Raw genomic sequence first — 57,083 nt, forward strand, 5'->3', positions numbered from 1 at the left:
GTCGTCGCGGGAATTGTTGGGATAACGCACCAATGGAGCGTTTCTTTAGAAGTTTGAAATCTGAGTGGATACCCGCCAATGGTTATGGGAATTTTACAGAAGCAGATAAAGAGATCACAAATTACATCACTGGATATTACAGTGAGACCAGACCCCATCAATATAATGGTGGGTTAACGCCAAATGAGTCAGAACGTTTATATTGGAATGACTCTAAAATCGTGGCCAATTTTACTTGACCACTACAAAGTGAGTTATGTTCATTGATACAAAAAGCTTGTTTAAGCCGCTTTACTTTAGGTTTATTGAATAGAGTTTGATAGATTTTATTGGTCATTGTAATGTTCTTCTGTTTGACATCTAGTTCGTTAGGCGGCGATATATTCTTTAATATCCGCCTAACTTAGCTACTTTTCAGGCTCTGGTTTCACTGTTCGTCTGAGGTTGAAGGCTTTTTAGGGGGTTATTCTCTGTATTGTTATTGCTTCAAAGTGTGTCAGCCGCATTGATAAAAAAAGCAGGCCTAAACCTGCTATTTCATTTATCTGTGTGATAGCCATTCATGAAGATCTTTAAAGCGCCAGCATGAACGTCCATTTTGAATTAAGGCGGGTGGTGGGAATTGCCCTGACTTAATTCTTCTGCCTAGTGTGGAGCGGCTAACTCCCAACAGTTTTTGAATTTCAGGTTTTTGAACTAAGCGGTTTTGTTCTAGATACATTGCTAGATGCGTATTTTGCATTTTAAACCTCCCTAATTAACGGCTTGGCGTGATCCGACCCATTCGGTTAATTCAGATAAAAGCCAGCCAACAGAAGTACTCTGTGGATAGAGCTGCCTGCGTTTAGGGAAAAGGCCTCTACGCTCAAGTGACCATGCAGTAGTACGTGAAATTGAGGTGATTGATTTGCGTTCCGCTTCACGAACGATGCGGTCTGTAGATGGTTGATTTAATAAGTTCATGCTCACTCCCGTTTAAGTCTGTTCGGGAGTGATTGTGGGAGAAAATAATTGGCAAAAAAAGAGGTCCTACTGAGCAGGACCTCTTTTTAACGGCACTAATACATTGTTTTTATTAAATATTGCACTTTAGCGCACTTTTAATCTTTTGCATTGTGTAAGCTGCATTTAAAGCCTGCTGTACTGCAGAAAGACTCGGTTTCGGTGGTTGCAGAAGATTGTTAGGCTTCTTAATACCTTTAAGCCATGAATTGATAGTCGCGTGCTCGGGAGATCTACTGACAAATTTAATTAATGATGGGATGTTTTTGTTGTCTCCTTTTTGGGAGAACTCCCTTAATAAGCTATAAATAGCTCCTCCCAACATTAATTTAGGTGTATTAGACAATGATTGATTTTGATATATATGATTAGCCATTTCGCAAACTAATTGTTTGACAGGGTCAATGGCTTTAGCTTTTGACTGACCACCTCTTTGCGGTTGAGTGACTTTAGTCGTGTAACCAGCATTGGTATATCGGTCAGTTATGGCTAATGAATCATTGCTACCTGCGTAGTAGCCAATATGAAAGACTGTCTCAATAATTATATCTACCTGCTTTAACGCCTCTGCACCACCTTCTTTTATAACTGCAGTTAACTGATGATGTAAGGTCTCCGCTTGCCTCATAAAAATGTTTGTGTTGTCGATGACTAACCCTAGTTGCGAGGGTTGATGTTTAGATGCCCTCTCGGCATAGAGCTCATTGCCACTTGACCTCACTTCATTGGCCCTGGTTCCTACTAACTTAATAATCCCAATCCCCGGAGCGTCACTACCTTTGATAAGGTACAATTGATTTTGTTCTTCTTCAGAAAAGGTGTCGTCGACCAATTTCAACATCTCTGACACCATTTCTGGTAACAGTATTCTCTTTATATCATCAACACGGTTCATTTTAACTTTCAAGGGGATTTTCATTAAAAACCTTTTGTTCTGGCTTGCTTTAACATGACAACATTACTTGAGTCTGAACGTAAAAGTTCCAACCTGTCTAACCACAACTCGAGGGCTTGGAGCTTTTCGGGTAATCTTTGACTTCGATTATAAATGCCTCCAACACCTTGTATTGTGTGCCCTAGCATCAATTCAACAATATGAGGGGCCACTCCCAAATCATTCATTCCAGTGGCTACGGTACGTCGTAGGTCATGTAATCCCCATTGCTTCTCGTGGCCAAGTTTTCGATAAATCCCCCCACCCCATTGACTCACTGCAGTATCAGTCTTTAATTCACCAAGCATAAAGCCATTTCGACTATTCGATACTAACTCCATAAGCCATGGCTTGAGCCTCTCAGGAATAGGTCGCAATATCTCACCACTCAAACCATTTTGCTGGTCTTTGATTCGATTTTTATTGTTCTCAGGAGGGACTGTCCAAATCATTCTTTCAAAGTCCCATTCGCTGATTCTAGACAATCTAATTTCTTGAGTTCGGCAACCAAATATAAGTAGACACGTTATTAACTCTTTATAGTATGGCAGTAACTTCCCGTCCTCTAGCCAGCACAACAGATCTACTAGTTCTTTTGAACCAGTATCACTCACTAGGCGCCTAGACCTCTTAGACTGCGCACGCGCGCCGATACTTTCAAAATCGATTTCAAAAATGTCAATATTGACCTCGTGCCCTCTTTTTCTAGCATACTTCAATGCCTGTTGGACGTTTCTCAAAACATATCCAGCTGCTACGCCATATACTTTTGCTCTAGCTTCAAAACAGTTAATCCAGTTATGTTTAGTTATCTGAGATAGCGGAAGTTGGCCAACATTAGGAATAATCCATTTGTTAAATTGTTGCAGATGTGTTTTTGAGTTTTTCCGATTCTTTTCCGCGTAGTTATTAATCCATAGTAAAAGCGCATCTTCAACCGTTAGTGGTTTCAAACTCTCTTGGCGCTCTAGATTACGTTCATTTTTAGGATCTTTTCCTTCAGCAAGCCACTTTCTGCATTGTTCTCGATCTTTTCTTGCTGCTGCCAAAGTCAAATCGGGATATCTCCCTAAGACTAGGGTCAATGGATTTGATTCCCTTCCACCTAATCTATAGCGAAACTGCCACTGTAAATTATTGACAGAAGATGTTTTTGACGGAGAGACACGAATGCTCAACCCATCTCCATCGCTGTATGACTTAGGTTTATCATGAAATGTAGAAAGCAGTGCCTTTAGCCCTCTATCACTAAGTTTCTTAGTTGCCACACCCACCTCTGAGTTACACACCGAGTTACACACATATCTTAGTATAAGGGCAAACAGAATAGAACATAAACAAACAAAAAATAACACAACCATCAATAATATCAATATGTTAATAATCAGCAGCAACCAGTTGCGAACAGAGAAAAACACCAACTTAATTAATACGGCATGAATTAATCCGCAAGGATTAAGCTGTTGTATTGAAAAAAGAAAAGGCCTGAAGAGATTCGGGCTTTTTTGCTTTCTGATACACCATTTTCTAATGTAAACCTTTCTAATGCGCGCCCTTCTTATGCACATAGTTACACAGTCACCATCATGCTTGGTTTGCCACGCCTCTCACGCCAACTAAGATATCATTCACCAATACAATGCACTTAGCTGCTCTAGCGACCAAAATCAATAAATAATCCATACAGCCCATAGCACAACCTTGACACGAGCCATCGGGTTTTAAGTTATAATGCATTTAAAAATCAGTCTGTTAATTCTAAAACTTTTTAGCCGTAGGTTTTACATTGTCATTGACTCACTCTGAACAAGATATCAAACACAGTTGGTTTGGCCGTTTCTTTATTGGCAAAGCTGATGCGGTAAAACTCACCACGAGTGGTATTAGCATTAATCGCACTAAAGGCGGCTTTTTTGCTCACTCTCGCAGCACTAACAAAGTAGAAGCTGACGAATGTTTTACCTGGCAACAGCTAGATTTCCCACCATTTTTTACCTTAAGTCCACTAGGTTATCTACTCGGTTTCACAGTATTAGGCAAAGCCTATCAACTGCCTTTTCTCAGCTATTTTGCACAGCATCAATTTAGCAATCAAATCGCACAGTATTGGGCAAATGCCAATGGGCCGCGCGTTGCTGAGTTAATGGCGAAAGTGGATAAGACACTGACACGCACTTATTTACGTGAATCACGTTTAGAAATGATACAAGCCAGAGTCGCGCGCGAATACCAGCGCTGGTTCCCTTGGTGTGAAAACCTGCCATTGTCTGCACATTTACACACAGTGTTAGCGAGGCTTAAGCAAATCCACCGCTGGACTCGCGCCGATATAAAGCAGTTGCGTGAAGATTACATTCAGTCTCAGCTCGTTAAATTTGCTGACTATTTTGAGCATGTAGAATCTAATCCCTTAACCGAAAAACAGCGCCGAGCTTGTATTATCGATGATAACAATAACTTGTTATTGGCAGGCGCAGGCACAGGAAAGACCAGTGTGATGGTTGGTCGAGCAGGATATTTGCTTAAGAGTGGTCAAGCAAAAGCCGATGAAATATTGCTATTAGCCTATGGCCGTAAAGCGGCTGACGAGATGGATGAGCGGATTAAAAATAGGCTCGGTACGGATGATATCAAGGCGAGCACCTTCCACAGTTTAGGCTCAAAAATTATCGCCGACGTTGAGCGAGCAAAACCGAGTTTGTCCCCTTTAGCGGAGGATGACAAAGCCAAAGAGCTGTGGGTGCACAATATCCTTGAGACTTTGATTGAAGATGAGGCTTACCGTAAACAACTTTTCGAATATTTCAGCCGTTTCTATTATGTTGAAAAAAGCCCGTTCGAGTTCGATATGGAAGGCGAGTATTTTCAATACTTGAATGATAACGATATTCGCAGTCTTAAAGGTGAGCGAGTCAAAAGCTTTGGTGAGCTCTACATTGCCAACTGGCTATTTAGCAATGGCATCGAATATGTCTATGAAGCTAAGTATAAGCATGATGTGCGCAGTATTGATTTTCGTCAGTATCAACCCGATTTCTATCTGCCTGAATACCAAATTTATCTTGAATACTATGGTATTGATGAACACCAGCATACCGCTCCTTATATCGATAACCAGAAATACTTGGAATCGATGGCATGGAAACGCCAGCTACATCAACAGCATGGCACTAAGTGTGTTGAGCTATTTTATTACCAACATAAAAAAGGGTTGTTAATCAGTAAGCTTGAGCAAGCTTTACAGGTCTTTAAAGTACAATATGCGCCCTTACCCGATGAAGCCATACTAGCAACCCTACATGAACTTGGCCGCATGACCGAATTGGCAAAAATGTTTAGTCAGCTGATAGGGCTGTATAAAGCGGCTTGCCTTGATGAACATGGGCTTGAGGGTGTATTTGCTCGCGCCGCCGATGCTCAGCAGACCCGCAAGGCATTCGAACTGCTTGAGCCTATACTCACGCGCTATGAGCAGCATTTAGCAATAAATGGCGACATTGATTTTGAGGACATGATAGGCAAAGCGTTGACGTATTTACAACGCGGGCAATTTATTAGCCCGTGGCGTTTTATTATGGTGGATGAGTTCCAAGATATTTCAGAACCACGTGCCCGCTTAGTGCGTGCCTTGAGGGATTCCTGTGCCCCTCATTCTAAAGCGCTGGCGTCTTTATTTTGTGTCGGGGATGACTGGCAGGCAATTTACCGTTTTAGCGGTGCAGATGTAAGTTTAACCACGCAATTTAGCCAATATTTTGGCCCAACAGCCCAAAGCTATTTGGATCTGACTTTTAGGTTTAACAGTAGTATTGAGCAAGTTGCCACTCAGTTTGTCACCCAGAATCCCACGCAATTGAGGAAGGACATTCGCTCCCTCATGCAGGTCGCCTACCCTGCAGTCTCAATATTACGCCGCGGAGAAAACGAGCAGTCAAACCTAAATGAACCAAGCCCAAATGCACTGGAACAAGCATTAACGGCCATTAGTGCAAGGATAAGCGCTAGAAGTGACAAACTTAACAGCGTAGCAAGCGTCTATTTACTGGCACGTTTTTGGTTTCAGCTACCCGATAAAACCCAAGTAAACCAACTCAAGGCTAAGTACCCTAACTTGAAAATTGAATGCCAATCTTTTCATGCTTCTAAAGGGAAAGAAGCCGATTATGTGGTGATCATGGGGATGAAGACGGGAATGCATGGCTTCCCTTCAATGAAAGTCACTCCTCCGATACTAGATGCATTTTTACCAAAAACGGAAGCGTTTGAATTTGCAGAAGAACGTCGACTGTTTTATGTCGCGTTAACGCGGGCAAAACACCGCGCCTATGTGATTGCCGATATGACAGACGTGAGCCCATTCGTCACCGAAATGCTTACAAAAGGCTACGCAATTGAACAAGATGAGTTCAGCACCTCTTTAGTACAAAGGTTATTTGAAGACATAAAATGCGTGCGTTGTAGCACGGGAACGCTTAAGCCTAGAACGGGAAAATTTAAATCGTTTTATTCCTGCTCACATTTTCCCCTTTGCGATCACAAGGAAGAAGGTTGTGAGCTCTGTGCTAGCCCAATGACCCGAACACGCTTTGCTGGCTTTAAGGTATGTTTGAATGAGAACTGTGGCCATATAGCGCCACTTTGTAGCCTCTGTGGTGGCGATATGCAGTTAAAGGATGGTCGATTCGGCCCCTTTTGGGCTTGTCGCAATTACCGCGGGCAAAACCTACCCAGTTGTACGAATAAACTAAACAAGGCCAAGTTATCGCTCCCAAGCGAGCGACCCCAAAAGCATGTGAGCTAGATGCAAGAATGCTCAACAAAAGCCTATAACAATGAGTAGCAACTCATTTTTATAGGTAGGGAATTTAGAGTAAAAAGAAGAAATAAACAACGAGGAAAAAAGAGCTGAGTGCACCAATAACCACTGGGTAAATGAGATAAGCATCTTGCGCTCTGGCAGCACGAATAAAACATAAATGAGCCAGAAAATAATTATAGATAAAAATCATAATTGAAATCATAACACCATGGCTAAAGCGTAATGTATTCATATTGAGTGCAACAATAATAAGCAATAGCCAATTCAGCAGAATAAGATACAGAAAGACCTTCTGTAATTTATCCGAGCCGTTTCGATGAAAAGATGCAGCCATTGCATATCCTATATTTTCGCCCGTAGTCTAATTGCATCAATCAAGTTCTGGACTTCAGCTTTATCACGATAAATCCAGCGAGCGCCTAAGAACTTCAATCGACCTTTAATCGTGTGTTCTCGAGTTACCTCACATAAGACTCGTGTTTGCTCAAGTTCAATATAGAATCTCCTCCCTACTGATAGTGGTTCATTGCACAAAATCCCAACACCGCCAATGCTAATATCTTTTATATTTGCAGTTCCAATCGGTGTAATAACAAACCAGCAAGTTGTTGATAAATTTACTGTCAGGCCATCGCATGCAAATGCGAGTGGCGCTCTTTTATTTCGTCTCAGGCTAAATCTTTGATGAGTTCGACGATTATCAAATTCAATAATCTGATACTCAGGGGTCGCTTCAACTTCATCCTCAGAATGTACAAACTCTTCATACAGATTCATAGTCATCCCTAACAAATGAGAGCAGGTATTAACACTAGCGAGTGTTTGCTTGGCGCTTAATTTCGTTGATTGTAACGCCACTTGGGACTGTATCGATCGGAGCGCCAATCATGCCTCTTAATAACTGTTCAGCAGAGGAGGTTAAAATAAGCGCCTCAATCCGACGATTAGCCGCCGCAGCAGTATCCGAAGTGATGTAAGGAACCTGATCAGCCATACCCGTCACCTGAATAACCTGATCGCGTTTAACCCCGCCACGCTCAAGCACTCTTCGTGCTAATAGTGCTCTTTCACTCGATAATTCCCAATTAGTAAATAAACTGCCCGCATAAGGCGTTGAATCCGTATGACCAGAAATAACCATGCTATTAGTTATATTTTTTAAAATAGGCCCTAAAGATAAAAGTAATTCTTCAAAATAGGGCTGCATCTGTGCACTGCCCCGCGTAAACATAAATTGATTCACATTATCGTGAATTAAGATGCGTATGCCTTGAGGCACAATCGTCACGGTAATATTTTCAGCCATACTTGAGCTTTGAACGACTCGATTCAATTCTCTGGCGAGCACAGTTAATTGCGCCTGAGTATCAAATTGCCCAGGGATGAGCGCACCTTCCTCTAATCCTTCTGACTCCGAACCTCTAGGCATAGAATTGGAAGGTATGATTGGAGGGCCAATAGACATATTGCCTTCTAAATCAATAATTGAAGATGACTGACTTAGCTCAAATGGATTCATTGGACCAGTGGGATTCATATCTCCACGTAAATACTGCACTATCATGGTTCGCTCTTTTTGATCAGCGATTTGCATGATCCACAGCACCATAAAGAGCGCCATCATAGCAAGCGTGAAATCGGCAAAAGCGACTTTCCACGCACCACCATGCCCATGATTACGCTTTCCTCGCTTTCGCCGCTTGATAATAATCGGCTCATTTTTATGGAGCATTAGCTTCTCTGCCCTTCCATCCAACGTTCTAACTCGATAAATGAAGGACGATTTTCACTTTGTATTTGTTTCCGTCCCGCATCAATAGCCATCATTGGTGGTTTACCTTTTGAAAAGGTCACTAAAATAGCGGCTATGCACCGAAGCTGTGCCGATTTACGATCAACCAGATGTTCTAATGCCTTTGACATTGGGTCAAAGAAACAATAACACGCGAAAATACCAATAAATGTACCGACTAATGCCGCGGCAACTTTGACACCAATCATAGTAATTGGGCCATCAATATTAGACATAGTAATGATAATACCGAGAACAGCAGCTAAAATACCAAAGCCAGGCATAGCCTCTCCCACCTTACTAAAAGCTTCCGATGGTCGTAATCTGTCCTCTTCTATTCGATGAATCTCTTCTTCTAGGATATGCTCTAAGTCATGGGGAGATATTTTCCCAATAGACTGCACTCGTAAGTTATCAATTAAAAACTGTAAAACATTTGGGTGATTAAGCACGGCTGGGTACATTAGAAAAATAGAGCTCTGATGAGGATTTTCTAAATGTTCATCGAGCACTTTTAAGCCTTGAGATTGGATCTGAGCCATTAAAGTGCCCATCAAAGGAAATAACTGAGGATATAATTCAGGATCTTCCTTGCCCTTATTAAATAATTCTTTTAACTGCTCAAGCATTTCTTTTAATACTGATTGTGGGTTAGCAATAATGAGCGCTCCAACTCCGGCCCCCATAATGATTAAAATTTCAGCAGGCTGCCACAATGCAGACAAAGCCCCACCCGCCCAAACATATCCACCAAACACAGAAGCTAAAATGATTAACAGCCCAACTAGTTTACTCATTACGATCTTCTCACTTTTAAACTTTAGCGCTGCAATATTGTTTTTAACTGTGAAATAGCTGATTTATGCAGCTGGCAAATACGCGTTTCAGTCAATCCCAATGCCATAGCTATCTCTTTTAAATTCAGCTCATGATGATAGTAAAGCGACAGAATTAGCTGTTCTCTTTCATTTAATTTTGAAATAACTTTGATCAAAGTTTGCTTCAGCATTAACCGCTCAACATCATTACTTCTGTCTACTGGATGATCACCGCCCAATAGCAACTCATCTAAGCTTTTCATCGACTCTGCTTGCGTCGAGTATAAACGTTCCCGATAATCCTCCGCGCTCAGCCCAAGCGCACTGGCCACTTCGAGATCGCTTGGTTCACGCCCCATCTCTCGACTCAAGCGTCTCACCACGTCATTAAGCTCATGGGCCTGTTGTCGAACAGGTCTAGGGCGCCAATCCTGCCGCCTCAACTCGTCGAGTATGGCACCGCGAATGCGTTGCCCCGCGAAGGAAATAAATCCGTTATCCAGCTCGCCAGGATACCGACGTGATGACTCAAGCAAGGCCATCATGCCAATTTGCTCCATATCCTCGAGGGATAACATCACGCCGCAGTGACTGCGCATCTGCGACACGATACGTTTAATTAATGGCAGATATTGCCGAATAATCTGCTGTTCAGATTGGCGCTCTTCGACCGGATAGTCACAGGTTTGTTGATATGCAAGTTGGCCCGCTGTTGTCATGATAGGGCCTCTTACTGGATCACCATGCGAGTAAAGAGCACTTCATCAATATCCGACGGTAATTTATTATCAGACAGCACTTTTACCATCAATATCAGCGCCTCTGATTGTAAGCTGTCGAGCTGGTCTAAATGATTCAACTGCTCAAATGTTTTACGTGAAAACATCTTCATCATAGCGTTACGTATGAGTGGGTCAGACTCTAGCAAAACCGTTTTCATATTGGGATTATGGCTTTTTAATGACATTTCAAGCAGCATGTAATGGGGGTATTTATCCCCTGGAATCGATATTACAAACTTTTCTAATGGATAAAACTTTGCCACAGGTACAGGTTCGACTTCGGGTTCCGATGCAAAAAGCTCTGCTAGCTTCCAATCTCCACTACTTGTTCCAATCCAAAATGCACCTGCGGTCGAACTAATGAGCACAAGTAACGCTAAAATAATCTTTACTAAACGAGATTTTAAAATTGCCATTAAACGACTCCGGCACTTAAGCCAATAAATCTAATTGAGATTTCTCTCTCGTCATCACATAGGCTACATTGTCCGTTGCAGTTTCAGCCGCTATCGATGAGGAGAATAATGCAGTTTCCTGTTGATGCTGTTGCGATTCTCCTTGGCCAATATCGACATCAATTTGACCGCCATGATCCATTGCTAAATCCACTCTCAAACGATCCAAACCATTGAGTAATGCATCTCGAATTGCCGGATTTACTGCATGCATTTGCACCTGTAAACGATCGCCCTCTAAACGAATATTGAGCTCAATCTTGCCGAGTTCTGGCGGATCTAACCTTAATTCGGCTTTCTTAATATGTTGATCGACTTGGAAACGAAGATGCTCTCTTAAGGGAGTAAGGATCTCCTGAGAGTGCTGCGCTAAAGAAGCCATGGGAGTGAGAGATACGGGGCCCCATTGAGTAGCACTTGCAGCCTGCGTACCCGCAACCTGCTGAGATCCTATCGCATTAATATCTTTAGCTTCGTGCCCCCTAAGTTCTGCCAACACACGCTGAAACACTGACGAGTCAGATTTCAAATGCTCAAAATCCCCAGAGAAAGTTGCCAGCGTTGAATCCTGCGTAAATACGCCGCTCATTTTCAAGGATTCGCCACTCATGCCCACAGGCTGAGTACGACTTCCTGTTAGATCCATAGATGAGGTCATCCCTGAGCTAAATAGGATTCCTCTTTGATCTGTGGCTGAGAGCCCAATTAAAGACGCAGGAGTTCGACCTATCGGATCCGCTTTAACCGTTTCTACGGGAAAAATCACAGGAACAAACGGCGCGACAGCAGTCGGTGAAACGAGACTAGCCTGAGGCGTGGCGGCTAAGCCATCTTGAATAATAGGCACTGAGTTAATCTCAGTATTTAACAGTGACGGAGACAATCCCTGTGCAGCAGGAACTATAGACGCAAAAGGAGCCGAATCAATGAAACTACTATTAACATATTGATTTGAAAAAGTATCAGCATCTCTTTCTAAAGTATGTTCGGCATTCTGAGTCCACTGAGCTCCCTCTAACGGGAGAGGCGCTGCAGACAATCCGACTGGCAACCCCAATAAGGTAAATGACTCTGATTTATCTTGATCAACTGCACTTGCCACTTTAGTCGTCAAGCTGGTATTTGTGCCAACAGGACGAGTTGAAAGAAGATCAGAGATCATCCAAAGCTCCACTTACTTGTGTTAATTGATAGGCGGCTAAACCTGGTTGTTGCGCCTTAAAGCGACCCATTTCAGCGGCTAATTCATCACGAGCCAAGATCAACTCTTGTAGCACTTGGGAATGAACCCGCTTTAATTCTGCACGTGCCAATTTCTGCTCAATATCATGAGCCTCACCAGCCTGTTGCAGTGCTTTGATCAAAGCGATGTTCACTTTTCGGACGCTTTCCCAATCCTGAGCATCTGCATATTGGCGTAAAGCATTCGCAAAACGCGCCCACTGCTTAATTGAGATTTGTCCATCCTTCTCTGACATTAGTAATCACCTGAGTCACTGGAACTAGCGCTTCAGCACTGTTTTCGACACTGGCGCTGACAAGCTGACGGCTACAAAAGTCATAGAGACGATGTAAGCTCACGGCAACCTCACCACCATTTTCAAGGTCAAGCATAGAGTCCAAGCCATGCACGATATTAAGGCACTTATGGATACTCATTCCTTTCGCCTCAAACCTTTGGTATTCCATATGGCCAGCGGTCCGCTCTAGTTCTTCCAATAAACCATCAAGTAACATACGCACCATGTCATGGGTTGTTGCTGCCGCTACTTGTGCATCTAAAGCGGTTTGCTTGTAGGCATTAAATGGATCGTACTCATTTAACATTTTTTACTGCTTCCTATGAAAACAACTGACTTGCGGAATTAAACTGATTAATGGTGGATTCCATTGCCGTAAACTGGGTTAAATAAATCTGATACTTTTGATTCATTTGATAATCATGGCGCGCCATACTGTCATTCACACTTTTAATCTGCTTATTTAGCGCTTCCTGCTTTTGATCGATATAGCCATTGAACTGTGTAAAAGGTTTTAGGGTCTTTTCTATGCTTTTGATATAACTGTCAGGACCAGTAAACATGGCTTGTACTTTTTCTGGATCACTTTTAAAGCTATCGGTCAGCTTAGCATCATCAATTTTCAGTTTTCCGTCTCGTCCAATCTCAATCCCGATATCAGACAAACGCATGCCATTAGCAGCCGTTGCAAATACAGAATCACGTAATTTAGACTGGAGAAGGCGAATAGAGGTATCCCCCTTCAACACACCAATTTGCGCTTCACTCACTGCAGTGGTTTTGTCTTCCTTATCTTTATCGGAAGAGCCAGAGTCAGAGGTCTTAACGCCCATAGAACGAGTTAATTGATTAATTTGCGTCATTAAAGAATTAAATGAATCGACAAAATCCTTAACCGCTTTCTTATTCGCTTCAAAATCGTCTGTGACTTTAATCATGCTGCTTTCACCAGCCGCATGCACCTTGACTAATTCGAGGCTGACACCATCAACAACATTTTCTAGATAGTTACTACTGCTGGTAATACTGATACCGTTTAATGTGAGTTCCGCATCTTGTGCTGCACGACGTTCTGTCATGCCCCAATCGGCACCGTTAAACTCTACCTTCACTTGATTCGCGACACCCGATTCCTTTGAAGACAGCATAAATTCGATTTGGTTACCTGTGCGCACTAATGACGCTTGTACACCAGGATTACCCACTTGTTTATTGATCACATCGCGTAACTGAGACACAGAAATAGCCGCACCGCCATTAACCGTTGCCAAATCAATTTCCATACGCTTAGTCGGATCACTACCGACTTGAATACTGATAATGCCCGACGTTGGCAACAATTCACTTTCAGAGGAATAGGCTTTAGTCAGTTGATGCGCTTGCGCAAGTTTATGCACACTCAAATCATAGTTACCCTTAGGCGCATCAGATTTAACTGTCGCGGTCGCATTCTCGCCCGTAACCGTAGCAATTTTGCCTTTAGCTGCATCGCCACCCATTTCACTCAGCTTAGTGGCCATCTTCTTCATATTATTTTCGAGCAATGTATAGGCATCTAACTGTGTTTTGCTGGCAGTTAGCTTGCCTTTGTAAAGCGTATCTTTACCTGCGCGGTCTGCGCCAATCAGTTGCTGAGCAAATTGTGCTGCATTCATACCTGAAATCATGACTACCTCCACTCGTTCTAGAGCAAAACGCATGCCAAAAACAAGTTACTGTTTTTAAAGAAATTTAAATAATTAACTGGCCCAAACACAGCTAAATACTTCCGCATGGACACTTAAACAGGAAAACCATCTTCCACTTTGTGTTATCGAAAATTACCCACTAAAACATGAACCTTATAGGTTTCAATCTCGGGTTTAGCGACTACCGACCAATACATAAACCGTGGCTAAAATAAAAATGCCAGTCAGCGCAACTAACTGGCATTTTAGCCGTGACCAATGACATCACTTGCCCAATAACATTAACGCAATAGACCCATGACTAAACCCGTGTTCTGATTAGCTGAAGATAGTACCGTTGTACCCGCCTGAACTAATAATTGATTACGTGTCATATTGGCAGATTCAACCGCGAAATCGGCATCCATAATACGGCCGGCAGCGGCTTTAGTATTTTCAGTTACGCTGGCAAGGTTAGCCGCAGTATGGCCAAGACGGTTAATGTTGGCACCTAAGGTTGAACGTTCTGTCCCCACTTTAGCCAAGAAGGTATCAACAGCCCCGATAGCCGTATTGGCGGCTGCAGAAGTCAACAAATCACCAGTAACTGTCTTATCAATAGCACCTAAGGTAACTGACATTTGCTCTGCTCCATCCGAGCCAATCTGAAAGGTCACACCTTTGACGAGCACACCATCAGTAGCATCTTTAAATAAGTTATTACCCGCATAGGTTGTATTTTCTACAATACGGGTAATTTCTGCATTTAATTGCTTAAACTCATCATCCAACGCTTTTAAATCTGCTGTAGAGTTAACGCCGTTTGATGCTTGAGTCGCCAATTCTTTCTGGCGGTTAGCAATAGTCGTTAATTCTTCTAACGCACCATCAGCGGTTTGCAGCATAGAGGTCGCATCAGAAATATTGCGTGAAGCCGTTTCCATGCCCTTTACGTTAGCGCTCATGCGGTTAGCAATTTGCAAACCCGCTGCATCATCAGATGCGCTATTGATACGTAAACCCGTCGACAGACGCTCCATAGCATTAGTTAATAGATTATTACTTTTATTAACAGCACCTTGTGCAACAATTGACGCGTAATTAGTGTGAACACCTAACATATCAGCTCTCCTAGAAAAAACAGTTATCTTGGCTATGCCTGAATCCCGGTATAGCTCCATAACTAAGTAAGGCGACAGCAACAGCGCAAAACTAAAACTTATTTAAAAATAGATGGGATCACCTCTATAAAAACAGACTTAAATGGCATCCACAAAACGCCATAAAAAATGCCAGCAAGCTAAGCTTACTGGCACTTAAAACTAACTCAACTCGGCGTAATTAACGCAGTAGCCCCATCACTAAACCTGTATTTTGGTTAGCAGAAGACAGTACCGTTGTACCCGCTTGAACTAATAATTGATTGCGGGTCATATTGGCAGATTCAACCGCGAAATCGGCATCCATAATACGTCCAGCGGCAGCTTTGGTATTTTCAGTCACACTGGCAAGGTTAGCTGCAGTATGTCCAAGACGGTTAATGTTGGCGCCTAGTGTAGAACGTTCTGTACCGACTGCTGCGATGAAAGTATCAACAAGGGCAATTGCCGCATTCGCGCCAGTAGTTAAATCACCAGCCGCCAGCGCAGCATCATCTATGGCTGTTGTTGTAACAACCAATTTTTCACCCGTTCCGGCACCAATTTGGAAGGTAACACCAGCCTCCAACTTGGTGAATAAGTTATTACCGGCATAAGTTGTATTATCGAGAATACGGGTAATTTCGGTGTTTAATTGAGTAAACTCATCATTCAGAGCCGTTAAATCATCAGCAGAGTTAACACCGTTTGCCGCTTGAGTGGCGAGTTCTTTCTGGCGATTAGCAATGGTCGTTAATTCTTCTAACGCACCATCAGCAGTTTGTAGCATAGAGGTCGCATCAGAAATATTACGTGAAGCGGTTTCCATACCTTTAACGTTAGCGCTCATGCGGTTAGCAATTTGCAAACCAGCAGCATCATCAGATGCGCTATTGATACGTAAACCTGTCGATAAACGCTCCATTGCATTAGTCAATAGGTTATTGCTTTTGTTAACAGCACCTTGAGCAACAATTGAAGCGTAATTAGTGTGAACACCTAACATATGTAGTTCTCCATTAAATAACGAGCATTTGGGTTAGACCTGAGTTCAGGCATAACTAACTAAAGCGACTACACAAGCCCACAACTAAAATCGATATTTAAAAAATAGAGTGTATAGCACTGTAAAAACTAGACTGAAATGGCATGCACACCATAAAAAAATGCCAGCAAGCTAAGCTTACTGGCATTAAAACTAACACTGACTAACTGAATAACATTAGCGCAGTAAGCCCATCACTAAACCCGTATTTTGGTTAGCTGAAGACAGTACCGTTGTACCTGCTTGAACTAATAATTGATTGCGGGTCATATTGGCAGATTCAACCGCAAAGTCGGCATCCATAATACGGCCTGCAGCGGCTTTAGTGTTTTCGGTAACGCTCGCTAAGTTAGCGGCAGTATGGCCAAGACGGTTAATGTTGGCACCTAAGGTAGAACGCTCAGTACCCACAGCGGCTAAGAAGGTATCCACAAGGGCAATCGCAGCATTGGCGGTACCACCTGTTAAAGTACCTGCGACAGTTTTAGGAATTGCGCCTAATTTAACATCCATTGTTTCCGTTGTTCCGGCGCCAATTTGAAATTTCACGCCCGTACCAGAGGTCAATACACCAGTATCGAATAATTTATTACCGGCATAAGTGGTATTTTCTACAATACGCGTTATTTCGGCGTTCAATTGCGTGAACTCATCATTTAATGCCGTTAAATCAGCCGCAGAGTTAACGCCGTTAGAGGCTTGAGTAGCCAATTCTTTCTGGCGATTAGCAATGGTCGTTAATTCTTCTAACGCACCATCAGCGGTTTGCAGCATAGAGGTCGCATCAGAAATATTGCGTGAAGCCGTTTCCATACCTTTTACGTTAGCGCTCATGCGGTTAGCAATTTGCAGACCAGCAGCATCATCAGATGCACTATTAATACGTAAACCCGTCGACAAACGCTCCATAGCATTAGTTAAAAGGTTATTGCTTTTATTTACAGCACCCTGCGCAACGATTGAAGCGTAATTAGTATGAACACCTAACATAGTAGTTCTCCAGAAAATAACGATTGTTTTGGTTAGGCCTGAATCCAGGCATAACTAATTAAGGCGACATGAAAAGCTCATCACTGAAGCCAAATAGCTTATTTTCAAAAATTAAATAATCACACTTAGGGTTCGCTTCAAAAATTAGAGCAGCAGAGCGCTAACCTGTTCGCGGTTCGTATTTCCCTGCGCCATCAAAGATGTTACTTGATAGGCAAAAGGATAGGGTTGCATAAATTTATGCAAATGCTGGAGTTCAAATTTGGGCTGACTAGATGCGGTCAATTGCTTAACCTTCACCAGTAGTAAACGGTGGGATGCTTTAATATCATCAATTTGCACTGTGACTTTTTTATCTACCTTTGACACTTTAGCCAATGTCATTTTTAACTTTTCAGTATCCGTAAAATTCCATTCACGGGGATCCTGCCAACTAAATTTCTCTTCTAATGGTATATTCCTCGGCTCACCCGCGGGCAACCTTTGCCCTTCGCCGACCATTAAAATCCCCCCATTGAGCTTCATCCAAGTCTCATGCGGTGCTGTAAACACTGTGTCATTGGTCGATAAGCGGTCGATACTTATCCCAATCGAAGCTAAAACAGGCTCTATGATATCTTGTAGCTCTAAGCGATTTTTATTGGCAGGCAAAAGCAAATGCAATGTTTGCTTCTCTGTAAAAAGCGTAATCCGCTCATCGCGGTTCTTAGGTGATGTGAGATCGACTCGTCGGAACCTAAAAAAATGCAATGCCGCAGGCTGGGATGCTGAAATCAAATTCAAATGATGATCGAGTAAACGCTTTCCTTGGTAATAAGGCCTAATCTCGATTAATTGTCTTCGACACTCTTCCGCTTTATGTAATGCACCTTCAACAACTGTGTTTTTACTGAACAAGCAGGTTTGTAGCTGTTTGTTTAGTTGACCTAGGATACTTTTGGCTGAAATCAAGCTCTGTAACACCACTTGCGATGCACTAATATTATGTTGCTCTTGAGTCACCTTGGCCCAACGTCCATAGGCTTCCAATCTATGCTTAGGTATGGGCCTCGCTTTCGGTGCACTGCGGGGCGCACCTGATATCGGAGCAACATAATGAGACGTTACCGTCTGACTTTGACGTAACTGACTAAGTGACTCACCTATCCCTTTGATCATTTAACTCATTACCTACATATGATTGAAAAGGGACAGCTGGCTTATCTGTACAAAAGTTTGCTGGGTAATTTTTAATGCGGTTAATTTGACATTGAACTCGGCAGTGGCAGCGGCATAATCGAGCTCCTGCGTTTCACCTATCACTTGTTTACTAAACAACACCATTTCTTCATGGGAGCTTTTAACTAACGCGAGATTATTTTGCTTGCCACCGAAATCGGTAATAGCTGCACCTATGCTATCTAAGGTTTCACTTAACGCTGTTTGTATTCCACTCGCGGCCGCACTAAAAGCAGGATCGCTTGGTGATAAGCTTGGATCATTTAATACGTTAATATAGTCCATTGCTTGATTCAAAATATCTTGACCAGCATTGGAGAATAAAACTTTTTCGGCGGTGACATTAGCCGTAGTCCATGAAGAGCTAGACGTTTGTACCGTTCTCTCGCTAGTATCACCTTGATAGACGTATCGCCCAGCCGCATCCTTAACTACCGCAGCTTTCTCAATCGCGTTACCCGAAAACAGGTAATTACCCGACTCATCAGTGGCGTTAATATTATCCACTAACCCCTTTAAGAGTTCTTCCATTTCAGAAGCATAGGATGCTCTATCTTCTTTCGAGAGATTTGAGCTATTAGTGGCGATACTGATTTCCTTCATCCGCTGCTGCGTCTCAACCATACTCGATAAATAGGTTTCAGATCGGCTCATATTGGTACTTAAGGAATCGATATTTTTAATGTATTGCTGTACTAGTGCTAAATCGCGTTGGTTATCCATTACCCGAACAACACCAATAGGATCATCCGAAGGCGATAGTATTGAAACACCTTTAGAGAGCATTTGATTCAAACGTGCCACATCATAGGTCGTGTTCTGCAAACTGTTTAAATTGTTAGTGTATAAATTTTGCATTGTTACACGCATGAATAAAGTCCTTAAAAGCTACTAAGCATAGTTTGAAACAGTTGATCTGCGGTGGAAATCACCTTCGCATTTGCCATATATGACTGCTGATAGATGATCAAATTAATCCCTTCTTCATCGGGATTTACACCACTGGTACTCGCCCATTGGGACTGCGCATCTTTTTGCAAATCTACACTGGTTTTAGCAAATGAAATCGCTTGGCGAGAAGCAGAACCTAACTGGCCAACCTTGCTGGAAAAGGATTCAGCTAAGCTTGTATTACTGCCAAGGCTAGTAAAACTCAGCTCTTTATTCGCTAGCTGTACTAAAGCTTTTAAATTTGCGTTATCGCCTTGGGTGCCATCTTTACCAAAGGCAAGTTTATCAGGCGTAAAACCGGCCGTTAGAGATAAGCTTCCTCCTGGGTTATTAGCTTGATAAGTAAATAAATCCTGTGACGGTGTCGCACCATTTAAGTCAGTGCCAGAAGCAAGAATAGAATTAAACTCGGTCGCTAACATTACCGCTAATTCATCTATGTACTGTTGCGAATCCGCAAGCTGCATATCACGGTACGTAAGCAAGGCACCTAAACTGCCACCAGCGGTTTCATCAACATTAAACTGGCTAGCACCAAATTGGATAGTCACCAAATCGTTCTTAGGATTGGTGGGTTCGGGATTACTCGTTAACTTAGCGGCAGTATTTCCCGTCAATAGCGGCTCACCTCGTGCCAGCGAGATATTGACCATGCCTTGGCTATCTTCAACAACCCGAATATCTAAAATTGCAGCTAAGTCATCAATCGCAGCATCTCGACTATCTTGCAGTGCAGGGGGAATCGTTCCTGTCACACTCGCCGCCTGAATGTCGCGGTTGAAACTGGCAATAATATTTAGTTGTGAGTTGATCTCTTTTACGGATGAACCAAGCTGTCCATTGATCTGATTACGTTGCGAATCAATATTGTCGTTGATTGCATTCACTCTTTGGGCAACAGCTTTAGCCTCATTAAGTACACCTTGTCGATAGGCAATGAGATTAGGTTGTTCCATAGATGAATTGAGAGCAGCGAATAATTGATCTAGGCCTTTTGAGATATTATTCCCTTCGGCACCAAATACTTGTTCAGCCTGACGCAAATAACTACTTTGCACTTTAGAAAAACCAACAGCACTCGTGGTTTGCCATAACTGCGCGACTTCGTATTGATCAGAGATCCGCCTAACACCATCAACAAACACGCCCGCGCCGGAGCCATAAGCACCGCCACCAACCGAACTTAACATCACCTGCTGACGTGAATAGCCTGCAACCATAGCATTAGCAACGTTATTTGAGGTTGCATTCAATGCGGCCATGCTTGCCAATAAGCCAGACTTACCAATGTTCAACATGCTCATTTAAAATCCTTCACAACGGGCCGCATAATAAGTGCAGGCTGCATCGCTGTTGTTGTCATCTGTTGAGGATCAAAGGCGACCGGATCTTTCTCAGACTGAAATGAACGTGATAGCTGCTTGGTCATCACCTCAGCCAAGCCCATACCATTGACTTGGCTTAAACGACTTGCCAATTCCGCATCATGTAAATCTTGATACAGCCCATTATTACTTTTGGAAGTTAAAGGATTATCTTCATCGGCCATAGCGTCGGTGGCTGAGCGCATTTGCTTAAGTACCGTTTGCAGGAACTGCGCCTCAAATTGTTGACTGACTAATTTAAGTGCACCTTGCTCGCCATTCGCCTTAATCAAATCATCAGCATTCAGCTTATTTAAGTAACCGCCCGTATTTTCAACTTTCATTAAATCACCACCAAATCAGCTTCTAAAGAGCCCGCTTCCGCCAAAGCTTCTAGAATTGCCATCAAGTCCATTGGTGTCGCACCTAAGCTATTTACGGCACGCACGATTTCTTCAATTGCTGTGCCCTCGGGCCAAACAAACATACGTTTGTTACCTTGCTCGACCAATACTTGGCTATCATTAGTCACCACGGTTTCCCCTGCGGCATTACCAAGATAAGCGCCATTAGGCTGGCTCACGTTTTCACGTTCAACAATAGTCACTGTCAGATTGCCATGGCTCACAGCGGCTTTACGAACCACAACATCTCCCCCTAATACCACTGTCCCCGTACGGCTATTAAACACGATTCTAGGTGAACGTCGGCCTTGGTCAATCTTGAGTTCTTCAAGCATTGACATAAAAGTCACACGCTCTCGATTCGACTTAGGCGCGTGTATCAGGACCTTGGCATGATCTTGCGCACGCGCAACATCGGGGCCAAATAGTTCGTTAACAGCCCGTTCGATATTTCGGGCGGTTTTAAAGTTGGGATCCTTAAGGTTTAATATGATGTCTTCATTATCACTAAAGTTACTTTTGATTGGTGCCTCAAGTAAGGCACCATTGGGGATAGTGCCAACAGTTGGCACATTCACAGTCACAGATGATCCATTACGACCGGCGGCAGAAATACCGCCAACCACTAAGTTGCCCTGCGCTACCGCGTAAACCTCACCATCGACAGCCCTAAGAGGCGTCATTAATAAGGTTCCGCCCTGAAGACTTTTTGCATCACCAAGGGATGAAACCGTCACATCTAAGGATTGTCCTGGGCTCGCCAGAGAAGTAATAGTCGCATGCACAGCAACGGCGGCGACGTTCTTTAACTTAGGATCGGTTTTATCATCAATCTGTACACCAAACTGTTTAAGCATATTGACGACAGATTGACTGGTAAATTTAACTTGAGAGCGGTCACCCGTTCCATTTAATCCGACGACTAAGCCATAACCCACGAGTTGGTTATCACGCAGACCTTGCACATCGACAATATCCATCAAGTAGCGGCTTTGCTCTTCCGCTTGCAGTGTACCAGTAGCCAAAAGTAACAATAATAAACAACGTAGCATCAAAATATCCTTTGCTAGAGCGGGAACCATGGACTATTGAAATAGCGAGAAGCCCATCCCATAGCATTACTGTCGGCAATGGCACCTTGACCACCATAGATAATTCGGGCATCGGCAATACGTTGCGACGATATCGTATTGTCATTACCTATATCATCAGCACGTATAATGCCAAGTAAGCGTAAATACTCATCGCCCTGATTCAATCGCAGCCATTTTTCACCACGTATCAACAAGGTACCATTAGGTAAAACCTTAGAAACAGTTACAGTGATTGAACCTGATAACTGGTTTTGCTGTGTACTTGAGCCTGCACCATTAAACCCTCTCGAAAAAGAGGTTTTACCGTCAGCATTGGCCGTTTTATCACCAATATTGCCCGCAAGTCCCATACCCATATCTTGTTCTTTGTTGGTCTTGGTATCCGCTTTCTTACTCGAATAGGTTTTTTCATCTAACGCGACGGTTAAAATATCGCCCTCACGGAAAGCACGTTTATCCTTAAAAAGTGTCAACATGAAACCGGGACGATAAAGACTGCCATCCTTTGCATCTGGCAGGCTGTAGTCAATCTCAGGCGGTGCCCACTCTTTAGTGCCAGGTTTAGTCTCCTTATCTGGAATATGCGACATACAACCCGATAACAGTGCAAACCATAAAAACCATAACCAACGCATGATTGCCTCTCTAAACCGATTGATTGAGGAACTTGAGCATATCGTCTGAGGCTGACACAACTTTGGCATTCATCTCATATGCTCTCTGCGTGGAAATCATTTCGACCATTTCCTCCACCACGTTGACGTTTGCGCCCTCTAGCGCACCCTGTCTTAAAGCACCTAAAGCTTGATCACCCGCCACACCTTCAACCGCCACACCCGATGCAGCAGTTTCACGGTAAAGGTTGTCACCTCGAGCTTCTAACCCTGCTGGATTAGTAAAGTTAACAAGCGTGATTTGACCTAAATCTTGAGGTTCAGCTTCACCCGCCATTTTCGCTGTGACAACACCATCGTTAGCAATGGTAACGGTTAGCGCATCTTCAGGGATCACGATATTAGGCACTAAAGGTAAACCTTGTGACGTGACCATCATGCCTTCACTACTGCGATAAAACTGACCGTCACGGGTATAAGCAAGATCGCCATTTGGCTCTTCTACTTGGAAAAAACCATGACCTTCGATCGCTAAATCCAACTGCTGACTGGTATTTTGCATATCCCCAGTAGTGAATATTTTTTGAGTACCAACGACTCTCGTTCCTGCACCTAATTGCAGACCCGATGGCAGATTATTCAGTGCATCAACCTGTCCACCTGGCTGACGTTGAACCTGATAAAACAGATCATTAAACGCAACACGGTCACGCTTAAAACCTGTGGTATTCACGTTTGCCAAGTTGTTGGCAATCGCAGTCATTTTCGTATCTTGTGCTGTTAGGCCGGTTTTACTTACCCATAACGCTGATTGCATACCAATAATCCTTAAACATTGCCCAGCAGACGATTACCAGCCTCGGCCAGCTTTTCTGCACTTTTCATTAACTTAACTTGAATCTCAAATTGACGACTCAAATCCATAGATGCAATAAGCTCTGACACGGCCTGCACGTTACTCGACTCAAGGAAGCCACTATCCACTAACACACCTTCATCTTGTGGCACTGCTTGGCCATCACGACGATAGAGCAACCCATCTTGCCCCTTTTGCATTAAGGCAAAGTCAGGATTCACTAGCTTTAATCGGCCCACTTCCTCAATGATCCCGCCTTCAGAGGGTAAAACACTGACTGTGCCGTCTTCACCCACAAAGACATCTTTATGCTCAGGCAACGCTATCGGCCCATCAACGCCTAATACAGGTCGGCCATCGATAGTCAGTTGCCCCTCGGCATTGGTCTCAATTGCACCTGAACGGGTGTATGCTTCAACACCGTCAACAGCCACACTGAACAAGCCACGATCGCGGATCGCTAAATCCAATGAACGGCCCGTAGGATTGATCACCCCACTTTGCTGGCTAAAACCACTACTCTCAGTCTGTGCCATAACCCTTGTGTTCAAACTATTACCTTGAACAGCTAAAGGCACGGCATTAACGCGCTCAAGGTCGGCTTTAAATCCTGCAGTTTCAGCGTTAGCCAAGTTATTCGCGCGAATACTTTGCGCCTCAAGAATACGAACTGCACCACTGGCGGCGGTATAAAGCATCTTCTCCATGTCAGTGTCTCTTCTTAAATGGCATTAAGTAATGCTTGTTGCATAGTCGAGTTCACATCAAGAACTTTGGCGTTGGACTGATAGTTACGCTGAGCCGACATGAGGTTAACCATTTCAGCAGTGGTATCCACATTCGAGCCCTCTAAATACCCCCCCGTTACAGTGCCCATAGTGCCTGTAGATGGCGCCCCCATAATCGCTTGCCCAGCGGTATTTGTAGCCACCCAAGCATTGTTACTCACGGCCGATAAACCGTTGGGATTACTAAAGTTTGCGAGGACGACCTGACCTTGTAATTGATCTTGGCCGTTAGTATAAGTGCCATACAACATGCCATTGTCATCCAGACGCACACCTTTCAATTCACCCGAGGTGTAACCGTCTTGAGATAAACTCGAGTTGTTGTATTTGGCGGCATACTGAGTGCTTTTATCGAAGTTGATATCAAATTTAAGCGGTGATGCCCCATTACCCAATGTAAGGTCGAAGGTATCCTTTGTTGTAGTTGGATCTAAAATGCCTTTTGAATCAAATTTTAATGTTGTTTGGTCTGGCAGAAGAGTCCCATCCAGAGTGTAATTAACAGTCCACTCATTCGGCGCTGTTTTTACATAATACTGAGTCACCACATGCTCAGTACCCAAAGAGTCGTAGACACTGGTGGTACCAATAGAGTGATAACTATCAATATTTTTAGGATCAAATGGCACGGCTGGGACAGCTGGGGGAATAACATCGACTCTCGCATCGAGATTTGAAACCATGCTGACATTCGTTGTGGCTTTAGCCGCTAAAGAAGCCGTTTGTACCTGTAAGTCACCCGCATTACCGGTTTGTAATCTTCCCGTCGCATTCACAGAATATCCCTGTAAACGATTACCGACTGGATCGGTTATAAAGCCTTGATTGTCCTTATGGAACATCCCTGCTCTAGCATACATGGCGCCGCCATCATTCCCCTTGAGAACAAAAAATCCTTCGCCTTGGATCCCCATATCAAGCTGACGACCGGTATAAGTTAAGCTGCCACCTTTAGAGAAGTTTTGGCTCGTTGACATCACGCCAACGCCACCCGCCTGACCACCATTATAAATTGATGCAAATTCACTACGGCCACCGCGAAACCCACTCGTCGATGCGTTAGCAATGTTATTACTGATAGTGTTGAGATCTTGAGTCGTCGCCTGTAAACCACTTAAAGCTATGTTAAATGACATCTTAATATCCTATAAAAATAATTTACGAAACTTCAGAAATATTGAGCACAGAAACAACCCCAACACCATGGCCCATTTCAGCCATCATCATGCCGGATGCACTGGAGAAATGGATTCTCTCGATCGGTGCCTTAATATACGTTGGCGCAACTAAACTATTTTCACCTAGTGTCGCCTTAGCTTTGATTTCATATTGGCCTGCAGACAACCCCAGCTCAGCAGGATCGATAGAGAACCGAACATCACCAACATCCTGAGCACCGAGTTGAATAGTGCTAACGACCTGACCTTGTGCATCGATAATTTCAAGATCTAAGCCTTCAGCTGCATTCTCTAAATACACTTTGCCTTCAACCGCTTCACCATCGAGCTGAAACTCAGACACAGGCACCATGGCATTCTTACCAATCAAAGATGCCGACTGTACTATGCCCAAATTTTCCATCATGACCATTTGGCTTGATTGATTCTTCCGCATTCCCTCTAAGCTTTCGACCTGCGAAAACTGCGCTAATTGAGAGATATACTCAGCACTGTTAAGCGGTTTAGTGGGATCTTGATTCTTGATTTGCGCGATCATTAAGGTCATAAATTCATTCTTTAATGACGCAGCATCATTCCCTGGTACCGCTAATGCACCTGCAGGATTCTGAATCGAGTTGTTACCAGAGCGAGCCAATTCCATTGCTATTTATTCCCTAGTTGCAATAAACCTTGCTGCATAGAACGCGCACGATTCATTATTTCAACACTGGTTTCAAATGAACGACTTGCCGCCATCATGTCAGCCATTTCTTCAATCGTGTTCACATTAGAGTAAGCAACATAGCCTTGTTCATTGGCAAAGGGATGATTCGGCTCATAACGCATATCCAATGGGGCATCCGCTTGGACTATGTCACTCACTTCAATCGAAGCACCAATCGCACCTTGTTGAGTCGCATCGTAAATAGTCGCAAATACGGGTTTTAATGCTCGATAAGCCGACTCAGGGTTTTCGGCGGCAGTTCCAGCGTTAGCTAAGTTACTCGCGACCGTATTTAAACGTATGGTCTGAGCATTCATGCCAGCACCCGCTATTTGATAAATATCGCCAAATGACATACAGGCTCCTAACGACCTTCAATAGCAGACTTTAGACCGGCTATTTTCATGTTTAAAAATGTCAAACTCGTTTGATAATCCATCGCATTCTGTGAATATCTTGCCTGTTCCTTACCGAGTTCCACGGTATTATCATCGGCAGAATTTTGATAAGGCATGCGATAAGCGAGGTTGTACTCTTGATTCATCTGCATGCCTGCTTCAACTTGCTTCATGGCCGCTTTGAAATCCAAATCCCTCGCTTTGTACCCCGGAGTTTCGGCATTGATTAAATTACTCGCTAATACCTTGCTTCTCTCCACTCTAAAATCGAGTGTCTGAGGATGTATTCCTAATGCTTTATCAAGGTTGATAGCCATCTCAACTCCTAGTACTGTATGCGTAATTAATTTAGATGGTCGAGCAGCTTACAATTAGCATGCCAATATACTTATTCATATAAAACAGTTGGTTAAATGAAATCGCTATTGATATACGGAAAGTTCTTTTCCCTCACTTTCTTACTGAGCATAGGGTTACTTCCGCTCAATGTGCACGCGAAAGGGAAGATCACGGCGACAGAACAAATATCTCAGCAAATGACAAACTCCGTAGCCGCAGAGATAGCTAAGTGGCAACAATCGCAAGGGATCAAAAAAGTCAGCAAAAAAATCACACTGCACATTCCTTCCAGCACAGCCAAGCTAAAAACGTGTAGCACGGCGCTCCAAGTCGAGGCTGCTAAAGGGCTCCCATTCGGTCGGATCCAACGAAAAATAAGCTGTGCCTCTGAAGGCTGGTCACTCTATGTTCGAGCTAAGGTTGCTCTCAGCGCCTACATTCCTGTTGCCAACAAAACGCTTAAGAGAGATGAAGTTGTCACATCAGAAAATCTACAATGGCAAATGTTGCCCTTAACTGCGTCAGATCAAGACATTATTACTGATGAAAAACACATTTTAGGGCAAGCGGTTGCCAGAAAAATAATCAAAAACAAACCCATAAGAGCAAGCAATTTAAGTGCACCAGAACTCGTGAGCATAGGGGATGAAGTGATTATCGAAGCAGTCAGTGCCACCTTTTATGCCAATATGATTGGGATTGCTATGGATGCGGGTAAACAAGGTGATGCCATTAGAGTGAGGAATAGTAGTTCAGGGAAAATCATTACCGCTTACCCCATAGCTAAGGGGAGAGTTGAAACCCGTTTTTAACATTTAAGCCACCTTAGGATAAATTTAAAAATTTATTTTAGATTTATCCTATTTAGGTCGCCTATATCTAATATCTAGCCATTTATGACGATGAACATCTATGGAAATTAATAAAATTAGCAGTGCCTTGAGCACTGAGTTCAGCACGAGTAAGAGCGCTAATACGCCCAGAAAGCCCGTTGAATCAGAAAATCTATCAACGCCAACACGACAAGATATTAGTCACGACTGGCAATTGTTAGAACAAACCCAGAAAGAGTTACATACCATCTCCGACGTTGACACAGATAAAGTTGCTGCTATACGTCAGGCTTTAAGTAATGGAAGCTTTGAGCTGAGCTTAGATAAAATTGCAGATAAGATATTGATACAGCATGGATAATAGTCAAGTAAATAAGCGCGAACTTGTTCAAAGTTTAATTCGCGATATTCGTCAAGATCTTGAGGGATATAGTCAATTAAAATCAATGCTTAAGCACCAACGTGAATTAATGCAACGCAGGGATAATGATGCGCTCTTAGCCCATAACGAGCGTCAAACTGCGCTGTGTAACAAGTTAGCTTTGAGAGCCAAACAGCGAAGCGAAAATCTCGCGACACTAGGTTTTAATAGTGACAATAGTGGCATGAGACGCTTAATCACGGCGCTACCTGATCATCTAAGACCGCAAATAAAAATGTCATGGGACAACTTGCAGCTGTTAGTTAAAGATAGCCAAACAGCCAATGAAACCAACGGCAGATTACTCGTAATACAGCAAGAAACGATTAACCGTATCCTGAATCAAGATGGCCAACACCATGAAATCGATTACGGTGCCAAACGCTAATTAAACTGAATTATTGAGAGTTACCAAAGCCCTCGCTAATGGGACATAGTTTAAAAGGTGGCTCTCAGCTGTAATGACACAGCGCCTATTGGCCTTTATTCTTGTAATAGAAACCCGCCATATCATCAACAATAGCCTGTTCACGGCGCGCCACTTGTGCTTGTTCTTGTATATGTGTTTGTTTTTCAAGCCACTTCAAACCCTGCTGACGCCCTAATTGCTTACGCCATAGGCGATCAATACGCAGCTGTTCCTGCTGTAGAAAGACCTCCTTTTGAGCTAACTTCACCCGCATAGGCTCTAACACTTGCGCCATACTTGCGGAATTTTGCCAGAGCAAAACATTTGAGCCCTCTTTCGCACCACGATAAGTCAATATCATTTGGGTTAAGGCTTGATGTTGTTGTTGATTTAGTTGGACGCTTAGGCTGGAATCATCGCGTTTTTGCCCTAGCTGCGCTAATTTCTTTTCAGCTTGAACACGTAACTTAGAGAGATGACGCTGGCTCATATCCCATAACTCCCATCAACTGTTCCAATTGCACTAAACTTTCAGCCAAATTGACTTTACTGTGTGTAGTCTGGCGTAAAAATCGTGCCATTTCTGGATACACTCGCACAGCAAGATCCATTTCAGGATCTTGGCCCGCTTGGTAGCCACCTAAAGGTAATAAGTCTCTGACCTCATTGTAACGACTCAAAAGATGTCTAAAGATCTGACTCTGTTCAATACTGCTAGAGGTCGCTATGTGCATGGCTAAGCGACTCACAGACGCATTAAGATCAATCGCAGGGAAATGTCCTTGCTCGGCTAATTTACGACTTAGCACTATATGGCCATCTAAAATGGCTCTCGCTGCATCTGCAACGGGATCCTGCTGATCATCGCCCTCGGCCAATACGGTATAAAACGCGGTTAGCGTTCCCGTCGGATGCTCACCATTGCCCGCCATTTCCACCAGTCTAGGTAACTGTGCAAATGCCGATGGCGGATAGCCTTTGGTTGCTGGAGGCTCACCTAAACTCAAGGCGATTTCACGCTGTGCCTGAGCATAACGAGTCAATGAATCTACTAATAACAGTACTTGCTTGCCCTGATCCCTAAAAGCACAGGCAATGGAGTGGGATAACCGCATTGCACGTAATCGCATCAGCGGTGTGGTATCTGCAGGGGCTGCAATAATCACAGCCCGTTTACGCCCTTCTTCACCGAGTGTTTCTTCAATAAACTCCCTGACCTCTCGGCCACGCTCACCAATTAAGCCAACCACCACAACATCTGCTTCAGTAAAACGAGTCATCATGCCTAATAACACACTCTTACCCACACCAGAGCCCGCAAAGAGCCCGAGTCGCTGGCCTCTACCAATGGGCAACAAACTATTGATGGCGCGAATACCGACATCTAGCGGCTGCCGAATAGGCTGGCGCAGCAAAGGATTGTAACTCGTGTGAGATTGCGGGACTTGTGAAACACCGGTTAAATCGCCCAGTAAGTCGAGTGGTTGTCCAAGTCCATCAAGCACCCTGCCAAGCAAACCATCACCAATAGCAATTGTTTGCTCATCCGTAATAGGCAGCACTCTAGCACCTGGCATCAAGCCCTGTGTGGGCTCAATCGGCATAAGGCACAATACGTCCCGATGAAAGCCAACGACTTCAGCCTCAATTAAACGACCATTTCGCCCTTCAATCTGGCAACGATCCCCCATGCCAAGCTGACAGCCAACAGCCTCAAGCAATAGACCATTGACTCGAATGAGACGTCCATAAATCCTTGCAACTGGAACCTGAGGCCAATCGTCATGAAATACATCAGACTCCAATCTCAGCCTCATTCAACTTGGTTTCAACCTGCTTCATGCAAGCATCGAGTCGTGTCTCGACTGAAGCATCTGCATCGGATTTATCACTCACAATTCGACAACTGCCCGCTGAAATACTGCTATCAGCGATGAGATTCCAGCCACGGATTTTATCTTCCGAGAGCTCTTTTAATTTAGTCGCGGCACTCGGCTCTAAATGGATTTTGATATCCGCTTGATCATCAGGTAACGCACTCAAGGTTTCTTCAACGAGCTTAAGAATTTGTTGTGGCTGCAGGGTTAGCTCGCAGCGGATCACTTGTTGTGACACTCGGCGTACTAATTCAAGGATCAAATTTTGCTGTTCACGAACCTGCTTTGCATGACCGTCTTCGAGTAGTTCTCTCAAGGCACCTAGCGGTACAAGTAAACTGTTGAGCTGCTCATCGATGGATGCTCTACCCGCTGACTGCCCATCTAACCGACCTTGATGAAAACCAGCTGCATGTCCAGCAATGCGTCCTTCTTCTATGCCAGCCTCATAACCCGCACTCTTACCTTGAATAACACCTTCATCATAACCCTCATCGAATGCTTGTTGATAACTTTGAAAATCACTGCCCGCATCGGAATTTGATTCAACCGCATCGTGTAATGCAGGAAAACGATAACGACGAGCGAGATTGGTATTTAGACGCCAACGAGAATGCTTGTTTTCCATTAAACAACGACCTGTTCTTCAAATAGCTGCAATTCAATTTCACCTTCTTGCATTAATTGCTTCGCCAGTTCCATTATCTCTTTACGCGCCCCACTCGCTCGGCTAACAGGTACACCACCTAACGCTTCTATTTGCGTTTCAATCGCTGACGACATACGTTTAGGCAAGGCATTGAGTAAGGCATCTTTTAATTCAAAATCAATGCCTTTTAATGCTAATGATAAGGTTTCAGAAGGTACTTGTCCTAATAAGGTCTGCAACGTTTCTTGCTTTTGTCGCCCAAGAATAATGAAGTCAAACATATTATCGGTGACATCAATCGCCATCTGCTTATCATGGAGTTTGATCATTTCCATCAACTGTTCTCTGTCGCCTTCGAAGCGATTGAGGATATCGGCAACCTGTTTGACACCCGCCACTTGCGTGTGACTTTTCTCCATTGCCATCAACATGCAGCGCTCAACCAGCTCCCGCAGTTCCTCAACAACGTTGCGGTCTAATTCGCCAAGTTGCGCAATACGAACGAGCACCTCATCTTGGCTATCACTAGGCAACATTTTTAAGATTTTAGCGGCACTTTCTGGTGGTAATAATCCCAACAATACCGCTTGCAACTGGCAGTGCTCATGGGTGATTTCACGGGCAAGTAATTGGGGGTCAACCCATTCGAGACGCTTAACGAGCACTTTAATCTCATCACCATAAATGCTATCGATAAGACTTTTAGAAACTCTGTCTCCCAAAGCGATATCGAGTGTCTTTTGTAAATAGGACCGTGAGGCTCTGGCGATACCCGATTGTTCTTTATAGCGTTGGAAAAAACGGCTGAGTACTGCCTCGGCTTCTTGCTGGGTAATACTCGATAACCGCGCCATTTTATGGCTTAAGTGTTGCACATCGTTACGATCCAAATGCGCCATGACCATGGCAGCACCTTCTTCTCCCATACTCAGTAATAACATGGCCGCTTGGGCGTAATTGTCCATCTTAATTTCGATTGAATTATTCACCGTCTTTATCGCCTATCCAATGAGCTATCACTTCTGCAACACGCGCGGGTTCTTTGTTTGCGAGCAAGGCTAAATGCTCCATTTTAACGGTCAAAGGTGAGCCGGGCTCGGGTAAACCTTGACTGCCTAGCCAGTCGGCACTCGGTAACTGATGGGCTTGATTTGGTAAAGTATCGGCGGAATGCCCATCGAGTGCAGCAGCGGAAGCGGCACTTAATGCAACGGGCTCAATTCTAGGCGCGGTAATTTGAGCGGTTCGGGTCAAGTGCTTAACCAGCGGCCTTAATACGAACAAAATAAGTCCAAAGCCAAGGATACCGCCTATGATGTAGCGTAAATAGGCTTGATAATTTTCTGATTGCCACCAAGGTGACGGCGTAAATTCGGCAGCGACGGTTGGGGTAAACTCAAAGGCATTAATGGTAAAACTATCACCTCTCGCCGCCGAAAAGCCGATAGCATCCTTAACCATATTGCCAAACTTAACCAGTTGAGCCTCTTCATTAAATGCTCCTTGACCCGTAGCACTATTAATAAGCACTGAAACTGAGAGGTTTTCGAGCTGCATTTGTTGATAACGAACATGACGCACAGAACGACCAACGTCATATTGACGACTTTCTTCCTGCTTCAAATTACGGGTCTTATCATTCGTCGCCTCTTTGCCTGCTTGGGGTGGCTTATTACTTAAAGCTCCGGGAATTCCCGCGGCAATAGTATTACTTGAATCATCGACACTCGTACGCTCTTGAGTCACGACATTTTGCGGATCGAGTGACTCCTTAGTTTCTTCAACCTGATTGAAGTTTACTTTTGCAGTCACCCGCACTTGGAAATTATCTTGACCAAGCACAGGCTCGAGCATAGAGGCGGCATTCGCCACTAAGCTATTCTCAAGTTCACGCGTGTACTGTAACTGCTTGTTTCTAGACTGGCTAAGATCTTGATTGCCTGAAATGTTCTCACTTAAATATCGACCATCTTGATCGACAACTTTGATATTACTGGCCGTTAGTCCAGTCACACTGCCTGCGACCAAATTAACAATAGCCTCAACTTGTGTTTCAGAGAGTCGAGTATTCGGGTCTAGCTGCAGCATGACGGAAGCCGTCGGCAGTTCAGGCTCCTGACGGATAAACAGAGTTTGTTTAGGTATCGCCAAATGAACTCTTGCGGCACGGACCGACTTTAACGACATGATAGTGCGAGCTAATTCACCTTCTAAACTATGGCGATACTTAGCTTGTTCCATAAATTGACTCGTGCCGAGCGCGGTATTGTCGAGTGCCTCCATACCCGAAGGTACTTTCGCTTTTACCCCTTTTGCGGCCAAAAGCATACGCGCATTACCGACTTGCTCTTCTGCAACGAGGACTGCCCCAGTATTTGCCTCTAGGCGATAATCAATGCCTTCTGCATCCAAGACATTTAACACTTGAGAAGTATCGACATTTTCTTGGCTGCCATATAAAGGTCGATACCCTGCAGTAGCAGTCCATAACATCAACACTATGACACTAGCGACAACCACCGCAAGTAAAGCTAAGGCGATAACCTGACGATCACCACGGTTAAAACGATGCCATTTTTGGGTCATGCCAGCAATGAATCCTGACGAAGATTCAGTCCCGGTAATATCCTGACCTGATTGAACAAAAGTGGTAGACATTCACACAATTCCTTAAATAGGCATCTTCATTACATCGTCAAATGCTTGCACAAGACGATTACGAATTTGGAGCATAGTCGCAAATGACAAACTGGCTTTTTGCGAAGCCACCATAGCACCGACGAGATCATCGCTTTTTCCACTATCGACAGCCGCCATCACCATAGAGGATTGGTTCTGATCTTGGTTAACGGCAGAAACTTTACTCTTAATCAAGTCAGTGAATGACCCATAAGCCATACCATTATCGGCAGGGTTTGAAGTGATGTTGATCGCCCCTTTAGCCACTTCACGATGAATGTTTAAGGTTTCCATTAACATATTTGAGCTAACAATCGCTCCATTAGACATATTCCATTCCTATTACTTTTTGATTGCTCTAAGCTGCTCGACCCGCTTGCTCTAATAACATTTCAATATCAATACCCGCTTCTCGCATTTGTACGAGGCGATATCTTAAGGCTCTAGTCGTCATCCCTAGCGCCTCTGCACTTAACGTGCGTTGCCCATTAAAACGTTTAAGTACATCAATAATATATTGAAACTCAGCCTGCTGTTTTGACGCTTTAAGCCCATCTGAGGCGCCTAAAGGCTCCAACTCAAGCATCTCTTCTTGAATGTTTAACCCGAGTTCCGCAACTTGAATCGCCTGGCCTCTACGCATCACTAATGCACGTTGAATACAATTTTCTAGCTCTCTTACATTTCCGGGCCAATCATAGGTCACGAGCACTTGCCTTGCGTGCTCACTGAAATAACAACGACTTGAGCAATCAGATTGGCCATATAAATTTAAGAAATGTTCAGCGAGAGGCAGGATGTCAGCCTTTCGTTCTCTTAAAGGCTTAATTTTCAGAGGTAAAACATCTAATCGATAGAACAAATCCTCCCTAAAATGTCCAAACTCCACGGCTTGTCTTAAGTCGCGATTGGTAGAGGCAATGACTCTGATATCCAGTGGTATAACATGCTGGCCACCAAGTCTTTCGACTTCACGCTCCTGTAGCACCCGAAGTAACTTCGCCTGTAACGGCAAGGGCATTTCACCAATTTCATCGAGTAATAAAGTACCGCCATTGGCCTGCTCAAATTTTCCTGCCTTATCACAAATGGCACCAGTGAAGGCACCTTTGACATGCCCAAAGAGAACGGACTCTAGAATACTTTCAGGGATGGCAGCGCAGTTAATCGCAACGAAAGGCTTATGTGAACGGGAGGAGTGGCGATGAATATAACGAGCAAGCGGTTCTTTACCAGTACCACTTTCACCCAATAATAAAACACTGGCCTCAGTGGTTGCGGCGCGATGGGCCAACATCAACAATTGTCGACTAACAGAAGCCGCGACAACCAAACTAGAATCAGGTAACTCTAAACGGTGTAATCGTTGAATTGAGGCAAGTAACTGCTCAGTTTCTACGGGAATTAATAGATAATCCTGTACGCCAGCTCGCATTGCTGCGGCTGCCAACTCACCTTGCTCTGGTGCTAATAACGCGACGATATTACGGCCAGGAAAACGGGCAAGATAGGACTTCACATCACAAGGACTACAATCCGATAAGTTAACGATAGTGAGCCAAGGTAATTCCATTGCATCACTCCACAGATAAAAATCCTCATGTGTTATTTTGCATGCAAGTTCCGCAGATATGTTTAACCCTTCAATCCGTATACTTAGGCCACCCACTCACTAACTCCCTTTCGTTTACAGTACATTAAATAACACCTTAATTTAGACCTATAAGTCTTTGTGTTTGAGTGTATATAAAATCTATTACTACTTACTTATCCATCTAGATGAATGAGCAATAAATAACTCAAGCCATTAAGAACAGTAAAAACAAATGCGGAAGCGAAATGCGGAAGATATATTTCCGCATGTAATATCAAAGCCAGCGATAGAGAACTACACACAATGAGTATCCACATTGACAATGGCTAAGGATATGCCCTCAACTAAATAAGGTTAAAACGTGTTCTAGTGCAATCATCGATAAGAAATGTGACCAGCAACAAAGTTTAAGGTATCACCGAATTATATGAATCAATTGCTATCAACCATGAAAGGTCTAAAAGAAAAACCGCAAAAAAGTGATGCATATAACTTAGGACTGACTTATACCAAATATATTTGTAAAATAATATATGACAATGATAAAAATGCACCATCGATACTTTTAAAATAGTGACAAAATTTAACCGCCAATGTTTAATATTAAATAAACCACAAACTATAGCGCACAAAAAACAATGAAAATCAAAGACAAACAGATTTGCAACACAATATCATCATTAATAATCAATATGTAAATGCTGACATAAATATTGCCCGCCAAAATATCGACAAATGTCAAAATAATATCTAACCGCCTTTTTATTGACGCGAAAATGCAAAACCTAAAGCATTAATATCTTCTTACACAATCTCAAAACAAACATTTTGTTCACAACCAACTTTACCCTACAATTCTATTCACATATATTTCAGCATTTCTTATAATTATTATTGAATACTTAAGCCTTATTAACTTATCATCCTCGTCGTTTAAAACAGAGTCGAACCTAAAGTTCAACGCTTAACTGTTTTAAGAAATTCATTAATCCTTAACGATAAAGAAATAAATATTTAGGCACTCTGTTTGTGTATGTTTTTTATGCGCCAACTGAATCACGGAGGTAGCCAAGCAGCATTCTAGTAGTAAAAACACGTTTAATAGGAAGAACAATGAAGACGACGGCGAAAGCTAGGCTTATAAAATCAAATTCCAATGAAATAATTAGACCTATTATGCTAGTTCAAGAAAAGCTAGCGAGAACGCGATTATTGCAACAGCTAGAAAAGCTACATCGTCCACTTATCGATGCCATAAATAATATCCTATCTCCGCTACTAAGACAGGGTCATCCCGCTGTTTCGGGGTCAACGTTAACAGAACCTAGAACACCTGTCGTTCCAGAACATTGCTATTCATGGTTTGTATTAAAACATCATCAAAATACCCTCGGTTATTGGAGAATTGATCGCTGCACGCTCGATCAATTGGCGAGTAATTATTACGGTAATACCTCAACACCATTAAGTTCTCCTTTGAGAAACCCCAGCCAATCTGAATTTAGGTTAGCCAAAAAGTTGCTACTTTCCGTAGTGGAGGAGCTACCTAATAGCACGATCGAAACCAATAATCTTGAAGTTGAGCTCATAAAAGGCCATATGCCACTCGCAGTATCGGCAGTATGGTCGTTCAATTTTACCAATGGCCCACTAACCCCTCCAATGCTCTTTTGTTTAACTGAGCATTTACTGGGGCATCTGGCCGAACAGCCTAAGAAATCTGAAGTATCTGCGGATTTACCCGCAAAACTAGCCGTCTGGCTAAAAAGTCTCCCCATAAAAATGCAGCTGACATTAGGGCAACATAGCATCCCGGTGCAATCACTCAGCCAATTAAAAACTGGGGATATTTTACCTATTAATCTCTATCCAAAAACCTTGTTATCAATCGGAAACACACCGCTATTTCATGCCTCTGTGCATAGTCATGAAGGACAGATGGTAGCGAAATTGACCCAAGATATTTATCAGCATGAGGAGCATGACATTGGCTGAACAATCTATTTTATCGGATGATGATTTTCTATTAGAGGACGATATTTTCTCTGAGAGAGCATTTTCAAAGCCGGACACCCATAACCGTAAATTGAAAAATAATAATTTTTTTCAACAACTTCCTGTTCAAGTTACTCTCGAACTGGCCAGTGCTGAAATGTCTTTAGGCGAACTAAATCGTATGGGAGAAGGTGATGTTATCGCACTCGACCGTATGGTGGGTGAACCGCTGGATATCAGAGTAAATGGAGCACTATTAGGAAGAGGCGAAGTCGTAGAAGTGGCAGGCAGATATGGCGTACGTTTGCTGGAAATAGAGAGCATTACTCTCGATGGGACAAGTAACGAATGATAGTTCGGGTATTGTTACTGGCGATTCTATTGTTTGCTCCCCAAGCCCTCGCATCGGAAGGACTGACCTTATTCACACTGGATAGCGCTCAAGACAGTCAAGCAGTTAACATTAAACTCGAAATTTTAGCGCTCATGACGGCCATTAGTTTCTTGCCCATCATGCTGATGATGCTAACCAGTTTTACTCGTATTATCATTGTATTAGCAATTCTCCGACAAGCTCTCGGACTACAACAAAGTCCCCCTAACCGAGTGCTTGTTGGGATAGCATTAGTACTCACTATCTTTATTATGCGCCCAGTGGGAGACAAAATTTATAAGGAAGCTTATTTGCCCTATGACCAAGGTAAGATCGAATTGATGGAGGCTGTCTCAATAGCCAAAGTCCCTTTAACTCGATTTATGCTGGCGCAGACAAGAGAAACTGATCTTGAGCAAATGCTGAAAATAGCTAACGAACCCACACACATGAAAGCAGCAGAGGAAGTCCCCTTTTTTGTCCTTATGCCCGCATTTGTACTGAGTGAACTCAAAACAGCTTTCCAAATTGGCTTCTTACTTTTCTTACCTTTCTTAGTTATCGACTTGGTTGTCGCAAGTGTCCTCATGTCTATGGGGATGATGATGTTGTCACCGTTAATTATTTCTCTCCCATTTAAACTGATGGTTTTTGTATTAGTCGATGGTTGGGCTATGACGGTAAGCACCTTAACCGCAAGTTTTGGGTAGCTAGATGGACATCAATGAACTGACCTCGCTCTTTGCTGACTCAATGTTTCTCGTCATCATCATGGTTTCTGTGTTGGTGACACCGGGACTCATTCTAGGCTTAATCGTTGCGGTATTTCAGGCTGCGACACAGGTCAATGAACAAACCTTGAGTTTTCTGCCAAGGCTTATCATTACTCTACTTATGGTTCTGTTTTCAGGCCATTGGCTCATACAACAGCTAAGTGATTTATTTGACAGGCTGTTTATGAATATTCCTCATATTATCGGTTGATATGCTTTCCCTCACCTCAACCGAACTCAGCATGTTAATCGGCAGCCTTTGGTGGCCATTCTGCCGGATCATGGGGGCATTTATGATAATGCCCTTGTTAGGTAATTCCTATGTGCCTGCAACAGTAAGAATTTTTCTTGCCTTAAGTATTGCAGCGCTTATTGCACCTATGCTGCCACCCGTTCCCGCTGTCGATGCGCTCTCGCTTGGATCATTGTTTTTAGCCATAGAGCAACTACTGACTGGATTTATGCTCGCGCTATTTTTAACCATTTTAATCCATGTGATGACCATGCTTGGCACTATTATGTCGATGCAGATGGGTCTAGCGATGGCGGTGATGAACGATCCCGCTAATGGCGACACCAACCCCATTCTCAGTGAATGGTTACAAATCTTTGGTACATTGATTTTTCTGGCTCTTGACGGTCATTTAGTCGGGCTCAACATCATTGTTGATAGCTTTCGTTTATGGCCAATTGGAAATGGGATTTTTGACTTACCGCTAATGGGATTGGTTAGTCGAATGGGCTGGCTATTTGCTGCATCGCTGATGCTCGCCATACCCGCAGTACTCGCCATGTTAATGGTTAACATCACTTTTGGTGTATTAAGCCGCGCTGCGCCGTCATTAAACATCTTCTCGCTCGGGTTTCCCATGACCTTGTTGATGGGCTTGATTTGCGTCTTCCTTTCGTTAAGCGGCATTCCAACTCGTTACAGTGATCTGTGCTTAGACGCATTAACTGCCATGTACCAATTTATCGGAGGGATCTCATGAGTAAAACACCCCAACAAGATAAAACAGAAAAAGCTACACCGCAGAAAAAGCGTAAAGCGAGAGAAGAAGGCCAAGTTCCACGATCTAAAGATCTTGCCTCCGCAGCACTGGTTGTTGGTTGCTCTGTCATGCTGACCAGTAATGCGGATTGGTTTGCGACGAGAGTCAGTGGATTAGCTAAATACAATATGCTGCTCACTCGAGCAGAGTTAGATCAACCAGACATCATGATGCGCCATCTTGGCGCCAGCCTAGTCGAAATGCTAAGCATCTTAGGCCCACTATTCATCATGGTTGCTCTGTTGGCCGCAGTTGCAGGAGCCTTACCTGGGGGGCCGATATTTAATTTTGGAAATGCTAATTTTAAGTACAGTCGAATCGATCCTCTTGCCGGTGTCGGAAGAATATTTTCCGCTCAATCTCTTGTTGAGTTACTCAAGTCATGCCTAAAGATTGTGTTACTGATCGGAATTATGTTGGTTTTCTTGAATGGTCACTTACAAGAACTACTTAGCTACAATCAACGCCCTATTGATGAAGCGGTTCGCGATGGCATCAATCTACTGTCGCAAGGCATGTTTTATCTTGGTACTGGGCTGCTCGTGATCGCCTTTATTGATGTGCCTTACCAATATTGGCATAACAGCAAAGAATTACGTATGTCACATCAAGAAGTAAAAGACGAGCATACCCAGCAAGAAGGTAAGCCAGAGATTAAAGCTAAAATCCGCCAAATACAGCAACGAATGGCTCGCTCTCGGGCAGATACCACCATTCCAAAAGCGGATGTTCTATTGGTTAATCCTACTCACTATGCCGTGGCATTAAAATACAATCCTGACTTAGCGGATGCGCCTTACGTCATCACTAAAGGCACTGAAGAACTCGCCCTCTATATGCGAGAACTCGCTAAAAAACATGATATTGAAATTATTGATATCCCACCGCTCACGCGGGCTATTTATCATTCAACGCAAGTCGATCAACAGATACCCAGTGCCCTTTTTATCGCCATAGCGCACGTATTAAGTTATGTCATGCAAATAAAAGCATCTCGTAAGGGCTTACAGCAGAAACCTGAGCCTTTACCACATTTTTTTATTCCCCCTAATTTACGTCACGATTAAAGGATTGCTTAACCTATGAATTGGCTTTCTCGCACCTTTTCAGGAAATTACAGCTATATCGGCATTCCAGTCATGCTGCTCGCTATTCTGGCAATGGTGATTTTACCGCTGCCTGCATGGCTACTGGACATTTTGTTTACATTTAACATCGTCCTTGCCGTCATGGTGCTGCTGGTGAGCGTCTCGATCAGGCGACCATTAGAGTTTTCTGTATTCCCAACCTTATTGCTCCTTGCGACCTTAATGCGTTTGACCTTAAACGTTGCATCGACGCGCGTAGTACTCATTGAAGGTCATGAAGGAGGCGATGCTGCGGGTAAAGTGATCCAAGCCTTCGGTGAAGTCGTTATTGGCGGAAACTATGTCGTCGGTGCGGTTATCTTCTTAATTCTAATGATTATTAACTTTGTTGTAATCACTAAGGGTGGCGAGCGGATCTCTGAGGTATCGGCGCGATTTACATTGGATGCCCTACCGGGTAAACAGATGGCGATCGATGCCGATCTCAATGCTGGCACACTCACACACGAACAAGCCAGCCTACGTCGCCAAGATGTCGCCAGAGAAGCAGACTTTTATGGTTCCATGGATGGAGCCTCAAAATTTGTGAGAGGGGATGCCATCGCAGGACTCTTGATCTTAGCCATCAACATTATTGGCGGGATCAGCATAGGCATCTTTATGCATGATCTGAGTACAACAGAAGCCTTTAAAACCTATGCACTATTAACCATTGGTGATGGTCTAGTTGCACAAATTCCATCATTACTACTCGCCACTGCTGCCGCAATTATTGTGACTAGGGTATCCGATGCAGAAGAAATGCCGACCCAATTGAGTCGACAGTTACTGGCTAACCCTAGAACCTTAGCCACTGCAGCCATTGTGATGGCGATTCTCGGTATCACCCCAGGCATGCCAGCACTGGTATTTTTATCTTTTGCAATACTACTAGGCTTTGCTGCGTGGAAACAAAACCAGAATAAGGCCTCCTTTACTGAAGAGAAAACTGAAGAACTCATAGAAACTAGCCTGACAGAACCTTCAGCGCCAAGCTGGGAATCCCTGCCTTTTACCGACATCATCGAAGTACGATTAGGCTATAGATTGGTTCATCTAGTCGAAAAAACCAAAGGAGCAGAATTACAAAAACGCCTAACAGGGATCAGACGTACCCTTTCAGAACAAATCGGATTTCTGCTATCGGAAGTGAGAGTGCGCGACAATCTAGCCTTAGCACCACATGCATACCAAATTAACTTTATGGGCACTCAAGTGGCTATCGCCGAATTAGAGCCTGATCTACTGTTAGCAATAAAAAGTGGTCCTGTGTACGGCAAAATTGATGGGATTTTAACTAAGGAACCCGCTTACCAAATGGATGCGATTTGGATCACGCCTGAACTAAAAGCCAAAGCACTCAATTTAGGTTATTCGGTCGTCGATAATGCCACGATCATTGCCACTCATGTCAGTAAGTTATTGCGCGAATCACTACCTGAATTATTGCAACATGATGATATTATGCAATTAACTGACAGGCTCAGTAAGCAAGCCCCCAAACTGGCGGAATCACTCAGTACCTGTTTAACCCCCATACAGTTACTCAAAGTTTTCCGCTTGTTACTCAAAGAACAAGTGCCCCTTAAAGACATACGCACCATAGCAACGACCTTGCTGGAATGCAGCGAGCAAACCAAAGATCCCGTTCTACTCGCCGCCGATGTGCGCTGCGCTTTACGCAATAGTATTTTGCATCAAATCGCAGGAAGCAGTCCGCAGTTGAATGTACTCACTCTGACCGCAGAATTAGAACAGACTTTAATGACAGCGTTAAATCAATCGCAACAACAGGGCCGAGTTGCATTGGATAGTTTCCCTATCGAACCTAATCTACTGGCGCAGCTACAACAAAGAATGCCCCAATTACTCGCGGAGACAAAAGAGAAAGGCTATAACCCTATCCTACTTGTTTCTCCACAACTCAGGCCCTTCCTCGCGCGATACGCATTAGCCTTCGCCCGCGGACTTCATGTTTTATCCTATAATGAAGTCCCTGAAACAAAAGAACTTATGATTGCGGGACAACTAGGGTAATCATTACTCACAGTAGCTTAGCAAGACCCGCTGAGAGAGGTGCAACACACCTCTCTCTAACTTAACTGCATCGCTCATCACAACAAACTAAGCCTCTCAGCAAACCACAACTGCATACCTCCTATAGAATATTGATAACTCACAGCTCCAATCTCATTTCCAATCAAAGCAATACCCTTCTACTCCTTAAGAGATATTTCGCTCGTCTAATTGTGACATCATCGGCAAATCCTGAGTATTTTAGTCGGGTTTAGTTGCCACGACTAAAAGCTGCAAATAATATGAATGTAAATTTATTGCTGCTCTGGAGCTACTCATGTCTGCTACTTCTGTCTCAAAAGATGCACAACTCCCACCCCATGGGCTTAATTCTCAACACAATCATTGGCTAGAACGAAAAATTGGTGAGTTAGTGGCGGAAGACTTTCGCCGCGCACATGTGTTTAGTCAATTTGGTATCGATTTTTGTTGTGGCGGGGGTAAATCACTGGCGGTCGCCTGTGAGCGTGCAGATGTAGATCCCGCAAAAGTGGTTGCTGCGCTGAATGCCGCAACACTTACCGGTGGCAAAGAAGATGAATTAAATCAATTACCCTTAGATCAACTTATCGAATATATAGAATCAACGCACCATCAATACGTGCGCGAAAAAGCCCCTTTATTGGTCGAATATTCCGAGAAAATGATTCGCGCTCACGGTGAGCACTATGCCGAAATCGTTCCCTTTGCGGGTTGGGTACGAGCCTTAGTTGAAGACTTAATGCCACATTTAATGAAGGAAGAAAAAATACTGTTTCCGGCGATCCGCGCCATGAGTCATGGAGAGCAGGTTGAGGCTTGCTTTGGCCATATTGGCAACCCCATCAATGCGATGCAACATGAGCATGAAGAAGTCGGTTTGATTTTGCAAAAATTACACGAGCTCACTAACGACTTCACACCACCTGAATATGCGTGCACTACATGGCGTGTTTGTTATGCCACTCTGGCGGAATTTGAGGCGGACTTACATCAGCATATTCACTTAGAAAACAATATTCTTTTTCCTAAGGCATTGGGTCTGACTCAATAATTGATTAAATGTTTATCCCGTAGCGGCTCCAAATTACAGATTTTCCGCTTAACCTTGAGGCCAGACCTAAGTCTGGCCTTTCAATTGTTGACGTGCTACAACAAGTCATGTGTCGCTGACGGATAAGCTGCCATGACATTTCAATCATTTGCACTCGATGATATTGCCAATTTGCACGAATCGGCCCAAGTAGAATTTAAACTCGCAGGTGGCCGCGATGGCCAAGGTCAATTACCCGAAGACATTTGGGCTACTTATAGCTCTTTTGCTAACACTTTGGGTGGTGAAATCATCCTAGGGGTACGGGAAGAACGTGGCCATTTCAGTATTGAAGGCATTCCCAATCCGCTTCCTGTTTTACAAGAATTTTGGGAAATCCTCGATGACCCGAGTCGCACTAGTCACAATCTTTTAGCGATTTCAGATGTACAGATTATTGAAATTATGAATAAAAAGCTGATTCGTATCCGCGTACCACTGGCGCCTGAGCAGCTAAAACCTATCTACGTAGGCAGCGATCCTTACACTGGAAGTTATTTTAGGGTGGGAGATGCCGACATGCATGCAAGCCGTCGGCAAGTCAATCTACTGCTGCGCCGCGCCCATCTTTGCATGAAGCAACTCAAGGCGCGTTAATCCAGTAAATCTAACGTCCTGTTATTACGTTAAAAACCTGCTAATAGATAGCCGCCCATGGCCGCAATCGCCACGCCAGTAACGCGCATTAAATTGCGTTGCCCTGTCATCCGCTGCATTCCAAGGCCTATCATTACGCCACCTAAATGGATGACTGCTGTACCAAATAAAAATCCTAGGGCATACAGGACTGGGCTGGCCAATTCCGGCATTTCAGCGCCGTGGGCGTGACCATGAAAAATCGCGAATACACCCACAAAGGCCATGGCGAATAACAGCGGGATTTGACGGTCGAAGGCGATAGCAAGACCGAGCAACAACACAGAGAGGGCAATACCTATTTCAACAAAGGGAACAGCAATCGCATATAAACCTAAAATCCCGCCCACTAACATAAAGGTGACAAATGCTAAGGGGACAGTCCAAATCGCGCGGCCACCGAGCTGGGTGCTCAACATGCCCACACTCAACATAGCCAGCAAGTGATCGAAGCCCAATACGGGATGGTTAAAACCCGACATGAAACCGCCACCTGAATGGATCTCATGGGCCGATACCGGCGCGATCCAACATAAAGTGAGCAGTAATAACAACCCGATACGCGCCATAAAATAGCCTTAGTCAGTGACTTTAGTGATATAAAACTTAACTTTAGTGCAAATTTGGCTGGCAAACCTTGATCTCAATCACCCAAAGATACAGATTAAAAATGCACGCTAAGTTAGTTTACGTCGATAGCCAATACTTTTGTCAAAGCGTCGAGGGAGGCTATTTCTAAATGGGGCAACAAGGCGGCTATCGGTAAGGAATCGACTCGACCAAAACTGGGATTTAGCCACACAGACTGGCACCCCGCCAATCGAGCACCACGAACGTCGGCATTCATGCTGTCGCCAACATGCAGTAAATGTTGCGGTGCAATCTTTAACCGCGAGCAAGCTAATGCGAACATGTCTTTAGCGGGTTTCATATGCACGCCATTACCTGGATGCAACACAAACTCGAAAGTTTCCCCTAAACCAATCCGCTCTGCGTCCACATTGCCATTGGTGATCCCGACTAATCTAAAATGCTGCGATAAGCGCTTGAGTAATAAGAGCACTTCGTCAGACACTTGGAAATGACTGCGGTAAAAATAAAAGCATGCTAATCCTTGCTCGGCGCCGCGTTCAGCTTCAGTCGCCGAATACCCTAATTGTATTAGACCTTGGCGAAGCGTAGCTAAACGTGCTGCGCTAGTATCGTGGGCGAGCTCACGATTTTGCTGCAAAAGTTGCAGTTTTAGCCTGCGCCAATCATGGGGTTGCCACGCCTGCGATAATGGATAAGTCTGCAACAGAAACGTCGCCAGCTCAGCTTCGGCATTTAAAATATGCGGCAGATTGTCGTACAGGGTATCGTCGAGATCGAAACTGATCGCTTGAATATGTTGAGGTCTAAGATAGCAACGCATTATTTATCCTGTGTTTTTTTCGCTCTAGGATGGGCGTTATCATACACCTTAGCTAAGTGTTGGAAATCCAAACTGGTATAAATTTGTGTGGTCGCTAGGTTCGCATGACCCAATAATTCTTGCACCGCCCGCAAGTCGGCGCTCGCTTCTAACATGTGAGTGGCAAAGGAATGACGCAGCTTATGGGGATGTACTCGCACCGATAATGCCTGCTCTTGACCCCATTTAGCCATGCGCGCCTGAATACTGCGATGGGAGAGTCGTTTGCCTTTTTCAGTCACAAATAAGGCGTTATCTTCACAGGGGATCTGCTTTCGGCAATTGAGCCAATTTTGCAGCGCAGTAATCGCTAAACGACCGACTGGGACGATACGCTCCTTATTGCCTTTACCTAAGACTCGCACTTCTTTCAAATCATATTGCACACTGGATAAATTAAGTGCGGCGAGTTCCGCTAAACGTAAACCACTGGAATAAAACAATTCCATCATGGCTTTATCCCGCAGACTCAGCGGATCTGTACCTTCAATGTCCAGCAAATGACTGATGGCATCAACATCGATATTCTTCGGCAGAGGTTTGGTCTGTTTGGGGGCACTTAAGCCTTTGGCGGGATTAAGTTCAATCACGCCTTCGCGCAGCAAAAATTCACCCCATTGTTTTACCGCCGATAAACACAGAGAAAGCGATCGCGGGCTTAAACCTTTGCGGTGCAATTTGGCTAACACTTGCTGCCAATGCTCGCGGCTCACATTGAGTAAATGCACGCCTTCGGGCAAGAGATCGCTACCGCGATTAAGCTCGTAAAGGTAATTCCGTACTGTATGGGCAGACAACTGTCGCTCGGTACTCAGATAACGTTCAAAGGTTTGTAACCATTGAGTATTTAATGCCGACACTTCGCCTGTTTGCGTACTCATATCGGTTTCCTCGTGGGTTTTGCTAAGCTTTGGGTGAGCACTATAGCTCAACGGCCGTTACAGCTTGGCAAGCATATGCGCAAGTAAACGCCGCAACTGTTCCAGCAGCATGTTATCCATATCAGGATGAAAATGGGTGACATCTTGGCTAGCAATGGCAAAAATCACCGGGTTGTCTTCCGACAATTTAGTCAGTGCCACCGAACCCACTTCGCTACCAAATAACCGTTTGGCTTCTTGTTGCGTTAGCCGACCAAAATAGTGACCTTTATGCAGTCTTTGATCCCATATTGCCTTCATATCGGCATCGAGAACGCTGATCAAACGCACATGACTGAAATTAAACTGTAATTTTAAACTGTCGGCCAGCACTTCTTTGAGTGACACTAGATCGGCACAATTCAGTAGCTGGAAGGATAACTCAGTATTGAATTGGTAAATTTTCTCGTTGCGCGCCGCCATCGTTAACAGACTGGTGATCTCTTCTTCCAACTGGCTGACTCGCTGGCGTAGCATTTCTTGACGACGTTCCACCAAAGAGATGGCGCCGCGCTCCAGATGGGGCAGACGCATTGCCAGCAATAGCTCGGGATAGCGATTAAAAAAATCAGGATTATCCAGCAGATACTCGCGAATAATCAACTCATCAAAGGGCACATTCGTCTGCGGCATCAAAGGCTCTGTCATAACTGAATTTGTCCATCGTAAACATGCTGCGCTGGGCCCGTCATCCACAAAGGTTTCCCCTCGCCTTCCCAGTTGATGGTTAAAGTACCGCCGGGTAAATCCACCCGCACTTGCTGGCCGAGCTTCCCTTGCACTTGACCTACAACCACGGCCGCACACGCGCCAGTGCCACAGGCCAAAGTTTCGGCCGCACCACGTTCATACACCCGCAGCTTAATGTGGCCCGAATCTACTACTTGCATAAATCCCACATTCACACCACGGGGAAAGCGCTCATGCTTAGTGAGCATGGCACCGATTTCAGCAACAGCGGCGCTCGCCACATCTTCAACGTCGAGCACACAATGGGGATTACCCATAGAAGCCGCGCCACATAAAAAGGTTTGCAGTGGTGTTTGCAGTAAATAGGTTTTTTCGGCTTTCTTGGCTTTAAAGGGGATCAGACTTGGTTCAAGAATAGGCACGCCCATATTCACGGTAACTGTACCATCTCGCTCTAAACGCAGAGTCATCTTACCTGATGAAGTGCTAACACGGATTTTACTCTTATTGGTCAATCCTTTATTGCGTACAAAGCGGGCAAAACAGCGGGCGCCATTACCGCATTGTTCGACTTCAGTACCATCGGCATTGAAGATGCGATAATGAAAATCTAAATCGGGATCATAGGGCGGCTCAACCAACAGTAATTGATCGAAACCTATGCCAAAGTTACGGTCGGCTAAACGGCGGATCTGCTCAGGCGAAAAGAACACGTTCTGCGTGACCCCATCGACCACCATAAAATCGTTACCCAGTCCGTGCATCTTAGTGAATTGGATCAAGATACTTATCCTTTAAGCCGAGGCGCCGCTCATTAAGTATGAAACCAAGCGCCTGAATCAATATAATTTTTCTAGTTTACGGCAGGAGTTGCTCACCTTGCCAGAGCTGAGACAATTTTTCTCGCTCACGCACTAAGAAAGCGTGCTCACCATCGACCATAACTTCGGCCGCACGAGGACGCGTGTTGTAGTTAGAGGCCATCGCAAAACCATAGGCACCACTCGAACGCACAGCCAGTAAATCCCCAGCCACTAAAGCCAGCTTGCGATCTTTACCTAAAAAGTCACCGGTTTCGCACACTGGACCAACAATATCAAACTCATAGGCCTCAGAGTCCCTTGGCACGACTGGGATAATATTTTGCCATGCGCTGTAAAGTGCTGGGCGAATTAAGTCATTCATCGCGCCATCGACAATCGCAAAACGCTTGTCGCTGTTTTCTTTCAGATACAGCACCTGAGTAACAAAAATCCCCGCATTGGCGGCAATCGCACGGCCCGGCTCGAAGATCAGCTTAAGTTGACGGTCGCCCAAACGCGCTAATATGGCGGCGGCATACACATCAGGATGCGGCGGAGTTTCAGCATCATAGGTCACACCTAAACCGCCACCCACATCAAAATGCTCGATGACGATACCTTGTTCAGCCAGACGATCGATCAACGCGAGCATACGATCCATTGCATCGAGGAAAGGTTGAATTTCTGTCAATTGCGAACCGATATGGCAATCGACACCTTTCACTTTTAAATGTGGTAAAGCATGGGCACGGGCGAAGACGGTTTCGGCCTCATCCATAGCGATACCGAATTTATTTTCTTTAAGGCCAGTCGAAATATAGGGATGAGTACCCGCATCCACATCGGGATTGACTCGCAAGGAAACTGGCGCCACTTTACCTAAACGACCTGCGACCAAATTTAACTGCTCAAGCTCGGCGCTCGACTCGACGTTAAAGCAGTAAATGCCCAGATTAAGTGCCTGTTCCATTTCGGCCGCAGTTTTACCCACGCCAGAGAACACCACTTTAGCGGGATCGCCGCCCGCTTCAATCACTCTTGCTAACTCACCACCCGAAACGATATCAAAACCACTACCTAAACGTGCCAACACATTCAGTACGGCCAAGTTCGAATTAGCTTTAACCGCGTAACAAATCAAATGTGGATGATCTGCCACGGCGTTATTAAAGGCATGCCAATGGCGCTCTAGCGTGGCGCGGGAATAGATATACAGCGGCGTACCATAGGTTTGAGCTAAGTCGGCGACCTGGCAGCCTTCGGCGTGCAGGGCATTTTGTTGGTAGAGAAAGTGATCCAATGTCTGATTCCTTACTGCGCTTTATCGCTGCGATAGTGATGATAGTTATAGCTGCTATTATTGTTGTGTTTTTTGTACTTCGATGGCTCGAATTTCGGTTTTAATCTCTTCTACTTCAGGCTCAGGTTTAGACGCCTCAACCTTTTTAGGCTGATTCACCTCTGTGGCCGGAGATCGATAGAGGGGGCCCTTCTGGCCGCATGCAGTAATGAATAGGCTACCAAGCAATAACAATAAAAACAGTCTCATTTTTCTCAACATCTGTGCATCTGGTGACTAATGGCCTTATAATCGCACCCATCTTGACGAAAGCAAAGGACAGAAATGCATGGCCATGACAGATACAGAATTTCACCAGCTCGCCGATGACATGTTCCAAGCCATAGAAAATGCGATTGAAACTGCGATTGATGAGCAAGATGCCGATCTTGATATCGATGCCAGTGGCAACGTATTGCAATTAGAATTTGTTGATGGCTCTAAGATAGTGATCAACAAGCAAGAACCTTTGCATGAGATTTGGGTCGCCACACGCTTTGGTGGATATCACTTTGGTTTTGTTGAAGGTAAATGGATGGACGGACGAAATGGCGGCGAGTTTATGCCATTCGTGCAAGAGTCTATCGAGCGCCAAGGCGGCATTAAGCTTAGCTTCTAATCTAAGCCTGCCGTAGTGCAAAGCCGTAATAGTGCAAAACAATAATGGGAGCCTTGGCTCCCATTATTTATGTTAAAAACCAGCTAAAACTCAGTGTCTTGATCGCTAACATCGATACCGAAAGGCGCCACCGTTAGCTCTCCGGCTACCCGCACTAAATGGAAAAATTGCGGAATATTAAACCGCGCCCGTGAAGCATAATGCTCATCGAACACATAGTGATGGCTCACTTTATTTACCAACTCGGCCATGTTTGATCCCGCCTGCACGTAATGGCTTAGTTGATTTTCCTCATCGAGGATAAATACATCCAAGTTATCGACCCGTTGGCGTAGAAAATACTGAATCGCGCCTTTAGCCGCATAGTTTTGCACCACTTTCGGCATACTCGAAAAGGGATCGTCACCTAATTCAGGCCGCGGCAATAGTACAAGATGACTGCGGGATAACTGTTGATAAAATGACTTGGCATCGCTTAAGTCCTGATAGGCCATGCCTAAGGGATTAAAAAAGATCCCATAGCGAGTACGACTTATCTGCAGTGGCTGCACTAAGGTGCTGGATTGCTGCACTTGTTGGCACAAACGCATGGTTTGTTTTAGTAGATTTTTCACTGCTAATTTAAGCTGTGGGCGTAACTTCTGTGAACAGCTAATCACATCCATATCCACAGGTAAACTGGCCCGTCTTAGCCCCGGCGTTACAAAGGCTAAAGCTTGCAATACCGCAGTATCGCCTTCGAAGCGATGACACTGCCATTCACCCCAACTATTCAAGCAAATCGCATCTAACGCACCAAGCATATTGGCTTTTTTACGCCCGAGTGAGAACACGTTCGCATTCATCACATCGACCATCATTTCCTGTCCTTGCCATTCAATGGTGGGATCGCAATCCAGATTGAGCACAAAAATCAGCTTACGAAAATGCCATGGCTGGCATAAGTCACGTTTAGATACACGCCAATCGTGGTCGATAAAATTCAGTAACCGCTTAGAAGCTTCGGTAAGCCGTTTCGACTTTGCCTTACTCTGACCATATTCATGCCATTGAGTACTCGGCGTCGAGATCCCATTTAAACATGCCCAAATCATTAAAGCTGAAGGGGTTTTTCCCTTACATATTGCCGACTCGCCTAACAAATTTTGTGGCTGAGGCCCTTGTCGATACAGATAATATTGACGCTCGCGGGAGCTTGAGACCATAGTCACTTCGGACTCAGCGACTGAAGCACTCCACAGCAGATTCAGCTTAGCGATTTGGTCTTCATCTTGACTAAAATAGGTATGCAACTTGCGAGTCAGCATTCCCAAATCTTCAATCCGCAAACCTTCATTTAACTCATGTGTCGATGCGAAGCGTAATAAGGTTTGGTAGCTCGCTAATAACAGTTCATTCAGTTGCTCGTTAAACCAATTGAGCTGGCCACTATGCCAATGTTCACAATTGTCTAAAGTGCTAATCAGACTATCTGGCCATTGCCAATCCTGCACCAGCTTTTGCAATTTAGGATAACGCCAATCTTTGCCCTCTTGGGTTCGACTCAAGTGCACGCCACATTTTAAATAGAAGCAGCGCCGCACTATCTCTAGTCGGCGAGTATCATTCTGCTTAAGTAAATAGGTTTCGATAATCTCATAGATAGAGTAATAGGCATCATTCGACGTCGAAAAATCACCGGCGAGCGTTTTCTGCCATAAGTGATCACAAAGCAGAGTTGAATGGGGATAATCACTGGCATAAGCCTCGAGTAGCAATACTTTAATCAGCGCCTTATGGGGCTTTTCTAAGCCCTTGTAGAGCTGCCATAACGAAGCACCAAAGTACTCACTCGCAGGTAATTCATGTACATCGCCTAAGGACAAGAGCGCAGGATTGAGTTTAGCGTCTGGCCACCATGCAATCGTTTTACCCGCCAAACGAATTTGACTACGATAAAACTCTTCAAGTAATAACCAATGTTGCATACTACCGCTATGCTCATGGGCCATTGCTGATTGACATCCACGAACGGCTTTACCGCCACAAAACTGCTGCGGATGAACTAAGTAAAAATTCACCTCAAACTGATACTCGGCAAACCAAGCAGTCAATCGAGTCGCTTTAATCTTGATTAGCGCCAAATCCTCAGAACACAGATCAGCCCTATGTACTAACCAAACATCGACATCGCTCTTGGCATTTTGGCCAAAACTGCCAGTACTCCCCATCGCATAAACGCCTTCAAAGGCATTGATATCCGCTTCTTGAGTAGTAAAAGGCAGCGAGAACACATCGCAGGCCTGGGACTCAGTCTCACCAACCTGATACTCGTTGATTCCACAGGGCGTATTGGCGGCATGATAGCCAGGATACTGAACACCGTTCTGGTGAATTAAAAAGGGGATCAAATGGAATAAGTGTTTTTGTAACGGCGATAGCAAAGCTAGGGCGCGTGCAATACGTACCTTATTAAGTCTTTCTGCTATATCAGGAAACTGTATTTGCCGATCCATTCAAAAACACAACACTTAAGCACTTATGGGAAATGTGCTCATGTTAACACTTTTACAAACTCGAGCAACTAAACGTGAAGCCCGTCACACTTTCACGGTATCTAGAACATCGCCAACTTCAAAGAATCGATACGGCTTCCTTACATAAACGATTTGCCAATGTTAGCATTGGCGCAACTAAGATCTTTGATGGAAACTAGGCATGTCTGAGAACCGCATACGTATCGCAACCCGCAAGAGTCCGCTGGCCATGTGGCAAGCTGAATTTGTTAAAGCCGAATTAGAACGCATTCACCCCGGTATTGTGGTGGAATTGCTGCCAATGAGCACTAAGGGTGACGTTATCTTAGATACGCCGCTAGCCAAAGTGGGCGGTAAAGGTTTGTTCGTCAAAGAGCTTGAAGTCGCCATGTTAGACGATCTTGCCGATATCGCGGTGCACTCAATGAAAGACGTGCCCGTCGACTTCCCTGAAGGCTTGGGCCTTGAAGTTATTTGCGAGCGCGAAGATCCACGCGATGCCTTTGTATCGAATTTATATAAATCGATCAGCGAATTACCATTAGGCGCAACTGTGGGCACCTCGAGCCTACGTCGTCAATGCCAACTGCGCGCATCACGCCCTGACCTTATCATCAAAGATTTACGCGGTAACGTAGGCACTCGTTTAGCTAAACTTGATAACGGCGAATACGATGCCATTATTCTTGCCGCTGCAGGCTTAATTCGCCTGAAATTGTCTGAGCGTATTGCCAGCTTTATTTCTGCCGAAGAGTCCTTGCCCGCCAACGGCCAAGGCGCTGTGGGTATCGAATGTCGCACCAACGACGCACGCGTTAAGGCACTACTGGCACCATTAGAACATTTAGAAACGCGCTACCGTGTGATTGCCGAGCGCGCGATGAACACGCGCCTAGAAGGTGGATGCCAAGTGCCGATTGGCGCATTTGCCGAAATCAATGGTGATGAGATGACATTACGCGGCCTAGTCGGTAACCCTGATGGTAGTGAAATCATCGAAGGCGTGATCACAGGTCCAAAAACCGACGCCACGCAATTAGGGGTTGCCCTTGCCGAAGAGCTATTGAGCAAAGGCGCAAAAAGCATACTCGACGCTGTTTACGCTAAAGCATAAGTCGATGAAAGTCTTACTGACGCGCCCAGAAGGGCGCAATCAGTCCATGATCGATGCCTTGAATCAACAAGGCATTAGCCATTGGGTTACACCTCTACTGTGTGTCGAAGCAACGCCGCCCATCACAACGAATAACACACACCCACTGGCACACGCCGATATGATTATCTGTATCAGCGCCAATGCAGTCAGCTTTGCCGACTATGCCTTAACAACCGCTCATTCTCGAATAAAAGGCTGGCCTCAAGCTCAATATTTCGCCGTAGGTCATGCGACTTGGGAAGCATTAAATCAACTCGGCATTGAAGCCCTCGAAGCCCCAGATGATTGTCAGCAGACCGAAGGTCTACTCACGCTCGCGCCTTTGCAAGATATTAAAGGTAAGCAGATTAAGATCATACGTGGCGTTGGCGGCCGTGAAGCCTTAGCTGAACGACTGGCTGAGCGCGGGGCAACAGTGCGCTATTGGGAAGTATATCAACGGGCTTGTCCACCACTCGATGGACAGCAGATCGCACAACAATGGCAAGAGTTTGGCATCGACACTATTGTCGTCACCAGCGGTGAAGTACTGGATAACCTGATTAATCTAGTGCCAAAAGAGTTATTTGCATGGCTGCGCTCATGTCATATCATAGTCCCAAGTAACCGAGTAGAAGCTCAAGCCCACGCCTTTGGTATAACCCAAGTCACCAATGCCAATGCCGCCAACAGCAAAGCCGTGCTAAACGCCCTTAAACTCTAAGCGCTATTTAGCCCGATTTAACTCGAATTTCGGCAGTAGCATGTTTTCAAGGACTGTTAAATGGATAACAACAAGCACGACGCAAAGAGCCCTGAATTACAGGCTACCTCTATTATTGAACCATCAATAACGACTGATGACACGCCCGTAACTTCAGCGCCATCTTCTGAATCCCAAACAGCCAAAGCCACACCTTCAAGCACGCCGAGTCAAACGCCAGCATCCAATAGAAGCTCGTGGGCGATTCGCTTTGGAGTGTTATTAGCGCTGGGTTTAACCGCTTGCACCCTTGGCGGCGGTTTTGTGCTATACCAACAGATGCAACAGCAACTACTGGCGCAGGATGCGAAAAATATCGCCCTACAAGACCAATTACAGCAAGCCCTGCTACAACCCAATCAACGTATTGGCCAGCTTGAACAGCAACAACTGAATGATGCTAAGACCTATCAAGAATTAACAAAATTGGCAGAAGACCAAAATCAACTGCAGGACAGGATCAATAAACTTGCCCAGCGCAGTCCAACGCATTGGATGGCGTCAGAAGCCGAATATCTAGTAAACATGGCGGGCCGTAAACTTTGGTTAGAAAAAGATCCCCGCACCGCCACCGATCTATTAAAATCGGCGGATGAAACCATCGCCGCCATGAACAATCCCGCTTTGCTACCTATTCGTAAGGCTCTAGCAAAAGATATCGCCGCGACTGCAAGTATTAAAACCACAGATATTGATGGTAGTGTATTAGCCCTCGATGCCTTAATTGAGCAACTCGATAAGCTGCCACTTAATCGCACCGATGCAGAAACCGATGCCCCTGAAGATACAAACATTACTGGCGATTTAAATGACTGGCAGAGCAACTTAGGGAAGACGTGGAAAGCGTTAACCCAAGACTTTATCACCATACGCCATAGAACCGCCGATGCACCCGCTTTACTTGCTCCTGAGCAACAGTGGTATCTGGTTGAAAACATTCGTCATAAACTGCTGCAATCTCAACTTGCGTTATACCGCTACGACAGAGCCGCTTATCACCAATCATTAATGATGGTGCGTAAGTGGATTCAAACCTATTTTGATACTCAAGATCACAGCACTGCTGAAGCCATCGCCAAAATCGATAAATTGGCGACATTAGAACTTGATCCTATTACTCTGAAATCCTTTGCCGCAAAACCTCTGCTATTACAGCTGACAAGCTATGGTGAGCTGACCTCATCAGAGGATGTGCCATTATGATCAAGATATTAATTTTCTTAGGGATAATACTAATAGGGCTCTGCATTAGCCCTTGGTTGGTGGGCAACACAGGTTATGTATACATTGCGGCAGGTGACTACCAGATTGAGACCAGTTTAGTCTTTGGGATCATTGCCTTAATTATATTTTATGCCATGTTCCAAGTACTAGAATGGTTGGTGATTAGCGCTATTAATCTCATGCTGCGTAGCCGTTTTATTCCTCGCCACTGGCGCCGTCGCTCCGCGAAAAAGCATACCTTAATGGGTGCACTGGCTCTGGCAGAAGAAGATTGGCCAGCAGCGGAACGCGCTATGATAAAAGGCGCCGACAATGGCGAACTCCCTGCACTTAATTTACTTGCAGCAGCTCGTGCTGCCCAATATCAACAGAAAATAGCAGAGCGTGATCAATATCTTGACCGTGCTGCAACACAACCGCTGGCCGCGAATGCCGTCGCAACCACGCGTACTCGATATCTGTTAAAACAAGGAGAGTTAGCTTTAGCCCGCGCCGAGCTCGATAAATTAGCCCCCACAAGTAAGAGCAAAGCACCGGTACTCAAACTCGCCCTCGAGTTATATCAAGCACAAGAGGATTGGGATGCGCTCAAGCTATTGTTACCTATTTTGAAGAAGCGCCAGATCCTAGATGACACCCAGCTAAATGAACTCAATGTAATCACTCACTGCGCTTTACTCAAAGCCGCAACCATTAAAGGCGAAGCAGCCTTAGAACAATGCTGGCAGTGGTTATCTCGCAGTGAGCGCAATCAGTCTGAGTTTTTGGCGATTTATGCTGTGGGTTTATGCCGCTTTAATCGCAAAGAGCAAGCGCTGAAGCTACTCTCGAAAAAATTACGCACTGCTCCTGAATCAGCGCTTTTAGAAGTCATTCCAGAAATAACGACAGCCCAAGATACAGAAATCCGTAAGCAGTTACTCAAGCATGAAATCACCCATGAGAATAATGCCGACTACCAGATGTGCTTAGCTAAACTTTATCAGCAAACACGGGATATGAAAGAAGCCAGAACCTGCTGGCAAAATGTTTGCCGACTCGAACCCACAAAAGCCTCTTGGTTGGCGCTTGCGCGGATTCAAGAACAGTTAGGCGAACAAGGTAACGCAAATCAAAGTTATCGTCAGGCGGTTAATCTGTAGTTCTACAATGCCTGCAACCTAGTCGCCGTGATTTGAGTAA

Annotated in this window: 63 protein-coding genes; 19 read left to right on the plus strand and 44 right to left on the minus strand. The window is 44.4% G+C overall.

Features of this window, described 5'->3' with window-relative positions; translation table 11 throughout:
- A partial coding sequence (locus L5M28_RS14915; RefSeq protein ID WP_263148774.1) for an integrase core domain-containing protein occupies positions 1 to 239 on the plus strand: 239 nt, incomplete at its 5' end.
- Between the two features lie 302 nt (positions 240 to 541).
- Here the strand turns inward: L5M28_RS14915 and L5M28_RS14920 are convergent.
- From L5M28_RS14920 to L5M28_RS14935, 4 genes are all read right to left on the minus strand, one after another.
- Positions 542 to 742, minus strand: a complete 201-nt coding sequence (locus L5M28_RS14920; protein WP_263203746.1) for a helix-turn-helix transcriptional regulator — start codon at positions 740 to 742, stop codon at positions 542 to 544.
- Positions 743 to 753: 11 nt separating this feature from the next.
- On the minus strand, positions 754 to 963 hold the full coding sequence (locus L5M28_RS14925; RefSeq protein WP_263203748.1) for a helix-turn-helix transcriptional regulator: 210 nt from the start codon (positions 961 to 963) through the stop codon (positions 754 to 756).
- 112 nt (positions 964 to 1,075) lie between these two features.
- Positions 1,076 to 1,921, minus strand: coding sequence for a hypothetical protein (locus L5M28_RS14930; protein WP_263203750.1), 846 nt, complete (start codon positions 1,919 to 1,921; stop codon positions 1,076 to 1,078).
- The gene (locus L5M28_RS14935; protein ID WP_263203751.1) at positions 1,921 to 3,204 is read right to left on the minus strand and encodes a tyrosine-type recombinase/integrase; all 1,284 of its coding nucleotides are present in this window, start codon (positions 3,202 to 3,204) and stop codon (positions 1,921 to 1,923) included. The genes L5M28_RS14930 and L5M28_RS14935 overlap by 1 nt, the downstream gene beginning before the upstream one ends.
- 518 nt (positions 3,205 to 3,722) lie before the next feature.
- On the opposite strand from L5M28_RS14935, the gene L5M28_RS14940 reads away from it, so the two are divergent.
- Complete coding sequence (locus L5M28_RS14940; protein ID WP_263198580.1) at positions 3,723 to 6,737, plus strand: UvrD-helicase domain-containing protein; 3,015 nt, start codon at positions 3,723 to 3,725, stop codon at positions 6,735 to 6,737.
- Between the two features lie 64 nt (positions 6,738 to 6,801).
- Here L5M28_RS14940 and L5M28_RS14945 read toward each other — a convergent pair whose 3' ends face one another.
- From L5M28_RS14945 to flgB, 25 genes are all read right to left on the minus strand, one after another.
- Complete coding sequence (locus tag L5M28_RS14945) at positions 6,802 to 7,089, minus strand: hypothetical protein (RefSeq protein WP_113940804.1); 288 nt, start codon at positions 7,087 to 7,089, stop codon at positions 6,802 to 6,804.
- A gap of 8 nt (positions 7,090 to 7,097) precedes the next feature.
- Positions 7,098 to 7,532 carry a pilus assembly protein PilZ gene (locus L5M28_RS14950; RefSeq protein WP_263198582.1) on the minus strand — a complete coding sequence of 145 codons (435 nt, stop codon included), beginning with the start codon at positions 7,530 to 7,532 and terminating at the stop codon, positions 7,098 to 7,100.
- 34 nt (positions 7,533 to 7,566) lie between these two features.
- Positions 7,567 to 8,487 carry a flagellar motor protein MotB gene (locus tag L5M28_RS14955; RefSeq protein WP_263203754.1) on the minus strand — a complete coding sequence of 307 codons (921 nt, stop codon included), beginning with the start codon at positions 8,485 to 8,487 and terminating at the stop codon, positions 7,567 to 7,569.
- Entirely contained in the window at positions 8,487 to 9,344 is an 858-nt protein-coding gene (gene motA / locus L5M28_RS14960) for a flagellar motor stator protein MotA (RefSeq protein ID WP_113940807.1), read from the minus strand. Before motA ends, L5M28_RS14955 begins: the two co-directional genes overlap by 1 nt.
- Before the next feature lie 23 nt (positions 9,345 to 9,367).
- A complete protein-coding gene (locus L5M28_RS14965; protein ID WP_263203755.1) occupies positions 9,368 to 10,084 on the minus strand; it encodes an RNA polymerase sigma factor FliA in 717 nt (238 codons plus the stop codon).
- 11 nt (positions 10,085 to 10,095) lie between these two features.
- Positions 10,096 to 10,563, minus strand: coding sequence for a flagellar basal body-associated protein FliL (gene fliL, locus L5M28_RS14970; RefSeq protein WP_006083378.1), 468 nt, complete (start codon positions 10,561 to 10,563; stop codon positions 10,096 to 10,098).
- 16 nt (positions 10,564 to 10,579) lie between these two features.
- Entirely contained in the window at positions 10,580 to 11,764 is a 1,185-nt protein-coding gene (locus L5M28_RS14975) for a flagellar hook-length control protein FliK (protein WP_263203757.1), read from the minus strand.
- Positions 11,754 to 12,080 carry a hypothetical protein gene (locus tag L5M28_RS14980; protein WP_113940811.1) on the minus strand — a complete coding sequence of 109 codons (327 nt, stop codon included), beginning with the start codon at positions 12,078 to 12,080 and terminating at the stop codon, positions 11,754 to 11,756. The genes L5M28_RS14975 and L5M28_RS14980 overlap by 11 nt, the downstream gene beginning before the upstream one ends.
- Entirely contained in the window at positions 12,049 to 12,429 is a 381-nt protein-coding gene (gene fliS, locus L5M28_RS14985; RefSeq protein ID WP_113940812.1) for a flagellar export chaperone FliS, read from the minus strand. The genes L5M28_RS14980 and fliS overlap by 32 nt, the downstream gene beginning before the upstream one ends.
- Positions 12,430 to 12,442: 13 nt before the next feature.
- On the minus strand, positions 12,443 to 13,789 hold the full coding sequence (gene fliD / locus L5M28_RS14990) for a flagellar filament capping protein FliD (RefSeq protein ID WP_113940813.1): 1,347 nt from the start codon (positions 13,787 to 13,789) through the stop codon (positions 12,443 to 12,445).
- A gap of 302 nt (positions 13,790 to 14,091) precedes the next feature.
- On the minus strand, positions 14,092 to 14,910 hold the full coding sequence (locus L5M28_RS14995) for a flagellin (RefSeq protein ID WP_113940814.1): 819 nt from the start codon (positions 14,908 to 14,910) through the stop codon (positions 14,092 to 14,094).
- A gap of 220 nt (positions 14,911 to 15,130) precedes the next feature.
- A complete protein-coding gene (locus L5M28_RS15000; protein WP_113940815.1) occupies positions 15,131 to 15,934 on the minus strand; it encodes a flagellin in 804 nt (267 codons plus the stop codon).
- A 216-nt stretch (positions 15,935 to 16,150) separates the two neighbouring features.
- A complete protein-coding gene (locus tag L5M28_RS15005) occupies positions 16,151 to 16,963 on the minus strand; it encodes a flagellin (RefSeq protein ID WP_006083386.1) in 813 nt (270 codons plus the stop codon).
- Between the two features lie 144 nt (positions 16,964 to 17,107).
- Positions 17,108 to 18,121, minus strand: coding sequence for a hypothetical protein (locus L5M28_RS15010; RefSeq protein WP_263197063.1), 1,014 nt, complete (start codon positions 18,119 to 18,121; stop codon positions 17,108 to 17,110).
- 12 nt (positions 18,122 to 18,133) lie between these two features.
- Positions 18,134 to 19,051: a flagellar hook-associated protein FlgL gene (gene flgL / locus L5M28_RS15015; protein ID WP_263197064.1), complete on the minus strand. Its 918-nt coding sequence runs from the start codon at positions 19,049 to 19,051 to the stop codon at positions 18,134 to 18,136.
- A gap of 11 nt (positions 19,052 to 19,062) precedes the next feature.
- Positions 19,063 to 20,436 (minus strand): flagellar hook-associated protein FlgK, encoded by a 1,374-nt coding sequence (gene flgK, locus L5M28_RS15020; protein WP_263197065.1) that lies wholly within the window; start codon positions 20,434 to 20,436, stop codon positions 19,063 to 19,065.
- On the minus strand, positions 20,433 to 20,840 hold the full coding sequence (locus tag L5M28_RS15025) for a rod-binding protein (protein ID WP_263203759.1): 408 nt from the start codon (positions 20,838 to 20,840) through the stop codon (positions 20,433 to 20,435). Before L5M28_RS15025 ends, flgK begins: the two co-directional genes overlap by 4 nt.
- A complete protein-coding gene (locus L5M28_RS15030; protein ID WP_113940820.1) occupies positions 20,840 to 21,952 on the minus strand; it encodes a flagellar basal body P-ring protein FlgI in 1,113 nt (370 codons plus the stop codon). Before L5M28_RS15030 ends, L5M28_RS15025 begins: the two co-directional genes overlap by 1 nt.
- Positions 21,953 to 21,966: 14 nt before the next feature.
- On the minus strand, positions 21,967 to 22,629 hold the full coding sequence (flgH, locus tag L5M28_RS15035; protein WP_113940821.1) for a flagellar basal body L-ring protein FlgH: 663 nt from the start codon (positions 22,627 to 22,629) through the stop codon (positions 21,967 to 21,969).
- A gap of 10 nt (positions 22,630 to 22,639) precedes the next feature.
- Positions 22,640 to 23,425 carry a flagellar basal-body rod protein FlgG gene (flgG, locus tag L5M28_RS15040; protein ID WP_006083393.1) on the minus strand — a complete coding sequence of 262 codons (786 nt, stop codon included), beginning with the start codon at positions 23,423 to 23,425 and terminating at the stop codon, positions 22,640 to 22,642.
- Positions 23,426 to 23,436: 11 nt separating this feature from the next.
- Entirely contained in the window at positions 23,437 to 24,171 is a 735-nt protein-coding gene (locus L5M28_RS15045) for a flagellar basal body rod protein FlgF (RefSeq protein WP_131523393.1), read from the minus strand.
- Positions 24,172 to 24,185: 14 nt separating this feature from the next.
- Positions 24,186 to 25,388 (minus strand): flagellar hook protein FlgE, encoded by a 1,203-nt coding sequence (flgE, locus tag L5M28_RS15050; RefSeq protein ID WP_113940823.1) that lies wholly within the window; start codon positions 25,386 to 25,388, stop codon positions 24,186 to 24,188.
- A 22-nt stretch (positions 25,389 to 25,410) separates the two neighbouring features.
- Entirely contained in the window at positions 25,411 to 26,073 is a 663-nt protein-coding gene (locus tag L5M28_RS15055; protein ID WP_263197067.1) for a flagellar hook assembly protein FlgD, read from the minus strand.
- Between the two features lie 2 nt (positions 26,074 to 26,075).
- Positions 26,076 to 26,492 (minus strand): flagellar basal body rod protein FlgC, encoded by a 417-nt coding sequence (gene flgC, locus L5M28_RS15060; protein WP_113940825.1) that lies wholly within the window; start codon positions 26,490 to 26,492, stop codon positions 26,076 to 26,078.
- Positions 26,493 to 26,500: 8 nt separating this feature from the next.
- A complete protein-coding gene (gene flgB / locus L5M28_RS15065; RefSeq protein WP_168825885.1) occupies positions 26,501 to 26,851 on the minus strand; it encodes a flagellar basal body rod protein FlgB in 351 nt (116 codons plus the stop codon).
- 96 nt (positions 26,852 to 26,947) lie between these two features.
- On the opposite strand from flgB, the gene flgA reads away from it, so the two are divergent.
- The 3 genes from flgA to L5M28_RS15080 all read left to right on the plus strand — a co-directional run bounded on the left by flgA (position 26,948) and on the right by L5M28_RS15080 (position 28,515).
- A complete protein-coding gene (gene flgA, locus L5M28_RS15070) occupies positions 26,948 to 27,685 on the plus strand; it encodes a flagellar basal body P-ring formation chaperone FlgA (RefSeq protein ID WP_173496197.1) in 738 nt (245 codons plus the stop codon).
- A gap of 100 nt (positions 27,686 to 27,785) precedes the next feature.
- A complete protein-coding gene (gene flgM, locus L5M28_RS15075) occupies positions 27,786 to 28,067 on the plus strand; it encodes a flagellar biosynthesis anti-sigma factor FlgM (RefSeq protein WP_113940828.1) in 282 nt (93 codons plus the stop codon).
- Positions 28,060 to 28,515: a flagellar protein FlgN gene (locus tag L5M28_RS15080; protein WP_028761850.1), complete on the plus strand. Its 456-nt coding sequence runs from the start codon at positions 28,060 to 28,062 to the stop codon at positions 28,513 to 28,515. Before flgM ends, L5M28_RS15080 begins: the two co-directional genes overlap by 8 nt.
- Positions 28,516 to 28,600: 85 nt before the next feature.
- On the opposite strand, the gene L5M28_RS15085 is transcribed toward L5M28_RS15080, so the two are convergent.
- The 7 genes from L5M28_RS15085 to L5M28_RS15115 are packed head-to-tail and all read right to left on the minus strand — an operon-like array spanning position 28,601 to position 35,410.
- Positions 28,601 to 29,026 carry a hypothetical protein gene (locus L5M28_RS15085; protein WP_263197069.1) on the minus strand — a complete coding sequence of 142 codons (426 nt, stop codon included), beginning with the start codon at positions 29,024 to 29,026 and terminating at the stop codon, positions 28,601 to 28,603.
- Positions 29,004 to 30,353 (minus strand): FliI/YscN family ATPase, encoded by a 1,350-nt coding sequence (locus L5M28_RS15090; RefSeq protein WP_263203762.1) that lies wholly within the window; start codon positions 30,351 to 30,353, stop codon positions 29,004 to 29,006. The genes L5M28_RS15085 and L5M28_RS15090 overlap by 23 nt, the downstream gene beginning before the upstream one ends.
- Positions 30,331 to 31,041, minus strand: coding sequence for a flagellar assembly protein FliH (gene fliH, locus L5M28_RS15095; protein WP_263203763.1), 711 nt, complete (start codon positions 31,039 to 31,041; stop codon positions 30,331 to 30,333). The genes L5M28_RS15090 and fliH overlap by 23 nt, the downstream gene beginning before the upstream one ends.
- A complete protein-coding gene (locus tag L5M28_RS15100) occupies positions 31,041 to 32,027 on the minus strand; it encodes a flagellar motor switch protein FliG (protein WP_049821660.1) in 987 nt (328 codons plus the stop codon). The genes fliH and L5M28_RS15100 overlap by 1 nt, the downstream gene beginning before the upstream one ends.
- Positions 32,028 to 32,043: 16 nt before the next feature.
- Positions 32,044 to 33,720 carry a flagellar basal-body MS-ring/collar protein FliF gene (fliF, locus tag L5M28_RS15105; RefSeq protein WP_263177364.1) on the minus strand — a complete coding sequence of 559 codons (1,677 nt, stop codon included), beginning with the start codon at positions 33,718 to 33,720 and terminating at the stop codon, positions 32,044 to 32,046.
- A 12-nt stretch (positions 33,721 to 33,732) separates the two neighbouring features.
- The gene (fliE, locus tag L5M28_RS15110) at positions 33,733 to 34,071 is read right to left on the minus strand and encodes a flagellar hook-basal body complex protein FliE (protein ID WP_263203764.1); all 339 of its coding nucleotides are present in this window, start codon (positions 34,069 to 34,071) and stop codon (positions 33,733 to 33,735) included.
- A 28-nt stretch (positions 34,072 to 34,099) separates the two neighbouring features.
- Entirely contained in the window at positions 34,100 to 35,410 is a 1,311-nt protein-coding gene (locus L5M28_RS15115; protein ID WP_168825891.1) for a sigma-54 dependent transcriptional regulator, read from the minus strand.
- 1,038 nt (positions 35,411 to 36,448) lie between these two features.
- Here L5M28_RS15115 and L5M28_RS15120 point away from each other — a divergent pair.
- The 9 genes from L5M28_RS15120 to L5M28_RS15160 all read left to right on the plus strand — a co-directional run bounded on the left by L5M28_RS15120 (position 36,449) and on the right by L5M28_RS15160 (position 44,400).
- Positions 36,449 to 37,330, plus strand: coding sequence for a FliM/FliN family flagellar motor switch protein (locus L5M28_RS15120; RefSeq protein WP_113940836.1), 882 nt, complete (start codon positions 36,449 to 36,451; stop codon positions 37,328 to 37,330).
- Positions 37,323 to 37,682 carry a FliM/FliN family flagellar motor switch protein gene (locus L5M28_RS15125; protein ID WP_131523384.1) on the plus strand — a complete coding sequence of 120 codons (360 nt, stop codon included), beginning with the start codon at positions 37,323 to 37,325 and terminating at the stop codon, positions 37,680 to 37,682. Before L5M28_RS15120 ends, L5M28_RS15125 begins: the two co-directional genes overlap by 8 nt.
- Entirely contained in the window at positions 37,679 to 38,413 is a 735-nt protein-coding gene (gene fliP / locus L5M28_RS15130) for a flagellar type III secretion system pore protein FliP (protein ID WP_219235566.1), read from the plus strand. The genes L5M28_RS15125 and fliP overlap by 4 nt, the downstream gene beginning before the upstream one ends.
- A gap of 4 nt (positions 38,414 to 38,417) precedes the next feature.
- Positions 38,418 to 38,687, plus strand: a complete 270-nt coding sequence (locus L5M28_RS15135) for a flagellar biosynthetic protein FliQ (protein WP_006083412.1) — start codon at positions 38,418 to 38,420, stop codon at positions 38,685 to 38,687.
- 1 nt (position 38,688) lies between these two features.
- Positions 38,689 to 39,468, plus strand: a complete 780-nt coding sequence (fliR, locus tag L5M28_RS15140) for a flagellar biosynthetic protein FliR (protein ID WP_113940838.1) — start codon at positions 38,689 to 38,691, stop codon at positions 39,466 to 39,468.
- A complete protein-coding gene (flhB, locus tag L5M28_RS15145; RefSeq protein WP_263203766.1) occupies positions 39,465 to 40,595 on the plus strand; it encodes a flagellar biosynthesis protein FlhB in 1,131 nt (376 codons plus the stop codon). Before fliR ends, flhB begins: the two co-directional genes overlap by 4 nt.
- A 15-nt stretch (positions 40,596 to 40,610) precedes the next feature.
- The gene (flhA, locus tag L5M28_RS15150; RefSeq protein WP_113940840.1) at positions 40,611 to 42,692 is read left to right on the plus strand and encodes a flagellar biosynthesis protein FlhA; all 2,082 of its coding nucleotides are present in this window, start codon (positions 40,611 to 40,613) and stop codon (positions 42,690 to 42,692) included.
- 316 nt (positions 42,693 to 43,008) lie between these two features.
- A complete protein-coding gene (gene ric / locus L5M28_RS15155) occupies positions 43,009 to 43,764 on the plus strand; it encodes an iron-sulfur cluster repair di-iron protein (protein ID WP_263203768.1) in 756 nt (251 codons plus the stop codon).
- Positions 43,765 to 43,896: 132 nt separating this feature from the next.
- A complete protein-coding gene (locus L5M28_RS15160; protein ID WP_105250431.1) occupies positions 43,897 to 44,400 on the plus strand; it encodes a helix-turn-helix domain-containing protein in 504 nt (167 codons plus the stop codon).
- A gap of 29 nt (positions 44,401 to 44,429) precedes the next feature.
- On the opposite strand, the gene L5M28_RS15165 is transcribed toward L5M28_RS15160, so the two are convergent.
- From L5M28_RS15165 to lptM, 7 genes are all read right to left on the minus strand, one after another.
- Positions 44,430 to 45,008, minus strand: coding sequence for a HupE/UreJ family protein (locus L5M28_RS15165; protein WP_105250432.1), 579 nt, complete (start codon positions 45,006 to 45,008; stop codon positions 44,430 to 44,432).
- A gap of 113 nt (positions 45,009 to 45,121) precedes the next feature.
- A complete protein-coding gene (locus tag L5M28_RS15170) occupies positions 45,122 to 45,853 on the minus strand; it encodes an HAD-IA family hydrolase (RefSeq protein ID WP_219251942.1) in 732 nt (243 codons plus the stop codon).
- Complete coding sequence (gene xerC, locus L5M28_RS15175; protein WP_131523372.1) at positions 45,853 to 46,773, minus strand: tyrosine recombinase XerC; 921 nt, start codon at positions 46,771 to 46,773, stop codon at positions 45,853 to 45,855. Before xerC ends, L5M28_RS15170 begins: the two co-directional genes overlap by 1 nt.
- A 57-nt stretch (positions 46,774 to 46,830) precedes the next feature.
- Positions 46,831 to 47,460, minus strand: a complete 630-nt coding sequence (locus L5M28_RS15180; protein ID WP_131523371.1) for a DUF484 family protein — start codon at positions 47,458 to 47,460, stop codon at positions 46,831 to 46,833.
- Positions 47,457 to 48,284, minus strand: a complete 828-nt coding sequence (dapF, locus tag L5M28_RS15185; protein ID WP_105250436.1) for a diaminopimelate epimerase — start codon at positions 48,282 to 48,284, stop codon at positions 47,457 to 47,459. Before dapF ends, L5M28_RS15180 begins: the two co-directional genes overlap by 4 nt.
- A gap of 76 nt (positions 48,285 to 48,360) precedes the next feature.
- Entirely contained in the window at positions 48,361 to 49,605 is a 1,245-nt protein-coding gene (gene lysA, locus L5M28_RS15190; protein ID WP_131523370.1) for a diaminopimelate decarboxylase, read from the minus strand.
- A gap of 57 nt (positions 49,606 to 49,662) precedes the next feature.
- Positions 49,663 to 49,854 carry an LPS translocon maturation chaperone LptM gene (gene lptM / locus L5M28_RS15195; protein ID WP_168825920.1) on the minus strand — a complete coding sequence of 64 codons (192 nt, stop codon included), beginning with the start codon at positions 49,852 to 49,854 and terminating at the stop codon, positions 49,663 to 49,665.
- 79 nt (positions 49,855 to 49,933) lie between these two features.
- On the opposite strand from lptM, the gene cyaY reads away from it, so the two are divergent.
- Positions 49,934 to 50,263 carry an iron donor protein CyaY gene (gene cyaY / locus L5M28_RS15200; protein WP_105250439.1) on the plus strand — a complete coding sequence of 110 codons (330 nt, stop codon included), beginning with the start codon at positions 49,934 to 49,936 and terminating at the stop codon, positions 50,261 to 50,263.
- A gap of 83 nt (positions 50,264 to 50,346) precedes the next feature.
- Here cyaY and L5M28_RS15205 read toward each other — a convergent pair whose 3' ends face one another.
- Positions 50,347 to 52,758, minus strand: coding sequence for a class I adenylate cyclase (locus tag L5M28_RS15205; protein WP_173496189.1), 2,412 nt, complete (start codon positions 52,756 to 52,758; stop codon positions 50,347 to 50,349).
- 202 nt (positions 52,759 to 52,960) lie between these two features.
- On the opposite strand from L5M28_RS15205, the gene hemC reads away from it, so the two are divergent.
- The 4 genes from hemC to L5M28_RS15225 are packed head-to-tail and all read left to right on the plus strand — an operon-like array spanning position 52,961 to position 57,043.
- The gene (gene hemC, locus L5M28_RS15210) at positions 52,961 to 53,893 is read left to right on the plus strand and encodes a hydroxymethylbilane synthase (RefSeq protein WP_131523367.1); all 933 of its coding nucleotides are present in this window, start codon (positions 52,961 to 52,963) and stop codon (positions 53,891 to 53,893) included.
- A 4-nt stretch (positions 53,894 to 53,897) separates the two neighbouring features.
- The gene (locus tag L5M28_RS15215; protein ID WP_173496188.1) at positions 53,898 to 54,638 is read left to right on the plus strand and encodes a uroporphyrinogen-III synthase; all 741 of its coding nucleotides are present in this window, start codon (positions 53,898 to 53,900) and stop codon (positions 54,636 to 54,638) included.
- 60 nt (positions 54,639 to 54,698) lie between these two features.
- Positions 54,699 to 55,880: a uroporphyrinogen-III C-methyltransferase gene (locus L5M28_RS15220; RefSeq protein ID WP_113940851.1), complete on the plus strand. Its 1,182-nt coding sequence runs from the start codon at positions 54,699 to 54,701 to the stop codon at positions 55,878 to 55,880.
- On the plus strand, positions 55,877 to 57,043 hold the full coding sequence (locus L5M28_RS15225) for a heme biosynthesis HemY N-terminal domain-containing protein (protein WP_263203772.1): 1,167 nt from the start codon (positions 55,877 to 55,879) through the stop codon (positions 57,041 to 57,043). The genes L5M28_RS15220 and L5M28_RS15225 overlap by 4 nt, the downstream gene beginning before the upstream one ends.
- Positions 57,044 to 57,083: the final 40 nt, after the last annotated feature.

Source organism: Shewanella sp. SW32 (assembly GCF_025653365.1).
GTDB classification, from domain to species: Bacteria; Pseudomonadota; Gammaproteobacteria; order Enterobacterales; family Shewanellaceae; genus Shewanella; species Shewanella oncorhynchi.

Bases quoted from the DNA above. Each gene is read 5' to 3' on its own strand.
- L5M28_RS14920 (WP_263203746.1), bottom strand. From the start codon at position 742: ATGCAAAATACGCATCTAGCAATGTATCTAGAACAAAACCGCTTAGTT.
- L5M28_RS14925 (WP_263203748.1), bottom strand. From the start codon at position 963: ATGAACTTATTAAATCAACCATCTACAGACCGCATCGTTCGTGAAGCG.
- L5M28_RS14930 (WP_263203750.1), bottom strand. From the start codon at position 1,921: ATGAAAATCCCCTTGAAAGTTAAAATGAACCGTGTTGATGATATAAAG.
- L5M28_RS14945 (WP_113940804.1), bottom strand. From the start codon at position 7,089: ATGGCTGCATCTTTTCATCGAAACGGCTCGGATAAATTACAGAAGGTC.
- L5M28_RS14950 (WP_263198582.1), bottom strand. From the start codon at position 7,532: ATGAATCTGTATGAAGAGTTTGTACATTCTGAGGATGAAGTTGAAGCG.
- L5M28_RS14955 (WP_263203754.1), bottom strand. From the start codon at position 8,487: ATGCTCCATAAAAATGAGCCGATTATTATCAAGCGGCGAAAGCGAGGA.
- motA (WP_113940807.1), bottom strand. From the start codon at position 9,344: ATGAGTAAACTAGTTGGGCTGTTAATCATTTTAGCTTCTGTGTTTGGT.
- L5M28_RS14965 (WP_263203755.1), bottom strand. From the start codon at position 10,084: ATGACAACAGCGGGCCAACTTGCATATCAACAAACCTGTGACTATCCG.
- fliL (WP_006083378.1), bottom strand. From the start codon at position 10,563: ATGGCAATTTTAAAATCTCGTTTAGTAAAGATTATTTTAGCGTTACTT.
- L5M28_RS14975 (WP_263203757.1), bottom strand. From the start codon at position 11,764: ATGATCTCTGATCTTCTTTCAACTCGTCCTGTTGGCACAAATACCAGC.
- L5M28_RS14980 (WP_113940811.1), bottom strand. From the start codon at position 12,080: ATGTCAGAGAAGGATGGACAAATCTCAATTAAGCAGTGGGCGCGTTTT.
- fliS (WP_113940812.1), bottom strand. From the start codon at position 12,429: ATGTTAAATGAGTACGATCCATTTAATGCCTACAAGCAAACCGCTTTA.
- fliD (WP_113940813.1), bottom strand. From the start codon at position 13,789: ATGATTTCAGGTATGAATGCAGCACAATTTGCTCAGCAACTGATTGGC.
- L5M28_RS14995 (WP_113940814.1), bottom strand. From the start codon at position 14,910: ATGTTAGGTGTTCACACTAATTACGCGTCAATTGTTGCACAAGGTGCT.
- L5M28_RS15000 (WP_113940815.1), bottom strand. From the start codon at position 15,934: ATGTTAGGTGTTCACACTAATTACGCTTCAATTGTTGCTCAAGGTGCT.
- L5M28_RS15005 (WP_006083386.1), bottom strand. From the start codon at position 16,963: ATGTTAGGTGTTCATACTAATTACGCTTCAATCGTTGCGCAGGGTGCT.
- L5M28_RS15010 (WP_263197063.1), bottom strand. From the start codon at position 18,121: ATGATCAAAGGGATAGGTGAGTCACTTAGTCAGTTACGTCAAAGTCAG.
- flgL (WP_263197064.1), bottom strand. From the start codon at position 19,051: ATGCGTGTAACAATGCAAAATTTATACACTAACAATTTAAACAGTTTG.
- flgK (WP_263197065.1), bottom strand. From the start codon at position 20,436: ATGAGCATGTTGAACATTGGTAAGTCTGGCTTATTGGCAAGCATGGCC.
- L5M28_RS15025 (WP_263203759.1), bottom strand. From the start codon at position 20,840: ATGAAAGTTGAAAATACGGGCGGTTACTTAAATAAGCTGAATGCTGAT.
- L5M28_RS15030 (WP_113940820.1), bottom strand. From the start codon at position 21,952: ATGCTACGTTGTTTATTATTGTTACTTTTGGCTACTGGTACACTGCAA.
- flgH (WP_113940821.1), bottom strand. From the start codon at position 22,629: ATGCGTTGGTTATGGTTTTTATGGTTTGCACTGTTATCGGGTTGTATG.
- flgG (WP_006083393.1), bottom strand. From the start codon at position 23,425: ATGCAATCAGCGTTATGGGTAAGTAAAACCGGCCTAACAGCACAAGAT.
- L5M28_RS15045 (WP_131523393.1), bottom strand. From the start codon at position 24,171: ATGGAGAAGATGCTTTATACCGCCGCCAGTGGTGCAGTTCGTATTCTT.
- flgE (WP_113940823.1), bottom strand. From the start codon at position 25,388: ATGTCATTTAACATAGCTTTAAGTGGTTTACAGGCGACGACTCAAGAT.
- L5M28_RS15055 (WP_263197067.1), bottom strand. From the start codon at position 26,073: ATGGAATTGGCTCGCTCTGGTAACAACTCGATTCAGAATCCTGCAGGT.
- flgC (WP_113940825.1), bottom strand. From the start codon at position 26,492: ATGTCATTTGGCGATATTTATCAAATAGCGGGTGCTGGCATGAATGCT.
- flgB (WP_168825885.1), bottom strand. From the start codon at position 26,851: ATGGCTATCAACCTTGATAAAGCATTAGGAATACATCCTCAGACACTC.
- flgA (WP_173496197.1), top strand. From the start codon at position 26,948: ATGAAATCGCTATTGATATACGGAAAGTTCTTTTCCCTCACTTTCTTA.
- flgM (WP_113940828.1), top strand. From the start codon at position 27,786: ATGGAAATTAATAAAATTAGCAGTGCCTTGAGCACTGAGTTCAGCACG.
- L5M28_RS15080 (WP_028761850.1), top strand. From the start codon at position 28,060: ATGGATAATAGTCAAGTAAATAAGCGCGAACTTGTTCAAAGTTTAATT.
- L5M28_RS15085 (WP_263197069.1), bottom strand. From the start codon at position 29,026: ATGAGCCAGCGTCATCTCTCTAAGTTACGTGTTCAAGCTGAAAAGAAA.
- L5M28_RS15090 (WP_263203762.1), bottom strand. From the start codon at position 30,353: ATGAGGCTGAGATTGGAGTCTGATGTATTTCATGACGATTGGCCTCAG.
- fliH (WP_263203763.1), bottom strand. From the start codon at position 31,041: ATGGAAAACAAGCATTCTCGTTGGCGTCTAAATACCAATCTCGCTCGT.
- L5M28_RS15100 (WP_049821660.1), bottom strand. From the start codon at position 32,027: ATGGACAATTACGCCCAAGCGGCCATGTTATTACTGAGTATGGGAGAA.
- fliF (WP_263177364.1), bottom strand. From the start codon at position 33,720: ATGTCTACCACTTTTGTTCAATCAGGTCAGGATATTACCGGGACTGAA.
- fliE (WP_263203764.1), bottom strand. From the start codon at position 34,071: ATGTCTAATGGAGCGATTGTTAGCTCAAATATGTTAATGGAAACCTTA.
- L5M28_RS15120 (WP_113940836.1), top strand. From the start codon at position 36,449: ATGAAGACGACGGCGAAAGCTAGGCTTATAAAATCAAATTCCAATGAA.
- fliP (WP_219235566.1), top strand. From the start codon at position 37,679: ATGATAGTTCGGGTATTGTTACTGGCGATTCTATTGTTTGCTCCCCAA.
- L5M28_RS15135 (WP_006083412.1), top strand. From the start codon at position 38,418: ATGGACATCAATGAACTGACCTCGCTCTTTGCTGACTCAATGTTTCTC.
- fliR (WP_113940838.1), top strand. From the start codon at position 38,689: ATGCTTTCCCTCACCTCAACCGAACTCAGCATGTTAATCGGCAGCCTT.
- flhB (WP_263203766.1), top strand. From the start codon at position 39,465: ATGAGTAAAACACCCCAACAAGATAAAACAGAAAAAGCTACACCGCAG.
- flhA (WP_113940840.1), top strand. From the start codon at position 40,611: ATGAATTGGCTTTCTCGCACCTTTTCAGGAAATTACAGCTATATCGGC.
- ric (WP_263203768.1), top strand. From the start codon at position 43,009: ATGTCTGCTACTTCTGTCTCAAAAGATGCACAACTCCCACCCCATGGG.
- L5M28_RS15160 (WP_105250431.1), top strand. From the start codon at position 43,897: ATGACATTTCAATCATTTGCACTCGATGATATTGCCAATTTGCACGAA.
- L5M28_RS15165 (WP_105250432.1), bottom strand. From the start codon at position 45,008: ATGGCGCGTATCGGGTTGTTATTACTGCTCACTTTATGTTGGATCGCG.
- L5M28_RS15170 (WP_219251942.1), bottom strand. From the start codon at position 45,853: ATGCGTTGCTATCTTAGACCTCAACATATTCAAGCGATCAGTTTCGAT.
- xerC (WP_131523372.1), bottom strand. From the start codon at position 46,773: ATGAGTACGCAAACAGGCGAAGTGTCGGCATTAAATACTCAATGGTTA.
- L5M28_RS15180 (WP_131523371.1), bottom strand. From the start codon at position 47,460: ATGACAGAGCCTTTGATGCCGCAGACGAATGTGCCCTTTGATGAGTTG.
- lptM (WP_168825920.1), bottom strand. From the start codon at position 49,854: ATGAGACTGTTTTTATTGTTATTGCTTGGTAGCCTATTCATTACTGCA.
- cyaY (WP_105250439.1), top strand. From the start codon at position 49,934: ATGGCCATGACAGATACAGAATTTCACCAGCTCGCCGATGACATGTTC.
- L5M28_RS15205 (WP_173496189.1), bottom strand. From the start codon at position 52,758: ATGGATCGGCAAATACAGTTTCCTGATATAGCAGAAAGACTTAATAAG.
- hemC (WP_131523367.1), top strand. From the start codon at position 52,961: ATGTCTGAGAACCGCATACGTATCGCAACCCGCAAGAGTCCGCTGGCC.
- L5M28_RS15215 (WP_173496188.1), top strand. From the start codon at position 53,898: ATGAAAGTCTTACTGACGCGCCCAGAAGGGCGCAATCAGTCCATGATC.
- L5M28_RS15220 (WP_113940851.1), top strand. From the start codon at position 54,699: ATGGATAACAACAAGCACGACGCAAAGAGCCCTGAATTACAGGCTACC.
- L5M28_RS15225 (WP_263203772.1), top strand. From the start codon at position 55,877: ATGATCAAGATATTAATTTTCTTAGGGATAATACTAATAGGGCTCTGC.